The following is a 57,671-nucleotide window of genomic DNA, read 5'->3' as shown; positions in this document are numbered from 1 at the left end:
GAAGTTGCTTCGACAGATTTAAAGAAAATGGGACTTCGTATTGTCTCCTTTACGATTAAAGAAATTATGGATAAAAATGGTTATTTAGATGCTTTAGGTCAACCGCAAATCGCAACAGTGAAACGTGATGCAACAATTGCGAATGCGGAGCGCGAAAAAGAAGCACGTATTGAAAAAGCTCGTGCAGAAAAAGAAGCAAAAGAAGCTGAATATCAACGTGATGCACAAATTGCTGAGGCTGAAAAGCATAAAGAATTAAAAGTACAATCGTATAAGAGAGAGCAAGAGCAAGCTCGTGCTGATGCGGACCTTTCGTATGAATTACAGCAGGCGAAAGCACAACAAGGCGTTACAGAAGAACAAATGCGAGTTAAAATTATTGAGCGTGAAAAACAAATTGAATTAGAAGAAAAAGAAATTGCGCGTCGTGAAAAACAATATGATGCGGAAGTAAAGAAAAAAGCAGATGCAGATCGTTATGCAGTTGAACAATCAGCGGAAGCCGAAAAAGTAAAACAAATGAAAAAAGCAGATGCAGATCAATATAAGATTGAGGCAGAAGCAAAGGCACGTGCGGAAGAAGTACGTGTAGAAGGTTTAGCAAAAGCTGAAATTGAAAAGGCACAAGGGCAAGCAAAGGCAGAAGTTCAAAAAGCGCAAGGTACAGCGGAAGCGGATGTTATTAGGTTAAAAGGTTTAGCAGAAGCAGAAGCAAAACAAAAAATTGCGGAAGCATTTGAATTATATGGGCAAGCAGCAATTATGGATATGGTTCTTAAAATGCTTCCAAGCTATGCGAAAGAAGTTGCAAGCCCACTTAGCAATATTGATAAAATTACTGTTGTTGATACAGGCGGCGGTGGAAAAAACAGCGGCGCTGGAAAAGTGGCAGGATACGCAACGGATCTAATGGCAACGATGCAAGAAACATTAAAAGCTTCTTCTGGTATTGACTTAAAAGAACTATTAGAAAGCTTTGCTGGAAAAGGTACTGTGCAGCAAGCGGTAAGTGAGAAGCCTGTTGTGCAAGTAGTGGAAGAAAACGAGAAAACTGAAAAATAAAAGCGGAAGGCCCCTAGCATTAGGGGCCTTTTTAGGATCTAATGCAAAGAGAATATACTACATATATTTCTAGCGGAATTATATTCGATGATATCAGTGAAAACAATTGATGGATGAATTCCTTCAATTAGTTAAATTTAATTTGAATAAAGTAAATACAGATTAATGGAGAAATGATTATGTGTTAAACTACATTAAAATATATTTAATTATAATTCGTTACATAACTTGCTACAAGAACATTAGGAGGATTAGAAAGATGAGGAAATTGAAAGCAGAGATATACAAGTATGGAAAGATTACTACCTTTTACTAAACAAGCTTATTTCAAGTGAGATTACAAATAGGATGAACTGTTGTGTATAGAGTAACTCAAACATTTTTATGGTCATATAAAAAATATTTTGTAACCCATTTTTATTTTTAACATTCTTTAAAGTTGATAAGAAGCAAGAAATAACTTAGGAAGGCTAATTATATCAGCACTATTTTGTAAAAGTATAATTTTATTTAGTGTGTTGTTATCGCAGTTTTTATAAGGAACTAAGGAGATTTAATGTATGAAAAAGAGAATTGTAATCATAGAAGATGAAGATAATATCCGAGACATATGTAAACGGTACTTGGAAAGAGAAGGATATGAAGTATACACCGCTGTAAATGGAACGGAAGGTTGGGATGTATTTCAGCAATATCAACCAGATTTAATTATTTTAGATTTGATGATGCCGAAAAAAGATGGTTGGGAATTATGTGAGGAAATTCGCCAATACTCTAATATCCCTATTATTATGTTAACAGCTAGGGGAGAAGAAAGAGATCGAATTTTAGGATTAACAATGGGTGCGGATGATTATGTGACAAAGCCGTTTTCACCTCGTGAATTAGTATTAAGGGTACAAATTATATTAAGAAGAGGAAATTATGTAACACCACAAACACAAGAACCGGTATCGGAAATGATAGAGTTTTTAGATTTGAAGATTTGTCCAACAAAAAGGCGTGTATTTGTTTGTGAACATGAAATCGAGCTAACTGTGAAAGAATTTGAGGTACTTTATCTAATGGCAAAACATCCAAAACAAGTATTTTCCCGTTCTCAACTTCTTGAACAAATTTGGGGTTTTGAGTATGAAGGATGTACAAATGCAGTTACTGTGTTAATGAGTCGCTTACGTGAAAAATTAGAGAAGCATACAACAAAGAGCCGTTGGATTCATACAGTTTGGGGCATTGGTTATCGCTTTGAGCCAGAGGAAGGAAGTCAAGCATGAAATTACGTAATCAATTGTTATTGATGAATCTATTAAGTACAAGTATCATGTTAATTTTTATTTGGTACAGTGAAAGGCGAATGTTACTTAGACCGGAACAAACAAAATTATTAATAGGAATTGTGATTGTAGCAATGATTGTTTCAACGATTATTTACTGGTTAATGACACGTCCTATTATGAGATCTATTCAAAATTTGATTGCATTAACCCAACAGTTTAGTGATAGGCAATTTGGAACGATGTACATAATAGGAAAAGAACCAGAAGAATTTAAGGAATTAGCGACAGCTTTTCAACAAATGGCTAAAAAATTAGAAGAAAGCTTTACTAAGTTAGAAAAAGGGGAGAAAGCACGTACAGAGTTAATTGCGAATATTTCCCATGACTTACGAACTCCTATAGCTAGTATACAATTGATGATAGAAGCGTTACAGGATGGTTTAATTGAGGAACCTAACATGAAAATGCAGTACTTAACGACAATTCTAAACGAAATACAAAGATTAAGTGGATTAATTAATAATTTGTTCGATCTTTCTAAGTTAGAACTTGGACAAGAAGCATTTCAGCCAAATTTAACACATGTAGATAGTATTCTATTAAAAGTACTAGATTCACATTCAATTTTACTAGAGGAAAAAGATATTCAGTTGCAATTGCAAGTTGCGGATACATTGCCACGACTTTGGATTATGCCATGTAAAATAGCACGAGTTATAGGGAATTTGTTACAAAATGCGATTCGGCATTCTCCTACGTTTGGAACAATTGAGTTAATTGTAGAGGAAAATAAACAGAAACAACAAGTCAAATTCACTCTGCGTGATGAAGGAGAAGGGATTTCTTCCGATGACCAATTACGTATATTTGATCGTTTTTTCAGAACAGACCCATCAAGAAGTTCACAATCTGGAGGATCTGGACTTGGGCTCGCCATTGCAAAATCGCTAGTTGAAATGCACAATGGGGAAATTGGTGTTCAGGATCGTCCAGATGGAAGACAGGGATGTGAATTTTGGTTTACTCTCCCTGTTATATCAGAAAAGAAATAAGGCGGTTGAAAGACTTTTGTAACATTTATGAGAGAGAAATGAAAGCTTTGTTGGCTATGATGAAGTTAATCTTACTAGTAGATGTTCGAACTCATCTAGAAAACAAGGAGAAAAATGACGATGAAGAAATTAAAACCAGCACTTGGGGTATTAAGTGGTGTAACGATGGCGCTGACTTTAGCATCCCCTACTTTAGCTGAAACAACACCTGAACAAGGCGGAAAAGTGGAAACTTTTAAAGAAGATAAAAATATGAAGGAAGGGCAAAATATTATCTATGATGGTTCTGAAAAAAAAGGAATCATAATTATGGAAGAGCCTCAGGAAAATAATGACTGGGATAATGATGGCATTCCTAATGATGTAGAAGAAAAAGGATTTAAAATTGTATTTAATAAAAAGACAGGAAAAAATGAAGCCCAACTATGGGATCAACAGCAAGACTTTGGTGAAAAGAGATTTATAACAAATCCTAGGAGTGCAAACTCAGATGGAGACCCTTTTACAGACAGCTATGAAGTGGAGCATTATGGCAGTGATTCTGATGTAGATTTCAATCCTATGATTGCGAATGTACCAAATCTACAAATTGCTGTAAAACGCATCGATATTACTCCAGTTGCTAGTATTACAGATTCAAATGGTGAATCACGTACTAAGACTTGGGAAAAAAGTTTATCGGTACAACATTCTTTTAATATAGGTTTAGCTGGTGAAGCTGGTGCTGAGGGATCAGCAGCGGGTCCTGTACCTTCAGGAAAAGGATCGTTAAATGTGGGGTATGGTTATTCTAATACAAAAACGGAAACAGAAAGTATCTCTAATAGTTTTGATTGGTCAACAGCAACCACTGTTGATTCAGCTAAAGCAGCAAATGTGCGCTTTCATCTAGAATATAAAAATACGGGTACAGCATCTGCTGGAGATGTCTCACCTCACTTTAACATTCGATTAGGAAATAAAATTATCAATACTGTAAAGGCAACACAAGACCGTTATAAAGCAAACTTGTTAACTACAGAAAAAGGAGGGAACAATAAAACTGAAATTCTAATGGACAGTGTAGAAGGTCAAGCCGATGTGAAAATTTCCCTAACACTGGATGAATTAAAAGCAGTAGAACAAGGGGCACCTCTTTCTATTGAAGTATTGCCTACTAGTACGATGAATGTGTATACAATGAAAGATGGGAAATTTGAAAATTTAGGAGATTGGGCGCATTTTGCGTCTAATGTAAATGCTTCTACTACATTAGTAGAAACAAATTTGGGTTCTATACCAAAATTTAGAGTGTATACGCCAAAAAATGATAAAACAAAACCTGCTAGCGTTGATCATAATCTTTCACTGGACGAATTTTTTAAACATAGCGGGATAGATAGTTATGTTTGGTCAGTAAACGCTGTAGTGAATGGTCAGTTAAACAAAAATCTAGTTCGTTATGGTCCAAATCGGACTCTTTTAGAACGAGGTAAGAACCTTGGTTTCTTTGATAACCGCGCACTACGACCAACTCTATCATATAGCAGTTATGATTATAGCAAGAAAAAGATTTATGCATCGGTTATACCAGGTTTATTTAATATAAGTGAAGAAATCTTTGTTACGGTTAGAAATAAAGAAGGTGAGCAACAAAAGGTAAAGTTAGTTCGAAATAAGAATTCAAATGTGTATGAATCTAAAGAGAATGAACCTGTAGACTTAGCAGTAAACAAAAGAGCTCTTGGAGAAACAACAGTTAAGTTTGAACTCAATGATGTCCAAGATAATAAAACTGAAGTTTCTGTGCCCCTTGTTTCAAATAAAAGCTATCTAGAGGCTATCGATAAATTAGTAGTAGATAATTCCGGAGAACCTATTCTAGAAGGAAAACAGTACTATTTGAAGACGAATGTTAACATACGTGAAGGGGTACAGGAGAATTGGCACATTGGTTTAGACCAAACAATTAGTGGGCGATATGTACACTTTTCACCTCAGTCGAATTGGGATAGATTGAGACTCGGTCCTATACAAAAAGCAATACATGGGGCAGACATTCAAGCAACACCAGTAATGATAGAAAGAAAAGGACAGCCTAAACCAGGACAACCATTCAAAAAAGATGAAGAAGTGTTCCTTAAGTTTACTAGCAGTAGTTATAGTGGTTATCAGTATTTAAATATTGGAAATGGTTATGATTATAACTGGTTAGATACTGAAAACAATAGATCTTCTATTAAATTAGACAAGCTTCCTAATCAGAATAGCTTCTATCTAAAATCTGATTCTACTTATATCACATTTAGACAAAATAATTGGCTAAGTAGTGTTGCAGATAATGGTAGCGCCCCACTTGTAGCAGGTAGTGAGTTTATTTTAAAACCTGAGCATACAACTTCACCAGGTAATAACCATAAATGGGAATTAGAAAGTATTAAGTAAAGTAAGAGATTATAAGGCTGGAAGTCTGGTTTTAGAAGACTTAGCGACCTATGCATATTTGAAAGCTACGTGCGGTAACAATCAATAAAGGTTAAGTTTATCTTGTTATTTACGCGGGCAGTAATACTACTGCCTAAGAACAAAGAGTAGAAGTACTACTGTCCGTAAAATTCTAATAAGTGAAATCTTACAAAACTGTCATCTTTATGTAAGGTTATTAGATGGTTCATTTATTATTTCAATGTGATAATAAAGGTATAAGAAATACCAGTAAATTTGTAGATATTATAGGAGAGTGTCAGTGATGATTATAACAACAACTTCAACGATTCAAGGAAAAGAAATTATTGAGTATATCGATATTGTAAACGGTGAAGCGATTATGGGTGCAAATATCGTACGTGATCTATTTGCTTCTGTTCGTGACGTTGTCGGTGGCCGTTCGGGTGCATATGAAAGTAAATTAAAAGAAGCTCGTGATATTGCAATGGAAGAGATGAAAACTCTTGCGAAGCAAAAAGGTGCAAATGCAATTGTTGGTATTGATGTAGACTATGAGGTCGTTCGTGATGGAATGTTAATGGTTGCTGTAAGTGGCACAGCTGTACGTGTATAAAATAAAAAGTATAATTGCTAAAGCACCTTGTTAAGAGTAAGGTGCTTTTCCTTTTTTGTAAAATGAGAAAGGTGAAACACTTAAAGGGAAATAATATCTTATTTTCTTTAAGTTACTGTAGTGTTTTTTGTACCATTAATATTTTCAATTATGATATATTTTTTAGCAGAAGAAGATGTTCAATTCATCATAAAAAGGAGAATGTGTTGTTGGGAAAAAGTGGGGTAACTACAATTATATCGATTTCAATACCAGTTTTATTGATCTTACTCATAGTTAACTTTATAAATGAAATTATTTTAACTGTATTTCATGGGATTTCCCTTGTTTTACCTTTATTTCTTTGTCCTATTGGATTTATTTTAGCTATATTTTCTTATACAGTAGATAAAAATAATGGAGCAAAGATTGGGATAGTATTAAATGTGTTAGTATTCTTAATTCCTTTTATTTTGCTGATACGGGGAACGATGTGATTTCTATTTTGATTATATTTAAATAGAGTTACTTTCTCTAAATGGGAAAAAACGTAGAAAAAATCCTTGATAATTTTGGGGGATTCTGGTGCTAGAAATATATGTGGTATATTCTCTTTTATTTTGCACCAGCCCACCTTTTTAGACACTATTTAGAAGTGTATTTTATTTCTTCTAGTCTATCCAGTATCCTTCTTTTCTTATAAAGCATTTTCCCTACTTCTGCAATTTCTTCAATTGTTTTTCGGTTTAAGTAGGCTCCAAAAATCATGCCAGCAACAGGAATCATCTGAAATAACTTTTTCCAACCATAATTGTCACGATACACAGTAAACACTTCTCGCCATGATTTAATTTGTGACACACTGTCGTCATGATTGGCGCGGCCATCAAAATGTTTTAATTCATGAAGGATTGTTTGTTTTCCTACAATATCAGATGAAGAGAATTGTAAGCATTTTACGATAAATAACCTCTCTTGAATATCTTCGGGATTATACCCGTAGCAAATTGCAATTTCTTGCAAAATATTTAGTGACATACTTAAAACTGCCGGAATATCAATTGCTAGAGTGAAAATACCGCCAAATCCAGTTGTGGCTCCTTGGGCTGTTGCGACAGATTTTCTATTTTCGATAATTTTATCAACGATTGTATCCATCTCATGTAAAGAGAATTTTTGAACATCTGTTAAAGAAGCTGCATTTTCAAATTTCTTTATTGTTGTTTGTGGATGAATTAAATATTTACTTCCAGAATTGAGATATTGAATGAGTTCATCTAGTAAAATATTAATTTTTTTATGAATGAATTTTGGAGTTAGTTTATCAAGAATAGCAAACGGAATTTTCCCCCACTTTTCAAAGAACCAAAGGTCTTCCTGGTTTCTCTCCCATTTTTCAATCATTGCGATTTCTTTTAATAAAAGTTCCTGTGACTCCATTTTTTACCCTACTTTCTTATAACCGTATCTTTTTATTTTACTGGATATTTTTTGAATAATAAATAAAATTAGGAGTTTGGATTAGGGTGGAATATGGTAAATAATTAGAGAAATAATGTTATTAAACGCATAATTGTCATTTTATTTATGAATTTAATTTTGAATTTTTAAAAACATAATGAGTTTATTACATGAGTGATAGAATAGATGAGAAAAATAGAGAAGCGTGAAGTAGGGAGTAGATTTTGAATGAAAGCGATGATTGAAGAAATTTATAGTTCATATAAAGGAAGAGTAGAAGAGATTTTCGTTGATGAATCATCTTACGTATATGAATGGGAACAACTAATGACAATTCGAAAAAATGATGGAATACTGGAGAAAGTAGCAGTAGGAATTAGTGGTCATATACGATCTATAAATATAGAGATTGGTCAGGAAATTGATACGGATACATTGTTACTTAAGTTAGAAGATGATTTATTAATTACTGGCTGTGAATGAAAAAAGATGTGTAGAAATTGCTACACATCTTTTTCATTAGTAATAGTTCTTTATATATAATATAAACATCTGTATTATATACTTGTTCTCATTTTTGATAATATAGGCATAGGATATATTAGGAAAGAAGAGCGCTTTTAACTATATATTATTCTTGGAAAACAGTGAGGAGAGAATAAACATGGGGAAAGAACTGTTTGTGACGATGGAATGTGCGTATACACTTCAAGGAACATTAACACTCCCTACATATTATTCTGAATCGTATCCAGCTATTTTAATAATTGGTGGTAATGGAACCGGAGATCGTGATGGAAATACAGGTCGTTTGCAGTTAAACTTATATAGAGGGTTAGCGGATTATTTTACCTCTCTAGGATTTGCGGTGCTTCGTTATGATAAGCGTGGTACTCATAAAAGTAAGGGGGATTATTATAAATCCGGGGTAACAGACTTTATTGATGATGCTGTTTTATGGATTAGGTTTTTAAAGGATCACCCGCAAATAGATCCAAAACGTGTTATTATTGCAGGACATAGTGAGGGTGCTTTACTTGCACCAGCTGTCTACGCAAGAGAATCAGTTGCAGGATTAATATTACTTGCTGGTGCAGCAGAACCATCTAAATCTTTGTTTGAAAGACAAATAGAGAAAGTTGCTAACGAGTTAACAACTGCATCAGGGTCTATTGGATGGTTATCTAGAATGTTGAAGATTCCAGAGCGGATGAAGAAGAAAAATGAAGTGCTTATGAAAAAGGTGCAAGATTCAACAAAATCTGTAATATGGATAAAAGGTATAAAAGTGAATGCAAAATGGCTACGAGAACAGTTACAATATAATGTAGTTACATATTTAGAACAAGTATCATGTCCTGTTTTAGCAATTACGGGAGACAGTGATATACAAGTGCCACCTGAGCATGCTAAACTAATTGCTTCATATGTTAATGGGGAAGCAGAGTGGCATATCATTCCGCACATGAACCATATTTTAAGAAATTATGAACATAAGCACACAATGATTCGATTAATGAAGGAATATAAGGGGCTTATGGATAAATCTATTGAAGAAGAGTTGTTACATGTGATGAAGGGATGGTTAAAAAAACATTATCTTTCATAGGAGATGTAGTTGTGAGGAAACAAAAGTTTTTATTATTTATGTTGTTAGGGCTTTTCACCATGATAGTAGCTTGTGAGAAGCAAGAAGAGGCTGAATCTAAACCGGTTCAAGTAAAAAATGAAAAAAAACAAGAGAAGACGCATACAGAGGAAGAAGAGAACAAAGAGAAAAAGGGTATGAATTTAATGGATAGGCAATTGTTACTTTCTGCAACAATTGGTGATACAGAAACAGCTATGAAATTAATAAAAGATGGGGCTAATATAAATATATCAGGAGATAAAGGAGAAACACCTGTAATGGCAGCGACGTATCATAATCATGTTGAGACAGTGAAAGCATTGATTGATGCAGGTGCAAATATTGAATTGCCAGATAAAAATAAAGAAAATCCATTCCTTTATGCGAGCAAAGAGGGTTATGTTGATATTGTGAAACTAACAATTGATGCAGGAACGAATATTAGACAAACAAATCGTCATGGTGGAACAGCGCTCATTTCAGCGGCTGAAAGAGGGCATGTGGAAGTTGTAAAAGAGCTAGTAGATCGTACAGATATCGATGTGAATTATAAGAATGACTTTGGTTGGACGGCATTACTCAAAGCGATTGCTGTTGGGAATGGCAGTGAAAACCATAAACAAATTGTACAGTTACTTATTGATCGTGGTGCAGATGTAAATATGCCAGATCGAGAAGGAATTACTCCTTTGCAGCATGCGGAGAATCGAGGATTTAAAGAAATAGCAAATACGCTAAGAGTAGCAGGAGCAAATGAAATTATCAAACAATCTACTGAATAATGTAAGATATGGAAACAGAGATAAGATAGAATCTTATCTCTGTTTTGTTTAAAAACGATATTTTTTTGCCATCGGTTCCATACATGTATTTAATATCCAACTTAAGATTTTCCAGACCTTTTGTTGTTTATGTGGCAAATGTGCATTATATATATAGCTGTATTCAATCTGCTGTTTTGCACCGCGATTTCGTTTGAATTCCCCAGCTCCAGCACTGCAATGACAAATTAAATTTTTTTCGATAGAATCCATTGTAATAAGGAGCGAAAGAATACGATATAAGCCTTGCTGTTGGTCGGAGTTTGTATCATAGCCAAGTATAGGAGTTGTCATAACTCCATCTCTAATAAAATAAGCAATGACACCATCAATTGTATCTCCTTTTTTAATGACTTTTATTTCAAATAAATGATGCTGAAGTGCATTCCATAAATAAGCTGGTGTAAACATTGGATTATGGACGGAATACTTTTCAATATATAGTTGATTGTACAACTTGGAAATTTGTACAATGTCCTCTTTTGTTAATCCCTCATTCGTAATTATTTCATAATTGCTTTTTTTTAATAAATTTTTATCGTTTAATAAGTCTTTTCGTTCTTTTCGGTTCATTTTCTTATAGTGTTTCGGATCAAATAAGTATATGGAACGAGACATAATTTTATTGTAACCTACTGTAGATAATGCTTGTGTAATTGTAGGGTATAATTCGTTATTTAAAGAACGGAATAGAATTGTATGCTCTGGAAATTTCTCAACAAGCAAATTTGTAATCTGTTCGATTTGTTGTTTATTGACAGAATGATAAAGGTTTGTAGATAGCATCCAATTATTTACTACAATTACCTTATTAATATTCGTTCGCCGTAACCAGCTTCCGATAAAATGAATCGGATAGGTTAGTAACTTCTCTAACCACGGTTTTTTTAATTCCCATAACTCTTCTAGTGCATAGGATATGTAATGGGTATAAGGAGAACATACATAAGAGTTTTCAAATTCCTCGTTATTAACAGTAACTGGCAAGATAAGATCATCAATTTCTAATAGAAATAGCTGAGTGTTAACATTTTCAATAAATGCTGTAAGGTCATTTTGTAAGAGGGGCAGGAAGCTGTCTCTTACATATGCTCCATCTTTTTTTGTGGTCCATTCAATGCTGTGTAAGGAATGAACATCATGTAACTTAATCATACATGCCCACCATGCTTTATAAGGCTCTCTATTCTTTTTAATTTTTTATCACATAGTTCAATATCATAATGCGAAAAGAAAAAGTGTGGTACAATACAATTTTTTGTGCTCCATAGTGTGTTTAATTCTCGTATCACATTTGATTTACATGATTTGAAATGTTCAGGTGGTATTTTAAGTTGAATTTCAATTTCCTCTGTGCTGTGCTGAATCACTTTAAATTCTTGAATTTCATTGGATGTAAACATAATTGCTCTTCGAATGAAGTCAGGAAAAATAGATACTTCACTCTTATCCAATTCATTTATCCCAATAAATATATCATCACATCGACCATCAATTCGTTCTAAGGCTAAGAAGGGAGAACCACAGGTGCACGCTGTTTTTTTCTCAATTAATATGTCATTGAGACGATAGCGGATTATAGGCTGTGTTTTCCTCGTGAAATCAGTAATAATGGGAACGAATATCCCTTTTTCCTGATCTAAGTATTCTTTTTCAATATGAACGAGATCTTCATTGATATGTAATGTACCATGTTTACATGTTGTAGCAAGAAATCCTTCTGTGCATTGATAAATTTGGTGTACTGTCTGTTGAAAAATTGTACGGATAAACTCTCTATCAATATCTTCAAGTACTTCTGCAACAGAAATAATTTTCTTTGGACAAATCGTAATAAGCCCTTCTTCTTGCCAATGTGCGATTTTTCGCAACATTGAAGGGGGAGCAACTAAAATAGATGGATTTACTTCATTTAGTCGAGTGATATGTTGTTGAAAGGAATCTAGTAGATCGAAAAAATGAAATGAAATGCGTTTGTTCTTTGTCGTTTCATATAAATTGCTGTTCGCTCGTAAGAAAAAGGCAATTGTATGTTTATGTAGAATGCTAGAAGGAAGCACTTTGCCGATAATAGAACCAGCCCACATCATTTGTTCCTCTTCAGAAACGAGAAAGATTCCGCGATTTCCGCTAGTGCCAGATGATAGTCCAACAGTTATATTACGGATTGTTGGAGAGAAATTTCGGGTCTTTTCCGCTTCAAATGCTATATGAAAGGCCTCTTCCTTTGAAATATCAACTGTATTTAATGTGTCAAAGTGCGCCATCATTACTTTTTTGTCAATGATGGGAAGTACAGTTAAATTCCCCTTGTGGATTTCTTTTAAAAAAGGGGTATATAACTGGCGATAGAACGGAGACGTTTCTATCGTAAACAAAAGTTGTTTTGTTATTTTTTGCTGATGAAACTGTTCCAATTGCTGGCGATTTGAAAAACGTAAGTAATATTTTGTTTTCAAATATTGCTTTAGAATCTGTAATTTATTCATAGTGTACTCCTGTTTTAATTTTGTCCCATGTGTACTCACAGTGAGTTGGAAGAATTTCAATTTCTGGTGATATTCGCGATAAATGATGTAACTTTTCGATGTTTCGACGATAAGATTTCGTATCTCCAGTTAAAAAATTGGCAACCTTACTTGGAAATACAAGATTCTTATAAGTTTTACTTAGCCACACTGCATCTGCACAAAGAAAAACAATTTTATTACTATGTAAATGGACGAAGACACCAAATTGTCCAATTGCATGTCCTGTTAAATCAACAGCGAGTAATGAGCCATCACCAAATACATCATAGCCCTCTTCAAACTTTCCATATGTAGGGGGTAGGGTAAGTAATGTGGTTTGGTCAATGAATGTCATTCGTTGTTCTAAATCAATTGGTAGCGTATCTCTTAAGCAACCTTTTAATAGAGAACCAAATTTACTTCTTTTTTTTATATCCTCATAAGCTTTCGCGAAAGTTAGTATTTTTGCTTTCGGAAAGTCTGGTAGCCCTGCTGTATGATCACCATGAAAATGAGAAAGAATGATATATTTAATTTCTTCTGGCCGTATGCCATCAAGAATCAGTTGCTGTTTAATAGATTGCTCCTCTGTAAAATGAACAGGGGTAAGTTTAGCATATACAGAGTAAGGAAATTTTTTGGTTGCTTCTTTAAAGTGCTCGGCATATCCAGTATCAAACAAAATATATCCTAAGCTTGGATGTTGGAGTAATCCTACTGTAGCTGGAAAACGTATTTGTTTCCAACTCCCCTTGGAATATGCAATTTTTTCGGGATGTGTGCAATATCCTGTATCATATAGCTTTAAAAAATTGATTTTCATTGTATTTTCCACCATTCTACAAAGTTTGTGATTCCTTCTTCTATGCTGATGTTTGGAGCATAGCCTAGTTCTTTTTTAGCTTTATCAATACTTAAAGTCTGGCTTTTTGAAAGCACACTGACTGTATATTTTGTGAGAATAGGTTCTTTCCCGAATAAAATAGTTTTTGAAATGCCCTCTAGTATAGCAGCAATTGTAAAAGCAGCTTTGTAGGAAATTTTTTTATATTGTACCTCCTTTCCAAGGCGCTTCATTACATTCTCAATTACTTCATATAAATTTACACGTTCGCCATTTGTTATATTGTATTTTTGTCCTAATGTATGCTTAGGCGAATGCATACAAAGAAGTAAGGCATCTACGACATTATCGATATATGTAATATCGACAAGTACATCCTCTGTACCAATTCTCGGTAGAGCGCCTTTTTCACATACTTTAATAAGGCGTGGAAGAATGGCGTTATCTCCTGGGCCAAATAAAGCACGTGGACGTATCGTGATGACCGGTAACCCATGTTCAAACGCTTGATCAACAGCTTGCTCGGCCATGTATTTTGTTTTCGCATAATGGTTTACAAGTGTATTAGGAAGTTTCGCATTCTCTGCTACATCTTGTCGTTCATCATAATAGAAATAAATACTCGGTGTTGATACATGAATGAGGCGCTTTACATCAGACTTTAGACTTCCTTCGATAATATGCTTTGTTCCTAATACATTTGCATTGTAAAAATCTTTATATTTGCCCCAAGGAGAAGAAAGGGCACCGCTATGAAAGATATAGTCTTTATTCTTACAAACTTGTAGAACACTATGCCTGTCTTCCAGGGGACAGTGTACAAACTCAATTCCATTTTGCTCTAATAATTTGCCAATTGTTTTATTTCTTCCGATTGCTGTTACTTCATAGCCCATACTGGCTAATCGAAAAGCGAGTTTTTGTCCTAGAAAACCAGTTCCTCCAGTTACCAGCATTTTCATAACTTTTCACCGTCCCATGATATGTCATATGTTGTTTGCTCCAAAATAGTTCGACCATGTTTATTGCTTTCAAGCCATAGTTTATACATGCTATAGAACTGATAAAAAAATGGTTTCCTATCAGAGCGACTATAAATGATATCTGGATAGGAACATAGGACTTTCCACCATCGTTTACGTGTTTGTTTGTTTTTTAAGTAAGGAGGTCCATATAAAAACATTGCTAATCGAATTGCACATTGGGAATCTGGCTTTGGAATTAGCATATTGTTCACTTTTTTATCAAAAAAGGCGGATAATATTTCTTCATCGAATAAATGTAATCCACTTGTGGTACGAGGATTACACTCAATCGGAATAGCATCTCCATCCTCTGTAATTATAAAATCAAAGGCAATTTGCCCAGAGAAATTTAGCTCTTTTACAATATGTTCAACAAATTGGTCAATTTTTGGATGATTAATATGCTTGAAAGCAATAGTAGCGCCTAAACCAGCCGTGAACTCCGTTTTGTAGACAGAGTGAACTAATACTTTTCCAGCATGTACAACACTATAGGAGCAATGTTGAACTCCTTTTATAAACTCTTGAATGATATGATTTTGCTTGCCCATCGTGATGCCTGCTGCAACATCTTCTTTTGTAATAAACAGTACTTTATCGGAAAAACGAGAAAAAATAGGTTTTAGTACAAAATAAGTGACAGGCAATGTTTGCTGAAGCATTAGCTGAACGGCTTGTTCATTATTTGTTTTATATGTTGCAGGAACTTGCCAACCTAATTTCGTGACTAACTGAATAAACTCCCATTTATTATGGAGTAAGGAAAGTTTGTGAAACTCGTCTACTAATACATGACAAAATTGGCTTAACTCCTGTTTATGTCTAGATATATAAAATACTTCTTCACAAGTAGGAATAAGTAAATCTACATTATGATTTTGAATAATTGATTGTAGTACATAGATACTTTCATATGTGTTCCATTTTGGAGAAGGAATTTCATAAAAATAATCAGTACTCGTTGAAACTTTACTTAATGGATAAGGGATACTATCTGTCATAATGACGGTATGTCCACTTTTCTTGAACAGTCTGCCTAAATGTAATGCTGCTGGTGCGCGTGCCCCTGTGATTAGTACTGTTTTCTTAGTACTCAAGAAGAATGCCTCCGATAGAAAGTCCCGCAGAAGTACCCAATAACAATATTTTATTCCCGCGTTGCACTTTCTTTTGTTTAATGGCTTCGAAAAGAGCGACTGGAATAGATGCAGAAATCATATTCCCATAGTCTTCAAAAATAGTCATAAAGCGATCCTCATCGACACCCAATTTTTTACGAATCAGCTTCATAGCTGGCCCGCTTGCTTGGTGAGGGATAATTAAATCAATATCATCTAGGGAATAACCAGTATGCATAAGCAGTTTCTCGATAAAACCTAACATATATTTAGCGGACAATTTGAAAATTGCTCTGCCATTCATATCAAACAAGAAGTCTTCTTTTCGTTCTTCGCTATATTCTCTAGGGTGAATCATTGTTCCGCCACCGCGAATTTCTGATAGGTGCGCACCAGAGCTGTACGTTTCCATATGGGAAGCTATAATAGAAGAAGTTTGATCGCTTTTTGTTACAACAATAGCGGCTGCGCCATCCCCGAATAAAATGCTGCTTTCGTTTTGTCCCCAATTTAATCCTACAGAAGAAATTTCAGAAGAAATGATGACAGCATTTTTGTATCTCCCACATTCAATTGCATAAGAAATTGTATCAAGCGCTGTTACGAAACTTAAACATGTGGAGTTGATATCAAAACATGGAATACCAGAATGCTGTAGTCCAAGTTGTTCCTGAATTAGTGAAGCAGTAGAAGGAATTGCCTGCTGAATTGTTCCGCTTCCGCAGATGATACAATCGATATCTTCCCATGTTAGATTAGCATCTGCTACAGCTTTTTTGGCAGCTTCGGCTCCCATATAAGAAGATGTTTCATCGTCAACAAAGTATCGTGTTTTCACCCCGGCCTTTTTTAATGTCCAGCCTTCTGGGACACCTAACATACGATCTATTTCAAAAGAATTTACTTTTCTTTTTGGAAAATATGTACCAATTCCTTTTATTTTAATATATCTTTTCATTCTATATCGCCTCTTAATCTTTTTATAAATTTATAAAATTCTATCATATATATATTATTATAGATAAAATATGGAAAAAAGTTTTTTTTTGAAATTTAGTATTTTTATGTTAATTTGTGGCGTTGTAAGAAAAGGCAGTACGAAATGTATCCTGTTGTAAGTGATGTGATGAATATTGTAAAAAACTATTAACATGTGATTAACATCTTATTAACAAATCATCAAAACTGACTTAATAAATAAGTAATATAGTAAAGATAACAACGTAACTAGGGTAGAAAACATTTGAGAACACCCGCTTACATATAACAATCCATTTATATTTCTTACATTTACTCTAGTTTATAGCGTTTTAAATGAGAAGAAGATTGTTCTATGTAGGTTGTTTTTGTTTATTCATCTATAAGTATATTTAAATCATATAAAAATCGAGAAAAATCAATGTTTATGGAACCTTTTCCTTATGAATCTACTTGTAGAGAAGTTGTTTTTTAGATGTATTTAAGCCAAAAAAAGGGGTGGGGATTGCAGTTAAAGCGGATTTCACTAAGCTGCTGTGAAGTATGGTTATAAGAACAAAAAAGGAGTGCAAACTGATGATTGAATTAAGAGATGTATCAAAAGTTTATAAAGATTCAAAGGAAATAGCAGTTGAAAATGTTTCGGTGCAGATTCAAAAAGGTGAATTTTTTGTTCTAGTTGGCCCTTCTGGATGTGGAAAAAGTACATTACTGCGAATGATTGCAGGTTTAGAAGAAATTACTTCTGGGGCGTTACTTATTAATGAAAATGTTGCGAATGATTTAGAACCGAAAAATAGAAATTTATCAATGGTATTTCAAAATTATGCTTTATATCCACATTTGACGGTAGAAGAAAATATTTTATTCGGATTGAAAATACGGAAAATTCCGAAAAAAGAACAACAAAAACGACTAGTAGAGGCAGTAGAAATGGTAGGGCTTACGGAGTATACAAAATCAAAACCAGGGCAATTATCAGGTGGACAAAGGCAACGTGTGGCGCTTGCGCGAGCAATTGTAAGTCAAGCACCAATTTGTTTAATGGATGAACCACTTTCTAACTTGGATGCAAAGTTGCGTGCACAAATGCGTATTGAAATTAGAGAGATTCAGCAGCGATTAGGTATTACGATGATTTATGTGACCCATGATCAAATTGAAGCGATGACGATGGGAGATCGTATTATGGTGTTAAACAAAGGGAGTATACAACAGGTAGGCACACCGCTTGATATATATAACTATCCTGCAAATGAATTTGTCGCTGGCTTTATCGGTTCACCATCCATGAATATTGGTGATGGAATCGTAGATAAAGGAATGGGGAGCTTACATGTCGATGGGTTACAAATTCCACTGTCTTTTGGGCAATTCCAACAGTTTCCAGAACAGAAAGTACGCTTAGGGATTCGTCCCGAGCACATTGTACTAGCTGAAGATGGTCAAGAAGTTACACTACAATCTGTAGAAGTATTAGGAAATGAAACAATCTTAAATTTTGTAGTAAATGAAAAAACATGGAGTGCAAAAGTAATTGGACAACTTATTTTGAAAAAAGGTAATAAAGTCAAATTACAGTTTCTGGTAGAAAAACTATGTTTCTTTCATACCGATACAAACGAAAGGATTCGATTGGTTGCCGATGAAGAGTTGAAGGCGGTGGCAAAGTGATGATTGAGATAGAAAACTTACCTGTTCAAACAGAAGTTTCAAGAAAGAGGACGTTATGGAGCCGCACGAAAGATTTACGTACAGGATTGTTATTTTTAGCACCTTCCATAGTCTTATTTGCAATCTTTTTGTTTTATCCATTGTTTCGCACTATCTATTATAGTTTTTATTTAACAGATGTTCATGGTGAGGCAAACCTGTTCGTAGGACTTGAAAACTATCAATATTTATTGTCTGATCCAACTTTTTATAAAAGCCTAAAGTCTACTTTACTCTTTGTATTGTATACAGTCCCAACTAGTATTGTGTTGGCTTTGTTCCTTGCATTAATTGCAAACGAAAAAATAAAAGGAATAGGGTTGTTTCGAGTTTTATTCTCTTCAACAATGGGAATTTCAGTAGCAGCTAGCGCAGTAATTTGGTTATTTTTATTCCATCCAAGTGTCGGTTTATTCAATAATATACTCGGCTCGATGAATCTTCCTGCAATTGCATGGCTAACAAGTCCGGACTGGGCATTATTTTCTGTATCAGTTACAACTGTGTGGGTAAATACAGGTTTTACATTTTTAGTTATATTGGGTGGTTTGCAAAATATTGATACGACTTTGTATGAGAGTGCATCTATTGACGGTGCTAGTTATTTACATAAACTTCGACGCGTTACATTACCAATGCTATCGCCTACATTGTTTTTTATTATAACTGTTACTTTAATTAGTGCATTTCAAAGCTTTGGACAGATCGATATTTTAACGCACGGTGGACCGAATGATGCAACAAACTTAATTGTGTACTCTATCTATAAGGAAGCTTTTGCAAATCATCAATTTGGCACAGCGAGTGCACAGGCAATGATATTGTTTATTTTTATTTTCATTGCTACATTACTTCAATTTAAGTTTGCGGAGAGAAAGGTGCATTATAAATGATTGCTAAAAGATGGAAACAATATATTCTGTTATATACTTTGCTTACTATTAGCGCAGTGATGGTCTTTTTTCCAGTTCTATACGCATTTTTGTTAGGGTTTATGACGCCGGAAGATATTCAAATGAGAAGGATGCTTCCGACACAATTTACATTCGATAATTTTATACATATCTTTCAGAAAGTGCCGCTGTTTTCTTATTTATACAATAGCTTTATAGTTTCAACAGGGGTAATGGTCGGACAGCTTGTTGTATCAAGCTTAGCCGCTTATGCATTTGTATTTTTAAACTTTAAAGGACGAAATCTTATTTTCTTTCTGTTTATTTCAACGATGCTTATTCCGTGGGAAGCAACGATGGTACCCAACTTTTTAACGGTACAACAATTTGGATGGATCAATACGTTTACTGGAATGACAATACCGTTCTTTGCAACTGCTTTTGGTATTTTTTTATTACGCCAGCATTTTATGACACTTCCAAATGAGTTGAAAGAAGCTGCTTTTATCGAGGGGATTGGCCATGTGAAGTTTTTATTCCGAGTAGTCATTCCGTATTGTAAAACAAGCTTTATTACGCTTGGTATATATAGCTTTTTAACAACATGGAATATGTACTTATGGCCGCTTCTAGTTACGAATGATGAGAAAATTCGAACCGTGCAAATTGGAGTGAAACAACTTCAATCTCAGGAAGTTGCGACAGATTGGGGGAGTGTGATGGCTGGAGTTACAGCCATTGTTATTCCAACTTTAATTTTATTGTTTTTAGGTCAGAAGCAGTTACAACAAGGTTTAACAAAAGGGGCAATTAAGTAATCATACATGTGAAAGGGTGGGAGTAAGATGAGATTTTGGAAAAAAGGTGCTGCTATTATAATGGCAGCGACAATGGCATTATCGACTGCAGCGTGTTCAAGTAGTAAAACAGAGGGGAAATCTGAAGCGAAGGAAAAGATAGCTCCCGTAGAGAAAAGTGGAGACAAAACAGTCATTCGCTTTTGGCATGCAATGGGTGGAAAAACGCAAGGTGTACTAGATGGAATTGTTGCAGACTATAATAAGTCACAAAATAAATATGAGGTGAAGGCTGAATTTCAAGGTTCCTATGAAGAATCTTTAACGAAGTTTAAAAATATAACAGCGTCAAAGGAATCACCAGCTCTCGTTCAATCTAGCGAAATTACAACGAAATATATGATTGATAGTAAGAAAATTACACCGATTGATAGTTGGATTAAAAAAGATAAATATGATACATCGAAGTTAGAAAAATCGATTACGAATTATTATTCAATTGATGGGAAAATGTATTCCATGCCATTTAATTCATCTACACCGGTATTAATTTATAATAAAGATGCCTTTACGAAAGCGGGACTCGATCCAGAAAAAGCACCGAAAACATACACTGAATTAAAAGAAGCAGCAAAAAAATTAACTGTTAAGGAAGGCGAAAGCGTAAAACAGTACGGTTTTTCAATGTTAAATTACGGATGGTTCTTTGAAGAGCTCTTGGCAACACAAGGTGGGCTATATGTTGATAAGGAAAATGGACGTAAAGATGCGGCAACAAAAGCTGTATTTAATGGAAAAGAAGGACAGAAAGTATTTGATTTATTAGATGAACTGAATAAAGCTGGTACATTAGGAAAGTATGGGGCAAGTTGGGATGATGTTCGTGCCGCATTCCAATCCGGGCAAGTTGCGATGTATTTAGATTCTTCAGCAGGTGTTCGTAATGTAATTGATGCATCTAAATTTAATGTGGGAGTGGCAGATATCCCATATCCAGAAGATGTGAAACAAAATGGAGTTGTGATTGGTGGTGCATCACTATGGATGACAAATATGGTTGCAGAAGAAACACAAAAAGGTGCTTGGGACTTTATGAAATACTTAACAAAAGCAGATGTGCAGGCAAAGTGGCATACAGAAACAGGCTATTTCTCTATTAATCCAGCCGCATATAATGAACCTTTAGTAAAACAACAATATGAAAAATATCCACAGTTAAAAGTAACAGTAGAACAGTTACAAGCAACAAAACCATCTGTTGCAACACAAGGTGCACTTATTAGTGTATTCCCTGAATCTCGCGATGCGGTTGTAAAAGCGCTAGAAGCAATGTATGACGGGAAAAATAGTAAAGAAGCGTTGGATGAAGCAGCAAAAACAACGGATCGTGCAATTAGTATTTCGAATCGTACAAGTCAAAAATAAAAGAAAGCCATATCTGTAAAAAAGGATACGGCTTTCCTATTAGGGAGATAAGGGACCAAAAGAATGATGAAACCTTATCTCTCTTTAGGTCATTATATATGGCATAGTAGTTTTCCTCGTTTCTTTATCTGTTTAACTCTATCGCAACTTGTTTTCCGTTTATGAAAACCTCTACCACCGCTACTACAACTTCAATCACTTTTTTCATCTCTCATCTCTCCTTGTTTGTATCGTATTTCTTACTTTAATTATAGTGAAGCATGAGCTTTATAACTATCGAATTGAGTGACAAGAGACTTACAATCTTGTAAGAGAAATTTGGTAGGTTTGTAAGGAGAGCGCTATTTGAGGACTAATAATCAGTGGATGATAAAGCCCCCATTGATTTATTTTTTGAATGAGGCTTCGGAATATAAGTCAGAAGATTCAGATATGATAAGTTATAATATGGAGTAAGTTACTCTAGAAAGAAGGGGAATATATGCAGAGGTTTCTTGTAATAAGTGATATTCATGGAGAAATAGAGAAATTTGAAAAATTGTTAGTAGAAGCACAATATAATGCAAAACAAGATCAGTTAATTTTACTAGGAGATTACGTTGATCGAGGACCGAATGCAAAGGCTGTAATTGAAAAAGTGATGGAATTGAAAGAAGAAGGAGCTTTTGTTTTAAAAGGAAATCACGAAGATATGATGATTAAAGCATTAACAACCGATGAAGAGCAATTATGGGATCATTGGGTGAAGAGAAATGGTGGGAATAAAACGTTATATAGCTATAACTTTTCAGAGAATGATATTGCTACAGATGAAGAAGAGTTTAAGAAACCTAATTTGAAATCTGAGATACTAGAGAAACATTTGCAATTTATCCAAAAACTAGAACATTATATCGAAACAGAACAGTATATATTTGTTCATGCTGGTGTAGAACCAACAAAACCAGTTTCTGAATCCGAGCCATACACGTTAATGTGGATACGGAATGAGTTTCATAGTGGATATAATGGTGAAAAGACCGTTGTATTTGGACATACAGAAACCAAGACACTTCATGGTGATGATAATTGTGATGTATATTTTGGGAATAACCGAATTATCGGAATTGATGGCGGGGCAGTATATGGAGGCCAGCTAAATTGTTTAGAGTTACCAAGCCAAATTGTATATGCAGTAAAAGAATAATATAAAAAGAGATAAGGGATCAAAGTAAAGACCAAACCTTATCTCTTTTTACGTGCTTATATAATTTATAAAACCATCACGGAGATTCATTATCGATTTAACTCTATTATAACTTGTTTCCCATTTACAAAAACCTCTACTACTGCCACTACAACTTCAATCATTTTTTTCATCTCTTATCTCTCCTTTGTTTGTTTTCTTATTTCTTACTTTAAGTATAATAGGCAGTAAGTTTCGTAACTATCGAATTAGGTGACGAGAGGATTACATTGTTGTAAGATACAAATCTTCTGTTTTTAAAACTCCTTTTTTAAGGGAAAGTTAAGGAAGGGATTTCATAATAACCTTCATATACAGAAAAACGGATGATAAAGTGAGAGAAAGAATGCTTTATATTATGACAAGCTTGCAGAGACAATGATATATAATTATTTTAATTACATATGATTTAGCGGTAACGGAGTGAGCGAGTTTTTTATGCTGTTCATAAAAGTCTGATTGGTGATGGCAGTTTCATTCTGTAAGTGAATAGAAAGAGATCTTATGTTAGATGAAAGGTGAGAAAGTGATATGCGCTTGTTAGTTGTAGAAGATAATGCACCTTTATTAGAATCAATTACACAAATTTTACGTGATGAGTTTGAAGTTGATACAGCAATGAATGGGGAAGATGGCTTATTTTTGGCATTGCAAAATATTTATGATGTAATACTTCTTGATGTGATGTTACCAGCGATCGATGGTTTTGAGGTAATTCAAAGAATACGAAATGAAAAAATTGAAACACCTGTCTTATTTTTGACTGCTAAAGATTCTTTAGAAGACCGTGTGAAAGGGTTAGATTTTGGTGGAGATGATTATTTAATAAAGCCATTTCAAGCTCCAGAATTGAAAGCAAGAATTCGAGCTTTATTACGAAGAAGTGGTAATTTAACAACAAAGCAAACCATTACCTACCGTGGAATCGAGTTGTTTGGAAAGGACAAAGATATTCACGTAGATGGAGAAGTAATGAAATTAACATTAAAGCAATATGAACTTTTAGAGTACCTGATTCAAAATAGTGGAAAGATTTTAATGCGTGAACAAATCTTTGATCGCGTTTGGGGATTTGATTCAGATACCACGGTAGCGATTGTTGAAGTGTATGTTCATCATTTACGAAAAAAATTGGAGCCATTTGGTTATCAAAAAGATATTCAAACCGTTCGCGGGATTGGATATATGTTAAAAGAACAATGAAGAGGAGAAGTATGTTTCAAAAAACACGCATTCGCCTTACAATTTTAAATTCATTAGTGTTTATTATATTAATTGGGATATTGGGAAGCGTTATTTATTCGTATACACACGACCGAATTTATAAAGGAATAGATGACTCTATAAGGAATTTTATTGTTAAGCAGACAAAAAATAATCGGGCACTGCAAAAACAGTTTGGCTTAAATAAAGATTTACGTATTGGAGATTCGAGGATTCTTGTATTGAAATGGGACGAAAAGAATCAGTTGATAGATATGGAGCCGAAATTTCGAGGGCCTAATTTTTGGGAAGATAATCAATCTAAGTTATTTCCAAAAAAACTTGGAGATTTTCATGATATAGAAGTAGAAAGAAAAAGTTTTCGAACATGGGCGTTTCAAATGAATTTGTTATCTGGAGAAAAAGTGACATTTCAAATATTACGTGAAACAACTGCTGAAAAAGAAATGCTCCACACACTATTACTAATTATCATCATTGGATGTAGCATTGGAAGTGTATGTGCAATTGGGATGGGATTTTTCTTAGCTGGAAGAGCTCTTATACCAATTCGTAATTCTTGGGAAAAGCAGCAACAATTTGTTTCCGATGCCTCTCATGAATTAAGAACACCGCTAGCGGTCATTCAATCAAAAACAGATGTACTATTTCAGTCTCCTTCCGCCACGATAGAGGAAAAGGCAATTGATATTTCTACAATTTCAAAGGAGTGTAGAAGGTTATCAAAGCTAGTTGCTAATTTATTATTGTTAGCTCGTTCAGATTCGAATCAAATTGAAATGGATAAAAAGGAATTTGCACTAGATGCATTATTAATAGAAGTAGTAGATCCTTATACAGAGATTGCTGCGTATCAAGAGAAAAAGATGACATTGGAAATCGAATCTAAAGTATCTTTTACTGGTGATAGAGAAAGAATTCATCAAATGGTTGTAATTTTATTAGACAATGCGATGAAATATACTGATGTTGGTGGGACGATTCAAGTAGCATGTATGCAAACAAGTAGTTCAATTATGATTCAGGTAAAAGACAATGGAATTGGAATAAAAGAAGAAGATATTCCAAAGTTATTTGATCGTTTTTATCAAGGAGATAAAGCGAGAACGAAATCAGAAGGAGCTGGCTTAGGTCTTTCAATTGCTAGTTGGATTGTAGAAAAACATTATGGAAAAATAAAAGTAGAGAGCAAAATGAATGAAGGTACTTGTTTTGAAGTGATTTTACCTAAAAATCAACGAATATAAAGAAATTAGAGACGATCTTGTTTTACAAGGTCGTCTTTTTTTTAAGGGAAAGTTAAGAAATGTTTTTCATAATAGAGTTTACAGAGAATAAGAAGGAAAAAAGAGAAAAAGTAATGACTTTGCATTCTTTTTGCGGATAGATAGTTATATTCATGGGTGATTTTAATACGAGCCGAACTGAACGTATCTTTTTCGATAATATGGAAAAAATGGAAGGCGGATTGTATGAGAAACATAAAGGAGGAGAAGCAATTTGAAAAAGAAAAAGGTAGCATCATTATTTGTTATTGGAATAATGAGTTTAAGCGTAATGGGAGGGGCGTCTGCTTCTACAACGTCAAAAGGCAAAACTAACTTTTCGCAGTGTAGTAATGAACAACTGAATAACGGAGAAATGCATGTGGCCTATACAGAGGAGAAGGCGCAAAAACTAGGAATTGAAACGGATGGAAAAGAGCAACTTATGTTAGAAAAGGAGATTCATGAAACAGAAGTTGATCGAGAAGCGGCACAATTAGGAATCTCTACTGAGGGAAAAGATGTAGGGGTTCTTTCAGAAGAAATCTATGAAACAAAAATAAAACAGGAAGCAAAAAAATTAGGAATACCGATCGAAAATACATCCATTGTCGATTTAATCAATCAAATTAATACAATCAAAATAAGTGATGAAGCAGATAAATTCGGTATTTCAAAAGAAGGAAAAAAAATAGATGAAGTTGCTGAAGAGGTTTATGGAACAAAGGTAAAAGAAGAAGCGGAAAATCTCGGGATTTCTCAAAAAGGGAAAGGTATAGAGGAGTTAGCGCAAGAAGTATATGAGGGGAAAATTCAAGCCGAAGCAAAAATACTTCATATTGATTTATATGGTAAAGATATTTACCAAGTGCTAAAAGAAATCAATGAGCAGAAAGTAATACAAATTGCAGACGAGCTTGGTATAGATCGTACAAATACAAATATCGAGCAGTTAAAAGAGAAAATAAAAGAAGAACAGCCTGAAAAGGGAAAGGAACTTGTCTTTTTACCTATGGTTCAAACAGATGCGGATGCATTTTATTCGTATTTAACGAATTAAAAAGGGCGTGAAGATAGAAGGATGATACGAAAGTGGAAGATGTATATATGTGTAATTGTATTAGGAATATTTATCTGTAGTGTATATATGAAAAGAAGTGACATAATGCCTGTTACTAAACATGTAGAGAGTGTAAAGAGAATCGTCTCAAACCAATTTAATCAAAAGAAAAGGGAACTAGTGAATATGGATGAAGAAAAAGTAGTACTACAAAATGTACCCTTTATTCAGCAGTTACCAGAGCTAGACAGAGGTTGCGAAGTAACAAGCTTAGCTATGATGTTACAGTACGCAGGTATTTCTGTAGATAAGCTAACACTAGCAGATGAAATACAGAAAGTTTCCTTTTCAAATGATGGTGTACGCGGTAATCCACATGAGGGGTTTGTAGGGAATATTTATACTTTTTCTGAATCAGGATATGGCGTGTATCATGAACCATTGTTTCAGTTAGCAAACAAATATTTACCGAATCGCGCTGTTGATTTGACAGGTGAGAACATAGATGAAATTTATAAAACTGTAAAAGAAGGCGCACCAGTTGTGATGATTACAAATGCAACGTATGCACCTTTAGATGAAAATGAATTTGATATATGGAAAACGGATGCAGGTAATGTTTCTATTACATATAATGAACATTGCGTTCTTCTTGTTGGCTACGATGAAGAATCGGTGTATATACATGACCCGCTTAGTGACACGAAAAGTGTAAGTGTTCCGCGTGAAGACTTTGAACAGGCATGGGTACAAATGGGGAGTCAGGCAATTAGCTATATGGAACAACATGAATAGATTCAAGAAAAAATAAGAGGAGTTCAGCATATTTATTATACTGAACTCCTCTTTATTATTTATCTTTCATTTCTTTTTGTTTGGTATTTCATTTTATACGTTCAGTATAAGGGAAAGATGGAGATGCAACGATCGAAGGAGAAGACATGAGAATTCCGTTGTTGTAAGAATAAAAAGTGGATAGAAACTATTGTGAGAGAATGAATTAAGGTAGATGTCCCTATTTAATGAAAATGAAATGGTTGTATTTATAAAAAAGAATAAGTAAGATAGATTTCACGTGTAATAAAGAAGGAATAAGGGAGACAATAAAGGGATGAGGAAAAGAAAAAAGTTGTTAAGTTTATGGAAGACGATTACATTACTAGTGTGTATTGTTATTTTACTTTCTTTACTTGTGACAGATATATTAATTAGTCATAATGTCGAGCGTACGACGGAAGAAAGTCAGGCTGAAAAAGCAAAAACAATCGCGCGTATTGTAGCGAATTCGCCACTTGTCATTGATGCTTTAGTAGGAAGAAAAGATATATCTGAAGTTCAAACGTATACAAATCGTTTATTAAAAAATACAGATGTTCAATTTATTGTAGTCATGGATATGAATGGAATAAGAAAATCTCATCCAAATCCTCAGAAAATCGGTCATCATTTTGTTGGAGGAGATGAGGGGATAGCTTTGAAAGGGAAAGAACATGTATCGATGGCAGAAGGAACGTTAGGAATTTCTATGCGAGTTTTTGTACCGATCTTTTCTGAAGCAAAAGAACAACTTGGGGTTGTCGCTGTCGGAATTTCAGCTGATAATGTGCATGAGAGGGTAAAAGAGAGTAGGCACATTATTTATATTGGTATCAGTGTTGGAATCTTAGTTGGAATTATAGGTGCTATTTTATTAGCTAGACATATTAAGAAAATTTTATTTGATCTTGAACCTAGCGAAATCGCAAAAATTTTAGAAGAACGAAATACGATGTTACAATCTGTTAAAGAAGGAATTATTGCTGTCGATAAAGAGGCGAGAGTTACTTTAATTAATAACGAAGCGAAACGGTTATTTAAGAAGAGTGGTCTCGAAGAAGATTTTATTGGTAAAGATATTGAGAAGTATATGCCTAACTCATGTATAAAAGAAGTGTTACAAACGGGGAAAGCACAATTGTATGAGGAACAAAATCTTTATGGAATTACCATTGTTACAAACAGAGTTCCTTTATATGTTAAAGGAGAAATTGTTGGTGCCATTGCAACATTTCGTGATAAAACAGAGATTAGGCAATTAGCAGAACAATTAACAGATATTCGACTTTATGCAGAAGCGCTCAGGGCACAATCTCATGAGTTTATGAATAAGATGCACGTTGTATTAGGGCTTACACATATGAAGCATTATGGACAATTAGAGACCTATATTAGTAACATGGTCTCGGAGCATCAATATGAAATTGGTGGTGTGATGCAAAAAATAAAAAATCCTGTATTTGCAGGGTTTATGCTTGGTAAACTTAGTTACGCAAGGGAAAAGAATGTCCAACTTATTGTAAGTGAAAATTCTTACTTACCAGAGCCATATGCCGAAAGCATTATTCATGAACTCATTACAATTGTAGGAAATTTAATCGACAATGCATTAGATGCGGTGATGAATTGTGAATATAAGCGAGTAGATATTTCTATTCAATATCAGGATAAATTGATTATTACAGTGAAAGATACAGGATTTGGAATCCCGAAAGAAGAAATTGAAAAAGTATTTGCCAAAGGGTATTCCACAAAAGGAACAAATCGAGGATATGGCTTATATCTTGTAAATGATAGTTTAAAGCGGATAAATGGAAGCATACATGTCAATTCATTGTTAGGAAAAGGAACGACAATAACCATTGAAATACCATACAAAAGTAGGGATGAGATAGGAACATGATCAAAGTTTTGATTGTAGAAGATGATCCAATGGTAGCGATGTTAAATAAGCATTATTTAGAGCAAGTAGGGGGATTTGAACTTGTTCATATAGCTAATTCTGTGAAAGAAGCAGTAGAGATATTAAAAAGGTCGGCTATAGATTTCGTATTGCTCGATATTTTTATGCCTGGTGATACAGGGTTTGACTTGTTAATGCATATTAGGAATCAAGAAAAAGAAATTGATGTAATTATGATTTCAGCTGTGCATGATATGGGAAGTATAAAAAAAGCGCTTCAATATGGAGTTGTTGATTATTTAATTAAACCATTTACATTTGAAAGGTTTAAGGAAGCATTAACCGCATATCGAGAAAAATTTATATTTATGAAAGAACAGCAAAAAATTAGCCAATCTGAATTAGATACGTTGATTTTACAAAAAGAAAAAGTAGAAATTCATGCAGATAAAGAACTGCCAAAAGGGCTAACAAAGCAAACATTACAGTTGATATGGAAGCAAATAGAAGCGCTTCATGGACAAGCATTTACAACAGATGAAATGGCTCAATTAGTTGGGATTTCAAGGGTGTCTATTCGAAAGTATGTAATGTTTTTAACTGAAATTGGAGTTTTAGAAAATGAAATGGTTTATCAACATGTAGGGAGACCGGTAAGTAAATTACGATGCATCGATGAAAACAAAATACGTTTGTATGTATAAGCGACTTATGTAAGTCGCTTATACTTTTTTTAATTACAAAACTAGTTACAAAACTTACAAATACTATTTTTACTGTTGAAAGCGTTTTAATATTATAAACAAGAATATAAGGAGGTGCCTATATGGGGATTCAAAAAAATGTGGAAGCGATATCATCCGTGGAAACAACAGAAGTGGAACAAAAAACTTTTGTTTCGAAAGTTATGAATATTAAAATTGGCGTTATACCTTTACCGTTATATATCGTATTAGCAGCTATTATTTATGGAGCATCTGTATATAACAAATTACCTGCTGATATGATTGGTGGATTTGCAGTCATTATGATTATGGGAATTTTCTTAGGTGATATTGGGATGAGGATCCCGATTTTAAAAAATATTGGTGGACCAGCAATTCTTTCATTATTTATTCCATCTTTACTAGTGTTTTTCAATTGGATGAATCCAGCTTCAATGGAAGCAGCGACGATGCTAATGAAAAAATCGAACTTTTTATATTTATATATTTCTTGTTTAGTAGTCGGAAGTGTTTTAGGAATGAATCGAAAAGTTTTAGTACAAGGGTTTATTCGTATGTTTATTCCGTTAGTTGTAGGAACACTAGCTTCTATTGCAGTGGGATTATTAGTTGGATCATTATTTGGATTTGAAATGAAGCGAACATTCTTCTTTATCATTGTACCAATTGTGAGCGGTGGTATCGGAGAAGGGATTTTACCACTTTCCTTAGCTTACAGCGAGATTTTAAATCAATCATCAGCAACATTTGTATCTCAGCTTATTCCAGCAGCGGTTATCGGGAATATGTTTGCGATTGTAGGCGCTGGATATATGAAGCGATTAGGTGAGAAAAAACCAGAACTTAGCGGTAATGGTGTGTTGGTAAAAACAGGTGATCAAGACGAATTATTAAAAGAACAAAATACAGAAAAACCAATTGACTTCTCATTAATGGGAGCAGGTTTATTAATCGCATGTACGTTCTTTATTTTCGGTGGATTTGCTTCTAAATTTATTGGTATTCCAGGAGCAATCATTATGATCTTTTCAGCAGCACTTGTGAAATACTTCAAATTAATGCCAGCAAAAATGGAACAAGGTGCATATCACTTATATAAATTTATTTCGAAAACCTTAACTTGGCCATTAATGGTCGGTTTAGGATTGTTATACATTCCGTTAAAAGATGTGGCAGCTGTTCTTTCAGTTGGATATGTTGCGGTGTGTGCATCAGTGGTAATCACAATGATCACGACTGGTTTCCTTATTGGAAAAGTCATGAAAATGTTCCCGGTTGAATCTGCGATTGTAACAGGATGCCATAGCGGATTAGGCGGAACTGGAGACGTTGCGATTTTATCAGCTTCAAATCGTATGGAATTAATGCCATTTGCGCAAATTTCAACGCGTTTAGGTGGCGCTGCTATGGTTGTAACAGCGACAATTTTATTAAAAATGTTTTCATAATTTATCATCATACAAGCTAGCTATGTAAAAACGTAGCTAGCTTGTCAAATTAGGAGGAGTTTATTTATATGTTAGAAAGTCAAATTAATGAACGTTCATTATTACTTCATAAAGAATTGGTAGGAAAAATTGAAATTACAAGTAAAGTAGAAGTAAATTCAGCAGATGATTTAAGTTTGACATATACACCAGGAGTGGCTGAGTCTTGTAAAGCGATCGCTGCAGATGAAGAAACAGCTTATGACTATACAGCGCGCGGTAATATGGTGGCAGTTGTTTCGGATGGAACAGCAGTACTCGGATTAGGTGATATTGGACCGAAGGCAGCTATGCCTGTTATGGAAGGGAAAAGTATTTTATTTAAAAAATTTGCGAATGTAGATGCATTTCCGCTTTGTCTTGGAACGACTGATGTAGATGAAATCGTAACCATTGTTAAAAATTTAGAACCTACATTTGCAGGTATTAATTTAGAAGATATTGCAGCGCCGCGCTGTTTTGAAATTGAAAAGCGCTTAAAAGAAGAAACAAATATTCCAGTGTTCCATGATGATCAACACGGAACAGCAATTGTTGTTTTAGCTGCAGTTATTAATGCTTTAAAAGTTGTAAACAAACAGATGGATGAAGTGAAGATTGTCATTAATGGTGCCGGTTCTGCAGGGATTGCAATTGGTAAATTGTTATTAAATGCAGGCGCGCAGCATATGACGTTAGTAAGTTTAGAAGGTATCGTTTGTGAAGGGGAATCATGGATGAACCCTGCACAAATCGAGATTGCGAAAGAAACAAATCGTGAATTTGTACGTGGAACATTAAAAGAAGCGATTGACGGAGCAGATATTTTTATCGGTGTATCTGCCCCTAACGTATTAACAAAAGAACTTGTGAAGACAATGAATGAGAAACCAATTGTGTTTGCAATGGCGAATCCAGTACCAGAAATATTCCCAGAAGATGCACTAGAGGCTGGAGCAGCGGTTGTTGGAACAGGACGTTCTGATTTTCCAAACCAAGTAAACAATGTCTTAGCATTCCCTGGTATATTCCGTGGTGCATTAGATGTACGTGCAACAGATGTCACAGAAGAAATGAAGTTAGCTGCAGCATATGGAATCGCTAACATCATTACTGATGAAGAACGAAATGAGAACTATGTAATTCCAAATCCCTTAGATAAAAGAGTTGTTCCAAGTGTTGCTGCTGCAGTAGCAAAAGCGGCAATCGAGTCAGGAGTCGCACAGATTACAAAAATGCCAAGTTATAAATAATAAAACGCAGTGCCCTTTTAAGGAGGCACTGCGTTTTTAGTGAGATAAGAGATCAGAGCAATAAAGAAATCGTACCTCCGCTTATGGTTTTATATTATTAGTAATAAATATTTCGCTTTGCATTATTTATTCAACTCCATTGCAACTTGCTTTCCATTTACGAAAACCTCTACCAAAGCCACTACAACTTCCATTACTTTTTTCATCTCTCATCTCTCCTTGTTTGTTGTTTCATTTCTTACTTTTAGTATAAGGGAGAGAAGGGGATGCAACTATCGAAGTAGATGACATAACAATTACATTGTTGTAAGAAAGACATTAAGTTTTCTCACTTTTTTCTACTTGAATAACAATTTGCTCATAATATTTCTCATCAATATAGACATTTAAGACCCATAATCCAGGAGAAGGTAGTGACATAAGGAAAGGGAGTTCTTTTATATTTGAATGAATGGGAGTAGGAGCAGTCCAAGTTTGTTCGAAAGTTTCATCTTGAAAGAGTATGGGAGTCGGTTTTGTAGATCCTTGTTTTAAGGCGATAATAGATAGTTTTCCAGATGGCATTTGTGGATCGAGGAAGAACCACATCTGTTTATTTTTCTCACCAGCAATGAATGTACTATCTGCAATTGCAACTTTTCCTTCAATGCCTTTTAATGGTGTCTTTCCAGCTACAAAGGAAGGACTTTCTTCCCAGTTAACATCTTTTAAGACGCTTAAGTGAAAAAATGAAGGTACATTATTTTGAGGTTGAGAGGTTTTTGTTATTTCTTTTATAGGTGCTTTGGAATCTTGCTCGATTGAGGTACATCCAGTGATGAGAAAGGAGAAAAGTAGCACAGTGCCAATTTTTTTCATTTTGCCACACTCCTATTTTTCATTGTTAGTGTAATTGTATTTGCTAGAAGAGCGGACAATTCCTTTTCATTCATAAAAAGAGGTCAGAAGTTTAGTATGACCTCTTTCGATATTTTGCACTATATTTGTTCAGGTGTGAATGTAGGTTCTGCTTCTTTTTCTGGCATTGTTAAGAAAATAACGGCGATGACGATACATACACCGCCTAGTAATTGGTATGCGCCGAAAGATTCTTTTAGCCAAGTGATGGAAACGATAGCTGCTACAAGCGGTTCAATACTAGATAAAATACTGCTCTCTGTTGCGGATAAATATTTTAAACTGCCAATGTAGAGAAGAAAAGAAAGCGTTCCACTTATAATAATTAAAATCAGCATAGAGAATGTTGGAAGTGTAAATGTTTGTGAAAGTTGTTTCCATTCAAAAGAGTGATTATAAATAAATAGTGAAATGCCCCCGATTAACATCCCCCAGCCAATAATAAGAGTTGTGCCCCATTGTTTAATAAGAGAAGCAGGGTGAAGTGTATAAAAAGCAAAACCAATAGCTGTTAATAGACCAAATAAAATAGCTTCCTTGGATAAAACAATATTTTCAATTGATCCATTTGTAATAATAAAGTATGTGCCTGTTAGGGCAGCGACAATGGCTAACACTTGCATAATTGAAGGAAGTTTTTTATACCGTATTGCAACATAAACGGTAATGAGAACTGGCCCTAAAAACTGGAATAAAGTAGCGGTAACTGCGTTGCTAATATGCACTGTTTCAATAAAAGCATACTGGGCGCCAAGCATTCCAAGAATAGAGAAAATGATAAGTTGTAAAAGATGGCGTGGGTGTTGCCAAATACGAAATATATTTTGTTTTTTTATAAGTAGAAAACATAAAATAAAGATCCCAGCAAGCAATAGGCGAATTACTAAAAAATCAATAGATGATACTTTCGTATGTTGAAAGAGCCACTGAATCATTGGACCTGATAATCCCCATAGAGTAGCTCCTGTAATAATCATAATGAGGCCGAGACGTCTGTTATTGTTCATCATGATGCTCCTTTCTAGGATTGATTTTTTAAAATTCACATGATAAAAGGAATTATATATAACTTCTGGTACTGTAAGAAGTATCAATAATGCATTTTATAAAGGGGTCAGATTTTATGTTAGAGTTAACACCAAATTTGAATATGGAGAAAAAAATCCCGCTGTATGTACAGTTATACGAGTATATAAAAACAGAAATAAGAAGTGGAAAAATCCCTCCCTTGACGAAGCTTCCAGCAAAAAGAAAGTTAGCAATGCATTTAGAAGTAAGTAAAAATACAGTGGAATCGGCATATGAACAACTTCTTGCAGAAGGATATATTGAATCGGTTTCACGTAAGGGGTATTTTGTATGTGAAATTGAACAAATGATACATACAATGAAAAAAAGAGAAGTCGTTAAGGAAGTATTGCATGAGGAACAGAAATATAAATATGATTTTACACAAACGGGTGTAGATGCAAATACATTTCCATTCTCTGTATATCGGAAAATTTCAAATGAGGTATGGCAACTAGAAAATAAGGACCTTCTATTTCTTGGGCATCCTCAAGGTGAATCCAGTTTACGTGAAGAGATTGCGAAATATTTATATGAATCAAGGGGTGTGAGATGTTCAGCGAGTCAAATTGTAATAGGAGCCGGAACACAATTTTTAATAAGAATGTTGTTTCAGTTACTAAAGGGAAGTCATTTTGCAGTTGAAAATCCAGGGTATCACCGAAAGTTGGTTGTCTTTGAGAAGGGGGAAGAAAATGTTCAAATGCTCCCGCTTGATGAGGATGGGATTTGTATTTCAGATTTAGAAGGTAGCAATGCGAATGTTGTGTTCGTTACTCCATCCCATCAATTTCCGTGTGGAATGATTATGCCAATTAAAAGAAGGATGCAACTATTACAATGGGCACAAGGGAGGAGTGGGCGTTATATTATTGAAGATGATTACGATAGTGAGTTCCGTTACTCTGGAAAGCCGATCCCAGCGTTGCAAGGGCTTGATACAGAAGGGAATGTAATTTACATGGGAACACTTTCAAAAGCTTTGCTTCCATCATTACGGATGAGCTATATGGTGCTACCAAAACAGCTAATTGAGTTGTATCAAACACAATATTTATTTTATGCACAAAGTGTTTCAAGAATTGATCAAGAAATTATTAGAAGGTTTTTAAATGAAGGACATTGGGAAAAGCATATTTATAAGATGCGAGTCGTTTATCGGAAAAAGAGAGATGCTCTTGTCTCAGCAATAGAAAAGTACTTTTCTAATAAGGCGGAAGTAATTGGGGAAGACTCTGGCTTACATATTTTATTAAAGGTTCACAACGAAATGTTAGAAGAAGAATTAATAAAGAGGGCAGCTGAAAACGGTATAAAAGTATATCCTGTTTCTACGTATTATAAAGAAGGGAGTACTCCTAAAAATACGGTTTTACTTGGGTTCGCTATTTTATCAGAGGCAGGGATTGAAGAGGCAATTCAATTATTATATAATGCGTGGTTTGCACTGTAAAACGCTAATAAAAAAATCCTCATATATTTGAGGATTTTTTTATTACTTTTCTGTATCTAAGAATAAAACCATATGCTCTTCATCCCAATATTGACCGTTATATTTTAAAGAACGCTCTTGTACACCAAAAGTTTTAAATCCTAATGATTCGTAAAGTTTTTTTGCACCGTCATTTCCGACCACAACATCAAGCATAATTTGTTCTACTTCTAATGTTTTTGCAAGTTCAATACACTCTTTAATGAGGGATTTTCCTGCGCCAAGTCCACGTGCTTTTGGCGATACATATACCGAACCAATCTTTGCTTTATGTTCTTGTTTTACGTATGGTTTCGTTTCCAAGGTTGCAACACCGATCAATGCACCGTCTTTAAATGCACCTAATGTATAGTTTTCATCTTGGGCTAATTTTTGTGCCTTATACTCAATCGGGCATTCTTTATTAATAATATCTTCATAAGAAGAGCTGAAAGCCTCAGGGTTTTGTTTTAATCCTTCTACACGAAGTTCTAAATAAATTTCTGCTTCATCCTTTGTTAATACATGGATATCCAATTATATCACCCTCCAAATCTTTGACAAATGTAGTTATATTTTATATTGAAATAAGAATAATTTCAAAAAGATAGCTTTTTCTAGTGATGTTTTACTGTTTTTTTTTCTTAAAAAGTTAATAAATAATGGCTATTAACATAATATCACCAGCAGTTTGAAAGGAAAGATACTACTGGTGATTTACCGTACATACTATTCAATTGGTAATTCAATAATAAATTCTGTTCCAATTCCTAACTGACTTTTTACTTGTATGGAGCCGCTATGTAACTCAACAATTTCTTTTGCAACAGCTAAACCAATTCCTTTACCGCCCGTAGCTCGAGTTCTTGATTTATCAACTCGATAAAAACGATCAAAAATATGCGGGATATCTTCTTGTGGAATCCCTTCACCTTCATCTTGCACACTTATAGAAAAAGTATTCTCATTTTGATAGGCGTGTACAGTAATAACTGATTGTTCATAAGAATGCTGATAGGCGTTGTGTAATAAATTTAGCATTACTTGTTCCATTCGACGTTCATCCATATAGACATTAGGATCATCTTTACAGTGAAATTTAATTATTATTTGCTTTTTAGCAAGTGTTGGTTTGGTTTTTTCAATCATGCGTTCTAGAAAAGGCTGTAAAGGAATCTCTTGTTTTTTAATAATAAATTGATGCTGTTCAAGTTGCGCTAAATCAAATAAGTCTTGAACAAGTTCGGTTACACTATCTGTTTCGTCTTCAATAATTTGTAAATATTCTTCACGCTCTTCTTTAGAGAGAGAATCTCGTTTAGCCACTTTTGCATAACCCTTCATATAGGTAAGTGGTGTGAGTAGTTCGTGAGCTACACTTGCAAGAAACTCATTTCGTTCTTTTTTCATGTAGGTCAATTCACTAGATAATTCTTCAATGGTTTTGGCCAAACTACCAAGTTCATCATTGCGTTTAATTCCTAATTTAATTGGTTTATTTAACTTTGACATTTTTTCTGTTGCACGTTTCATTTTAATAAGAGGATCAGTAATGACACGAGAAAAGATAAAGACAGAAATTGTTGTTAAAACAAGAGTTAATATACCGATAATAATAAATTGATGTGCTAAACGAAGAATCATTTTTTCTAAAAATGCTGTATCTAAAAACATATGTACATACCCAGTAATTTGTTTATGAATGATAATTGGCGTTGCTGTTGAAATATATTTCGATGTTTTCCAATTTTTTTCAATCATAGTTCCATCTATTGAAGTACAACGTATTTTGTTAGCAAGTTGCTTTTTCATTTCTGGGGTTATCGGATCAGAAGAAGAAAGTATTTGCCCATTGGTGTCTGTTATGACTAACTTTGTGTCTGAATTAGAATGTGATTCCATTGCTGCAGCATGTTCAAAAGCTCGTGGACCATAACGTCTTGAAATAAAGTTACTATAGCGCTTTCCTTTTTCTAAAAGAGCGGCTTTTTCTTCTTCAATACGCATGTTCGACAAACTTGTATAAAAAGATACAAAAGCGATGGCTTCAAGACATAGAGCTAATATTAAAAAGCATGTACCAATTTTAAGGGAAAGCTTGTTCATTTTTTCACCATACCTTTATGTCACATTAATGGTCAGTGGGAAGAATCTAACCACTGACCAAAGTTGTATCACGAGTTGCTTAAATAATTCTAAGTGTGGGGCGAGTCATTTCCTACCTAGAAAAGTTTCACTTTATTATTTTTATTCACTTTTCCACTTATATCCCACCTTATAGATGGTCTCTAAGTATTTTTCAACAGGAAAGTCCTTTTTTCGTAATTTATCACGGATATTGCGGATATGTGAGTCGACAGTACGATATTCAATATCCGTTTGATATCCCCATATTTTTTCAATTAAATCATCACGGCTATATGCTCGATTGGTATTTTGTAAAAACAGTCCTAGTAATGAAAACTCGATAGGTGTAAGTGAAATTTTTTCGTCGTAAACAGTAACAGTATGCTTTGTTTTATCCCATTCAATGCCATTGAAGCTGATAAAACCGTCCTTTTTTGTTCGGCGTAGCACAGCTTCAATTCGGGCAACTAGTACTTGTTCGTCAAAAGGTTTTGTAATATAGTCATCCGCTCCCAGTGTGAGTCCCTTTATCATATCGTAGTTTTGATTACGAGCTGTTAACATTATAATTGGAACATTGCAGATTTGACGGATTTGATAACAGGTATCCCATCCATCCATCTTGGGCATCATGACATCTAACAAAATGATATCGAAGTTTTTTTGTTGAACTAATTCAAGAGCTTCAATACCAGATGTGGCTTTCATACAAAAATAACCACGTGGACTTAAGAATAAATCTAATAATCGCAACATACGCTCTTCATCATCTACTAATAAAATTTTTATCATAGTTCTTGTGCACCTCAAAACATTCAGTCTACCTTGTATAGTTTACATGAAAACGATAAAAAACTCTGTTTATGTGATTGAATTGTAGTGCATTTTTTGTACTATGGCAATTGACATAAAAAATGCACTACTTTTGCACAACTCTTTTTTATAATAAAAGGCGTAGCGACACAAAATACCCTATGTTGCGACATAACGTCATGTCATTTTATTTATAAAATGACAATTCCATTCTATTGTGTATGTGAGATAGTGAGAAATTTCGTATTCACCTCGCATCGGATAAGGAAAATTTCCTATCTCACACTTTTTTTATTGCTATAAAGGGGATTATACACATGAGTAAAAAAGAAGAACGTTTTCAAAAAGATAAACAAGAGCGCAATGCTGTTGTGATGTGCATTGCTGTATCTATGCTAATCATTGTGACGTGTGCTAATAAATTTTTTGGAATTCTATAATAGATGTATGAGCTCGTTGCTGCATTTAGAGAAGTAACGAGCTTTTTTATTTGTAGGAAAAAATCCCCTGTATGCTATATACAGGGGATTTTTGTATAGGAAGGAATCAACAAATGATAGAAGTTTTATACAATAAACCAAGGAAGAATTGCTAATCCTGAAGTAACAATTATTGTGCCGCAAATTAAAAAAATAAGATGTTTGTGCTGTTTCATATCTATTCCTCCTCTAATTCTTGATTTAATTCTATCGCTACGAATTTTTCGCTTACTATTACTTCTATCATTTTTTCATCTTTTAGCTCTTTCGGTTGTGGTTCTGTACTTTTAGTATAGCGAAGAGAAGGGAATAGAACCATTGAATAAGATGACATGAATATTACATTGTTGTAAGAAAAAAGTACCTTTATCTGAAAAGGTACTTTTGGAGAAATCTATATAAATACATTTTGATTTTTAGACATATAAGTTCCAGTTTAAAACAACAAAAGATAATTCGCTCTCGTTGTTTTAAACTGGAACTGACCACTTCTATGCATGGAAGAATACTCTTTCCGAGCTAGAAAGAAAGGTTTTTTTGTTGTTTTTTCACTTTGCATTTGATTCGTTAGTTAAAAATAAAACCATATGTTCTTCATCCCAATATTGTCCATTGTGTTTTAAGGAACGTTCTTGTACGCCATATGTTTGAAAGTCAAGTGACTCGTATAATTTTTTTGCAGCTGCATTTCCGGCAACAACATCGAGCATGAGTTGTTCTACATGTAATTTATGAGCGTTTTCAATAATGGCTTTTATTAACGCACGGCCAGCGCCAAGACCACGCGCTTTCGGAGAGACGTAAACAGAGCCGATTTTTGCCTTATGTTCTTGTTTTATAAATGGCTTAGTTTCTAAAGTGGCAATTCCGATTAATTCGTTATCTTTAAAGGCACCAATTGTATATTTATCCGGATTGGCTAAACGTTTCGCCATTGCAGCAACAGGATCCTCATGTTTTAGAACGTCTTCATAAGAAGAACTAAAAGCTTCTGGATTTTGCGTTAATCCTTCCATACAAACTTTTAAATAAATTTTTGCATCCTCTTTTGTTAATAGACGAATTTCCATGTATATAACCTCCTAAGTGTAACCAGCTCTACAGGATAAGCACGCTACAAGAGCACGGTTGTTGATGCTTTTTCAATTGATAACAGTTCCGCTTTATAGTAAAAAATGTTATATGCTGCACTCATTCCATCTTAATTTGTTAAAGAATAAGGAGATATATGCGGAGAAGAGCAGGGACCTTCATCTGTTTTTCCAATCATTCAATTTATCCCGCTGTTTGTGGGCAATAACACCCCATGGATTTAAGTTGTACTTTATGTAATGAAATTATATATTAACTTTATTAACTATTCAACAATTAAATATATTACATTTTTATAACTAAAAAATGATTCCTTTGCTAGGAATCATTTTTTTCTGTTATATATCCTTCAATTCGTTCTGGGTGAGTATAGATATTACAAGAATCATTGCGAATAAAACCGACCACTGTTATGCCTAAATCATGAGCAAGTTGCAAAGCTAATTTTGTTGGAGCTGATTTAGAAAGAACGATTTCGCAACCGATTTTAGAAACCTTTAGTAAAATTTCAGATGAGATTCGGCCACTAAATGCAATAATTTTTCCTTCGATTGGGATATCATTACGTAAACAATGACCATATATTTTATCTAATGCATTATGTCTACCGATATCCATTCTTGATATGAGAATGGTATTTCGATCGCAAAGGGCGGTATTATGAACTCCGCCTGTTTGATGAAACGTAGTGGAAGATTGCTGTAAGGTATTCATTAAATGAAAGCACTCTTCTGGAGTCATTGTTACATGGATATCATGTAAAGTTTTTGCTTTTGCTGCATCATTTACAAATACAAAACCTTGCCTACTTTTTCCGCAACAAGAAGTGACATATCGTTTGTTATATAGTGTTTGATAGAGCGGATTGATCTGTGATGTTTTTACATGGACAACACCTTTGTCTTTCTGTATCCACAGCTCATCAATGCCTTCGTAAGAAGCAATAATTCCTTCAGAAATTAAAAAACCTATTACCATATCTTCAATATAGTTTGGAGTACATACAACTGTTACGTATTCTTCCCCGTTCAATTTAATTGTTACAGGATATTCTGTGACAATTTCATCTTCTTGTTCGAGGAATGTTCCAGTTTGATAACGTACCATTTTACATGTTTCTTGAACAGGCCCCATAGTATTTTCCCCTTCATATGTATTTTTCTTACTATTTATCATAAAACATAAAAAAAATAAAAGCATCTGTTATCTATTTCTATGCATGGGTGGATGCTCTCTCTCAGCTAAAAAGAAAGATTTTATGTTTGTTTTCAGTTTCTCTATATTATTTGGTTATTATTGTATGTGTGAGATATAATAGAATAGTAGAATAGTGGCATTTTTATACCTTATAGCATCAAGAATCGACTTCTAAGATAGAGTTTCAACAGGGCGTTTCAAAAAAATGTATAGCGATATATTTTTGAAAACGGATTCAAAAATATATTGTACAGTTAGTTGTAAGGAGAGGGGAACTATGGCAGAACAAACAGTTCGTGTAACCGTAGATGGAAAAGAATTTCTTTCATCTGGTGAAAAAACGATACTGCAACTATTTAACGAGAGTAATTTAGAGCATCCACAAATTTGTCATGTACCAGAGGTGGATCCAATTCAAACTTGTGATACGTGTATTGTGGAAGTAGATGGGAAATTGCTGCGTGCTTGTTCAACGCAATTGGAAGATGGCATGCAGATTGAAAGAAAATCAGTGCGTGCAAAATCGGCGCAAACGGAAGCGATGGATAGAATATTAGAGAACCATTTATTGTATTGTACAGTATGTGATAATAATAACGGTAACTGTAAAGTTCATAATACGGTACATATGATGGAGATAGAAGAGCAGAAATATCCATATGAACCGAAAGTTAGTGCAAAAGAAGTGGACATGACTCATCCATTTTACCGTTATGATCCAAACCAATGTATTGCTTGTGGACAATGTGTAGAAGTATGTCAAAATTTACAAGTTAACGAAACGTTATCAATTGATTGGAGCTTAGATCGTCCTCGTGTAATTTGGGATAACGGCGTAAGTATTAACGATTCATCTTGCGTTAGTTGCGGACAATGTGTCACAGTTTGTCCTTGTAATGCATTAATGGAAAAATCTATGCTTGGAGAAGCTGGGTTTATGACTGGATTGAAACCGGATGTGTTAGATCCAATGATTGATTTTGTAAAGGATGTAGAACCTGGATACAGTAGTATTTTAGCAGTTTCAGAGGTTGAATCTGCAATGCGTAAAACGAAGGTTAACAAGACAAAAACAGTTTGTACATTCTGCGGTGTGGGTTGCTCGTTTGAAGTATGGACGAAAGATCGTCAAATTTTAAAAGTTCAACCTGTATCAGACGCACCAGTAAACGGGATTTCTACATGTGTAAAAGGAAAATTTGGTTGGGACTTTGTAAATAGTGAAGACCGTATTACGAAACCATTGATTCGTCAAGGAGATATGTTCGTTGAAGTATCGTGGGAAGAAGCTTTAGAGGTTGTTGCATCCAATATGCAACATATTAAATCTGAATATGGTAACGATGCATTTGGCTTTATTTCTTCTTCAAAAGTAACAAATGAAGAAAACTATTTGCTGCAAAAGTTAGCTCGTCAAATATATGGAACAAATAATGTAGATAACTGTTCCCGTTATTGCCAATCTCCAGCAAGCGATGGTTTAACAAAAACTGTTGGTATAGGTGGAGACGCAGGGACAGTGAAAGATATTGCGGAAGCTGGTCTTGTTATCATTGTGGGGGCGAATCCAACGGAAGGGCATCCTGTACTTGCTACTCGTGTGAAACGTGCCCACAAATTACATGAGCAAAAACTGATTGTATCTGACCTACGTAAGCATGAAATGGCAGAGCGTGCGGACCTATTTGTTCATCCGCGCCAAGGAACTGATTATGTATGGCTTGCGGGAATAACAAAATATATTATTGATCAAGGTTGGCACGATAAGAAATTCTTAGATGAAAATGTGAAGAACTTTGATGAATATAGAAAAATGTTAGAGAAATATACACTTGATTATACAGAAAACATTACAAGTATTTCGAAAGATACATTAAAAGAGATGGCTCGTATGGTATATGAAGCAGATGGTACTTGTGTACTTTGGGGGATGGGGGTAACGCAAAATACAGGAGGAAGTACAACATCAGCAGCGATTTCAAACTTACTTCTTGTAACAGGTAACTACCGTCGCCCAGGTGCTGGTGCATATCCACTCCGTGGTCATAATAACGTACAAGGTGCTTGTGATATGGCAACATTACCAAATTGGCTTCCAGGCTACCAAGCAGTGTCAGATGATACACTTCGTGCGAAATTTGAAAAAGCATATGGTACTAAAATTCCAAAAGAGCCAGGGTTGAATAACATTGCAATGCTTGCGGCTGCAGAGGAAGGAAAACTACGTGGTATGTATGTAATGGGAGAAGAAATGGCATTAGTCGATTCCAATGCAAATCATGTGCAACACATTTTAAGTAATCTCGACTTCCTTGTAGTTCAAGACATATTCTTATCAAAAACAGCTCGTTTTGCTGATGTTATTTTACCAGCGGCACCAAGTTTAGAAAAAGAAGGAACATTTACGAATACAGAGCGTCGTATTCAGCGTTTATATGAAGTTATGAAACCGCTCGGTGATTCGAAACCAGATTGGTGGATCCTGCAAAAAGTAGCCCGTGCCCTCGGTGGTGATTGGAATTATGAAAGCCCAAGTGAAATTATGGATGAAATCGCATCACTCGCGCCGTATTATTCACAAGCAACATATGATCGTTTAGAAGGATGGAATAGTTTATGTTGGGGTAGCCATGATGGTAGTGACACACCATTATTATATGTTGATGGCTTTAATTTCCCTGACAAAAAAGCGCGTCTATCACTAGATGAATGGATACCACCAGTTGTGGCACCGGAAGAATACGATTTATTATTAAATAATGGTCGTATGTTAGAACATTTCCATGAAGGAAACATGACAAATAAATCAGTAGGGATTTTATCTAAAATTTCTGAGGTGTTTGTTGAGGTTTCACCAGAGCTTGCTGCAGAGCGGAATGTGAAAGATGGTGGCCTTGTAGAACTAGCATCACCGTTTGGGAAAATCAAAGTACAGGCACTTATCACAGACCGTGTAACTGGAAACGAGTTATATTTACCGATGCATGCGACAGTAAATGAAGAAGCGATTAATATTTTAACAGGAACAGCGACGGACCTATATACTTGTACACCAGCTTATAAACAAACGATGGTGAAAATGCGCGTATTACGTGAAAAAGGTAATCGTCCACTTCCTGATTCAAACCCAAGAGGTAAAAAACGTCATCCGCAAAATGGTGTTGAAATTCAGCAGAAATGGCAACGAAAACAATACGTATCACTTGTGGATCACAACTAGGGGGCGAAGGACGTGGCAAAAGAGATTACATTGATTCAGAAAAAGGTCATTACAGAAGAAGAAAAGAAACAACAGTTATCAGATGAACTGTTAACACAATTAGCGGAGAACCGTGAGGCGGTAGAAGAAACAATGCAGTTGTTATCACAGCTGCAGCAAGCAGGTATATTAGATGCAGCAATCAGTCTGCTGGCCGCGAAAGAAGACGTTTCTAAAATTGCAGTTGAGCAATTAAATCGTGAACCAGTAAAAAATGCATTAAATAATATGATGGGAGCAGGAGAAGCATTATCTTCTGTCGATCCAGAAATAACAAAACAGATTACATCTAGTTTAGTTACAGGGTTACAGTTTGCAACAGAAGAGTTACAAAAAGGTAAGAAAACAAAAGTTATGGACTTCTTTAAAGTGCTAAAAGATCCCGATATTAATAGAGCCATTACTTTTGGGTTTAGTTTTTTAAAAGCGTTTGGACAAGGATTAGAGAAAAAATAAAAGAGGGAAAGAGTGATGGAAAGGTAGCCATCACTCTTTTTTGTGGATGTATAACAGTGTTCATGTTAAGCGGAATATATTATTATAAGAAGATGGATTTTAAATGGAAATATGGAATCCATCTCAAATATAATTTTAGAATGTGGAGGAATTTATGCTACATCGTAAAAGACTATCTATACCAGGGGTCATGAAACATTCCTTTCAAACGGTACAATTTGCTTTTTGGAATGTATTGACGTTTCAACTTGTTTATAAATTATTAGCAGCTATTGTATTTATACCTCTATTCGGTATGATTATTAATAAGTTGTTGTATTGGGGCGGCTATGCAAATGCGACAAATGATGAATTGCTTGCTTTTTTGAAAACTCCATATGGTATCGCAGCTATATTAATTGTATCGTTATTGGCACTTTTTCTCATTTTTACGGAGTTTGCAGTGCTTATTATTATTTCGTATTTTGCACATAAAAGGCAAAAGGTGAAACTGCGTCCAATTTTGTATAAAACGGTAACGTATTTACCATCTCTTTTCACATATTGTTTGCCAGGGTTTATCTTGTATGCCGTTGTATTGTTACCTCTGTTAAATTTGGGATTTAAATCTGCACTAATTCCAGAAATTCAAATTCCAAATTTTATTACAGGTGAATTGTTTAAAACGACAATGGGACAAGTAGGTTACTACACTTTCTTTGCTGTAGTTACATACTTGAATCTTCGGTGGATCTTCGTTTTACCTATCATTGTTTTAGAAGAAAAGCCATTTCGCACAGCCGCACGTAAAAGTGCAAATTTAGTAAAAGAAAGTTTCTTTAAAGTGTTGTTCTTTTTAGTTGTCTTTTTGGTTTCAATCGGAATCGTATTTGTTTTATTTACGGGTATATACTTGCTATTTTTATGGGGTGTATATGAATTTACAAACCCAAAAGGAACATTTGCCTTATTAGCAGAATCAACGCTATCGGTATTTTTAACGAGTACATTGTATTTACTTGGTTTTATTGTCACACCGTTTTATATTATGGCATTGACAAGGTTATATTTACAAAAGGTTTCAATTGAAGATGTTTTATTAGAAGAGGGCTTAGATTATTCCAAAACAAAAGCAGATAAATGCTTTTTTAAAAAGCATCGTTTGAAGTTTATCGGTGTATATATTGTTGGGGTTTTCACAGTTGGAATGGTAGTTGCATTCATTGCAACGTTTATTTCGAATTCTTATAAAGATCCAGTGATTATGGCTCATCGTGGATATGGTTCAAAAGGAGTAGAGAATACGAAAGAGGCAGTGCAAGGTGCGATTGATGCAAAGGCAGATTATGCTGAAATTGATGTATTGCAGACAAAAGATGGTGAATTGGCAGTGATACATGATTTGAAATTAAAGCGTCTTGCCAATGCGAATGTACAAGTGTCAGACTTAACGATGGATGAACTACGGAAACTTACTCTTAGTCAAGATGGGTTCACGGGGAAAATTAGTACACTTGATGAGATGATTAAGCTTGCGAAAAACAAAATAAAACTTAATATAGAAGTGAAGCTGCATGGGAATGAGAATGAAAAAGATTTTGTAAAGAAGGTATTAAAAACAATTAAGGATAATGACTTTGAAAAACAATGTGTCATTCAAACATTGCACTATCCGCTCATTAAAGAATTTAAACGTGCAAATCCAGACATAAAAGTAGGATATGTATTATATGCAAGTAGAGCGAATTTAAAATACGTTCAAGCAGACTTTTACGTAGCAGAAGAATATATGCTAAACAAGAGTCTAGTAAAATCAGCCCGCAAATTAAATAAACCGATCTATGTATGGACTGTGAACGATATGGAAAATTTAAGCGAATATTATAAGCTCAATGTAGATGGAATTATTACAGATTACCCTGAAGATGCCCAAGAAACGATTAAGATGATGAAAGAGCAAGAAGAGAATGAAACGGATATGATTGATAAGATTATAGAAACAACAGAAGATTTATTTTCAAAGTTATTTATGAGTTATCCAGCTGCTGGTTAAATACCAGTAGCTTTTTTTGTAAAAGGATACATCTTTAAAATATTACAGGGACTATAAAGTGTAAATGTATGCGGGAGTGTTGATTTTACATTGTTATATTATTATAAATAAACGTGAGAACAGCATTTTTCTTTGAGGTATATAGTGAAAAACAGCAATACGAAAAGCGAAGATTAATAAAACAAAATAGTTAACACATTTTGTAGGAGGGGTTGTTTAATTAAAATATGGGGGATTTTCAAGCTATATAATCTCCCCTTTAGGTGAATTTGTTTGCTAGTTACATTATACTTTAAGTAAATGAGTAAAAATGAACCGAGGAAAGATAATCTTTTAATTTTTCTATAAATGTTGTTATTTTAAAGGTATCACTCTAGTCTTTATAAGGGGCTTGAACTATGTATATTTTGTGGAATACGAAGAGGTGTTAATTAAATGAAATCCTATACACAATTTGAACGAAGAAAGCACATACTGGATGAGCTAGAAAAATACAATCGAGTGACGGTAAATGATTTGGCAAAGGTGTTAAATGTTACGACAGAAACAATACGAAGAGATTTAGATATGATGCATAAGGAAGGTAAGCTTACCAAAATACATGGTGGTGCAATTAAGAAAAAGGATCATACTATAGAATTTTATTTTGATAAACGTCGATCGGAGAATATTGAAGAAAAACGCAAAATTGCAATGGAGGCAAGTAATTTAGTAGAAGATAATGATATTATTGCAATTGAAATTGGCACAACTACGATGCAAATTTTGGATTTTATACATGATAAAAAGAACTTGACGATCCTAACGAACTCGATACCGGCTGTTAATAAAGTTATTGAACTTAAAGAACAGTATGCTTCATTTGATTGTAAGTTAATAGTCTTTGGTGGAATGCTGAATTCTAATTCATTAGCATTGTCTGGAGACATGATGCTAGATTACCTTGATCATTTCACTGTTAATAAATTATTTGCTTCGTGTGATGGAATTTCTTTAGAAAAAGAACTGACATGTTCGTATATTGAAGACGCACAAGTTTTTCAGCAGTTGAAGAAAAATGCAAAGCAAGTTGTGATGATGGTAGATGAGTCAAAGTTTAATTTAACAAAGTTTTATAAAAGCGGAAATTTTGACGATATAGATGCACTATATACAAATGCTAAACTCGATGAAGTATGGCAAAACGTTCTAATAAGTAAAGGGATTGAAGTAATAACAGTATAAAAAGAAAATCTTAAAGTAGACTATTTCTTAGTGACATGAGAAATAGTCTTTTTTTTGTTAATATGTTGTTTTATTTTGTTAATATGTTGTTTTTACAATTTGTTAACATAATAACAACATTGCGTTAATAATGTGCTCGTACAATATGAATTAGGAGGTGACAAGAATGCAAATAAAATTATCAAAAGCTGTGTTCTTTTTATTACCGGTTGGAATACCTCTAATATTGTTTTGGATTATTCCGAATGTAATTAGTCTAGGTATTAGTTTTACAGACTGGGATTTCATGACAAATGATTTTAATTTTGTTGGTTTAGATAACTATTTTAATTTGTTTACACAGGATTCTTTTATACAGGCATTGTTAAATACTCTTTATTTCGGAATTGGGACAGTCGTTCCAACGATTGCATTAGGTTTGGGTTTCGCATTGTTCTTCCGAAAAAAATTCAAAGGTTCTGCAATTTATCAATTATTGATTTTTTCACCTTGGGTAACGCCAACGGTAGCTGTATCCATTGTATGGTCACTTCTATATGAACCTCAATTTGGAGCTATTAATAAGGTGCTAGTCTTTTTCGGGATACCGGGTTTGGATTGGTTGAAGAGTAGTGATACAGCGATGCTGGCGGTCATTATTGTAACAGTATGGAAATTAGTTGGATGGACGATGCTTTTCTATATCGGTGCACTAGAGAAAGTACCAGATAGCTTGTATGAGGCTGCTAGTATTGATGGAGCAAATTCATGGCAGAAATTTCGTTATGTAACACTACCGATGGTTTCACCGACAACATTCTTCTTAGTTGTTGTCAATATAATTACTTCGGTGCAGGCTTATGATCAAATTAAAATTTTAACACAAGGTGGACCGAGTGGTTCAACGCGAACGTTACTTTATTTATTCTTCCAACAAGCGTTTGAACAGTTCGATATGGGGTCTGCAACGGCAATTGCATTTATTATATTAATCATTACAATTCTACTATCTGTTATGAACAAGATAATAGGTGATAAGTGGGTGAACTATTAAGGTGAATAATATGAAAAAAGCTCCATTAATCATAAAGCATCTCTTTTTAGCTTTATCAAGTATCCTGTTTGTCTTTCCATTCATATGGATGGTACTTGGTTCGTTTAAAACATCCAGTGAAGTCCTGCAAGGAGGTTTTTGGCCTAAGGAGTTCCACTGGGAAAATTATCGTCAAGTATTAGAAATTCTTCCATTTAACACGTATATATTTAATAGTTTTTATACCTCCTTCCTTATCACGATATATGTACTTGTTTCGTCTGCACTCTTTGCTTATATGTTGGCATTTTATAAGTTCAAAGGGAAGAACTTGACATTTAGTGTTGTCATGGCAACGTACATGATTCCTGGAGCTGTATCGTATGTTCCGGTATATGTGATGTTAGGAAAAACGAGCTTACTTAATTCACATTTTGGATACATGATTACTATGGCTGTTAGTGTATTCGGTATTTTCTATTTAAAACAATCATTCCACAAGATTGGTTATGAAACAGTAGAAGCAGCCAAAATTGATGGAGCAAGTGATTGGCGTATTCTTTGGAAGATTATTTTTCCGATGACGCGATCATCATTTGTAACATTAGGATTAGTTACATTTATTGGGAATTATAATAATTATATTTGGCCATCTCTTATATTGAATGATGGTAACAAAAAATTAATCACTAACGGAATTGCTGATTATTTCATTAATACTTCTTTAGGTCGAGATTGGTCGCACATTATGGTTGCAAGTACAATCGCGACAGTGCCACTCTTAATCGTATTTTTAGTTTTACAAAAATGGTTCCTCTCAGGCGTTACTGATTCAGGAATAAAAGGTTAACTAATTATAAAGGAGACATTTGAGATGAGGAAATTATTCACGCTTCTAGCAATTGTATCATTGTTTGTTACCGCACTTGCAGGTTGTTCAGATGGAAAAGGGAGTACTGTTAAAGCAAGTAAAGAAGGAGAAAAGATTGTTGTCCCATTTATTAATGGAGTAGGCGGTTCCCTTGCAGACAAAGTAGACAAGATTGTGGAGGAATACAATAAAAGCCAAAATAAATATGTAGTGAAAACGACGAAAGCTGGTAACTACGATGAGTCTTATCAAAAGCTTCAAAGTGGATTTGCAGCAAATAATCAAGAAGCAATCGCGTTGTTAGGTTCAGACGTCATTCAAGAATATGTTAGGAAAAAGCTGATTGTACCTTTAGATGAATATACTAAAAACGATACTAGTTTCAAAAAAGAAGATTACGGAAAAGGGTTTATGGATCAGGCAACAATTGACGAGAAATTATATGGAATTCCTTTTTACGGTACAACGCAAGTTTTTTATTACAACAAAAAAGCGTTAGCGGAAAATGGATTTACACCTGAAGATTTAAAAACGTGGGAAGGTGTAGAAAAAGTAGCGGAAAAAGCAGCAAAACGTGACGCAAGTGGTAATGTCACATACGCAGGTTGGATGCCAATGTGGGGTACGTCAAACTTAATTGACGTGGTTCGCAGTGCTGGCGGAAATGTATTGAGTGAAGATGGAACAAAAGTATTAATTAATGATGAAACTTGGATTACAGTTTGGGGAAAATTCCGTACGTGGATTCATGAAGATAAAATTATGAATATTCATTCAGGTGGAACTGGATGGGAATATTGGGATAAGACAATCATTGATTTAGTTGAGGGTCGAACGTTAGGATTTACAGGCTCATCTGGTGACCAAGGATTTGTTTTTAAATCGTTAGGTAAAGGAATGACTGAGGAAGAACGCCTTAACACATTTGGAGCATTACCACAACCAGCTTGGGGTAATAATAAACCAGCACCAAAATTAGAAACGTATTTACTCACATTAACGAGAAATATTGATCCTGAAGTAGCAAAAGGTGCATATGACTTTATGAAATTTGCGACAAGCACTGAGAAAACGGCTGAATGGTCAATGGCAACAGGCTATATCCCTGTTCGTAACAATGTAACAGATTATGGTCCTTATGCTGAATTTGTTAAAAAGCAACCACAAGCATTAGTTCCGTTAGAGCAAGCGAATAAATATGGAGTTGCACCATTTACGGATCCAACAGGTGGTAAAATCAATGACGCGTTAAATGTAGCAAAGGATAAAGTAGAAATTGAAGGGGTCTCTGCTAAAAAAGCGCTAGATGAAGCAGCTAAAATTGCACAAGAAGAATTAGATAAAGTGTTGAAAAAGAAGAAATAATGTTATTAGAAATATGAGGTGCTTTTGAACGCCAAAAGTACCTCTATGACTCTATCATTAAAATATGAAAAAAGGTGTGGGAATCATGATTGAAATGAAAGGTACCTTGACGCTTTCTCCATTTGTGAAAAATAAACATTCTTTTCTAATGGATTCAATTGATATTTTCAATTTTACATTAACGATCGATCAAGGAGTCAGTCGGAAAATCCCTCTCTTACTAATTTTGAGAGACTCTAAAGGGTGTGTGCGTGTACAGTATCAAACGCCAATTGTTGACGAAAAACTAGTTGTTGCAACAAATTCAAAGTTTTGTTCAACTGGTTGCGTTGGCGGAGAAATACCGGCTGGTAATTGGGAATTAGAAGTCGTATATATTCCGCATTGTGCAAATAAAGCAGTAAAGTTTGCCGGAAGAAACGTTGACTATACAGTAAATATAACAGTGAATGACGAGGTAGACCGAGAATATAACAGAGAATATTTTTGCGAAGATAATGTCTTTATTTCCGAAACCGATTTTGAAAAAGTAGTGAATGAAGAGCATCGCTGGTACAAAGGAGATTTTCATGTTCATACAGACTTAACAGATGGCGAGATAGATGACGAACTGGGAATGAGCGTATGTGAAAAACAAGAGTTGGATTTTTTATATGCGACGGAACACAATATTATCATGCCCTCTTATCAAAAAGGAAGCACATTAATTATACCATCTATGGAACTTACAACTCCTTATGGTCATTACAACCTGTTCGGTATGAGGGAATATGTCAATTTTACAGAGTGTCTTGATGAATCGTTTCACGCTTCAAGCATGAATGAAATATTTTCAAGTATGAAAGAAAAAGGCTACTTAGTAAGCGTGAATCATCCATTTATGAAGCCTTGGGCGAACCAAATTGATATTAATCTAGAAAATGTTCATACAATGGAAATTATGTGTGATCCGACTTATAAAAAAAGCAAATCATCTACTTTAGAAGCTTTAAAGTTCTTCGATCAAATGTGGTTAAGTGGTCTTAAAATCTGGGGGATAGGAGGAAGTGATTCTCATTTACACCCATCTAAAACGTTCCCAGGATCTAAAGACCCATCGATTTACGGTGACCCAGGAACGTATGTATTATGTAATGGTTTATCAATTGAAAATTTAAGGGATGCTATTTCAAAAGGCAGAATTTATTTTTCACGATTTAGAAAATTAGAGATAGCTATTCAAAATGAAGGTAAAACCATTTATGTCGGCGGTGAAGCTCAAGGGAATATTCGTTACAACATTCATACAGATAAACCGTGCGAGTGGAGAATGATTGTGAATGGCCAAATCATCAAAAAAGAATTTGGTAATCAAGTGTCCTTTGATTTTTCTTTACATGAAGGAGCATATGCTAGAGTTGAAGGTTGGGAAGATGATGAATTAGTAGCGTTTATAAATCCTATTCATAATAACGTTAAGCTTCAGGGGATTAAAACATGGTATGAAGCCTTAGGAGGATCAGAAGATGAATAAAGGAATTATTTTTGATAAAGATGGAACACTAATACAGCTAGACTCTGTCTGGTACACAATTGTTCATCGTGTGCTAGATGATATATTTCAAATGTATCCAAATGAAAAAAGTAAACGAGATGACTATCTAAAGATTATTGGTATGAGTGATAATGATTTTGAGAGTACAAGTTTACTAGCTTGTCGCACAAATTATTTTATTGCGGCTGCATGGTTTTCGTTATTAGAAAATCAAAATGTGAGTAAAGAGAACTTTATTCATGATGTATGTGCATTATTTAAAAAGCACTCTACAGCAGATGATCTCGTATTTACAGAAGTGGAAGGTGCAAAGGAAACATTAAAATATTTAAAAGATCATGAATATGTAATTGGAGTTGTTACAGCGGATGACTCTGATGCAGCTATTCATTCACTTAAAATGACAGGATTATATGATTATGTGGATTTTTTAGGTGCAGATGATGGTGTCAATAAAACAAAACCTGAAAGTGATTTTTATCATATATTCAAAGAAAAATTTTCACTAGCTGAAGAAGATGTGTTCATGGTAGGTGATACACTAACAGATGTTAGATTTGCAAGGAATAGCAACATTAAAGTAGTGGGCGTCTTGTCAGGTGCGAGTAGGAAGGAAGATTTAGAAGGAGAAGCGGATTATATTTTAGATAGCATGAAGGATCTTTCTAAAATTTTATAAAACAACGGTGTGATCAATATTGTCGATAACAGTATCTTTCAAAATAGCTAAAATTATAGGAGGCAATTATGGCCCAGCTATCATTCCAAAATATTTATAAAAAATATGATCATGATATGACAATCGTAAAAGATTTTAATTTAGAAGTGAATGATGGAGAATTTATCGTTTTGGTTGGACCTTCAGGATGTGGAAAGTCCACGACATTGCGTATGATTGCAGGACTTGAGGAGATTTCGGAGGGAGACTTTTATATTGATGGAAAGCGTGTGAATGATATTACACCGAAAGAGCGAGATATAGCAATGGTTTTTCAAAACTATGCCCTTTATCCACATATGAGCGTTTATGATAATATGGCGTTCGGTTTAAAACTGCGAAAATATAGTAAAACGGAGATTGATCAACGTGTGAAACATGCAGCGCAAATTCTTGGACTTGAGAAATATTTAGACCGAAAACCAAAAGCACTTTCAGGTGGACAGCGTCAGCGTGTTGCATTAGGTCGAGCGATTGTTCGGAATGCAAAAGTGTTCTTAATGGACGAGCCATTGTCCAACCTAGATGCAAAGCTACGCGTTCAAATGCGTGCCGAGATTACAAAATTACATCAACAGCTGCAAACAACAACTGTGTATGTTACGCATGACCAAATAGAAGCGATGACGATGGCAACACGCTTAGTTGTGCTAAAGGACGGTATTATCCAACAAGTTGGTACACCGAAAGAAGTCTATGACAAACCGGGGAATGTATTTGTCGGAGGATTTATTGGTTCTCCTGGAATGAACTTTTTCAAAGGAAAGATAACAGAAAACGCTGTTGTGATTGATAAATGGAAAATTGAAATTCCAAAAGAAAAGATGAGAGTTTTGCAAAATAAAGGGTATACGAATAAAGAGATTATCATAGGGATACGTCCAGAAGACTTTTATTATGGAAAAGCTCTTTTAGACTTACCTCATCATACAAAGATAACAGTAACGATTGATGTGTCAGAATTAATGGGATCAGAAACATATCTGTATGCCAACATCAATGGCCAATCCTTTGTTGCACGTATTGACTCCTCAGTTGATGTGCATAGTCAATCGAAGGTGGATCTAGCTTTGAATATGGACAAAGTTCATTATTTTGATGCTGAAACTGAAAAACGAATTGTTTTATAGATTATTCAATTATTAAGTCTCAACACTTTGACGGAATAAATTTCATTGGGCTTATCCAAAACAAGGATAAGCCTTTGTTGTTGATCAACAACATGTTTGTTTTATATACATACAAGTTGAAAACCTGACATACAAAATTTTTCTTTCTAGATGGACGAGAGAATATCCAGCCATGCATAGTAGCTAGCGACTTATATGTTGAACAGTCAAAATGAATTTATCCCGCTATTCGCGAGCAGTAATACTTCCACCTCAAGAGTCAGCGAAAAGCGAAGAGGATAGGTGGGAAGAAATTGCCTGTAAAAACCCGATTGGTGAGGGTTTTCTATTAGTGGAGGATGAAGAAAACCTCCACTGATGGAAGTTTCACTTTCCATAAAAAGAATATACTTCTAAAATGTTACAGGGAACTCGAAGTGCATATGTATGCGATTTGTGTTGGATTTTTACATTGTTATATTATTGTCAAATAATAAAAGGTTAACGCTGAATTACAAAGGTTATAATAAAAAGAGAGTAATAGATAGACGGAATAGGAGAAAACCCCTTAAAAATAAAGTTCTTTATATTTACACTATTCGAAATATAAAAACTTTTAAAATCTGATATGTTAGCGTTTTCATAACTTTGAAGTTATGCTAGAATAAGGACATAAGTTATTAATTATTAAAAAAAGAAAAAAGAATTCCTTTTTTCTGTTAATTATAAGGGGGCATTTCATTATGCGTATTGGGGTACCAACAGAAATTAAAAACAACGAAAACCGTGTGGCAATGACACCAGCTGGTGTTGTGCATTTAGTTCGAAACAACCACGAAGTATTCATTCAAAAGGGTGCAGGTTTAGGATCTGGTTTCACAGATGCTGAGTACATTGAAGCAGGTGCAAAGATCGTTGACACAGCTGAAGAAGCTTGGAACATGGATATGGTAATGAAAGTTAAGGAACCAATTGAAAGCGAATACAAACACTTCAGCGAAGGTTTAATCTTATTCACATATTTACACCTAGCTCCAGAACCAGAATTAACAAAAGCTTTAATTGAAAAGAAAGTTGTAGCTATCGCTTACGAAACAGTACAATTAGACAACCGTTCTTTACCATTACTTGCACCTATGAGTGAAGTAGCTGGTCGTATGTCTGCACAAATTGGTGCACAATTCCTTGAGAAAAATAAAGGCGGTAAAGGTATCTTACTAGCAGGCGTTCCAGGGGTAAAACGTGGTAAAGTAACAATTATCGGTGGTGGACAAGCTGGTACAAATGCTGCTAAAATTGCAGTTGGACTAGGTGCGGATGTAACAATCATCGACTTAAGTGCAGAACGTCTTCGTCAATTAGATGACATTTTCGGTAACCAAGTGAAAACTTTAATGTCTAACCCATACAATATTGCAGAAGCTGTAAAAGAATCTGATCTTGTAATCGGTGCGGTATTAATTCCAGGTGCAAAAGCGCCAAAACTTGTAACAGAAGAAATGATTAAATCAATGGAACCAGGTTCTGTTGTAGTAGATATCGCAATTGACCAAGGTGGTATTTTCGAAACAACTGACCGCATTACAACTCATGATAACCCAACTTATGAAAAACATGGCGTTGTTCATTATGCAGTTGCAAACATGCCGGGTGCGGTTCCACGTACATCAACTCTTGCATTAACAAACGTAACAGTACCATACGCAGTACAAATTGCAAACAAAGGTTACAAAGAAGCTTGCTTAAGTAATTCTGCACTATTAAAAGGTATTAACACTTTAAATGGCTACGTAACATTCGAAGCAGTTGCAGAAGCTCACGGTGTAGAATACAAAGGTGCGAAAGAATTATTAGAAGTAGAAACTGTATCTTGCTAATTGAAGCATAATACAAAAAAACAATCGAACAATATTTAATACAACATGATAAGAGCTAAGAGAGAAACCTCTTAGCTCTTCTTAGTAAAAGGGGGCATACATCGTGGCCAACCTATTTAAAAAGAAATCCGTTACGCAATTGTTAGGGGAAAGTAAAAGTAAGACTTTGTCTAAAACTTTAGGGGCATTCGACCTAACAATGCTAGGGATTGGTGCGATAATCGGTACAGGAGTTCTTGTATTAACTGGATTAGTAGCAGCGAGAGATGCTGGTCCAGCAGTTATTTTTTCATTTATGATTGCAGCAATTGTTTGTGGGTTTGCAGCATTATGTTATGCAGAAGTTGCATCTACGCTTCCGGTATCAGGTAGTGTGTATACCTATTCATATGCAACAATCGGTGAGTTTGTAGCTCATTTAATGGGATGGACATTATTGTCAGTATATGTTTTAACAACAGCGGCCGTAGCTGGTGGATGGACAGGTTACTTCAATAACTTAGTAAGT

The 57,671-nt window shown here is 34.6% G+C and carries 51 protein-coding genes (2 of these 51 cut by a window edge); 36 read left to right on the top strand and 15 right to left on the bottom strand.

Translation table 11 applies throughout. The features are described 5' to 3' along the window. The 6 genes from BLV40_RS19630 to BLV40_RS19600 all read left to right on the top strand — a co-directional run. Positions 1–1,062, top strand: the 3' portion of a protein-coding gene (locus tag BLV40_RS19630) for a flotillin family protein (protein WP_026593980.1). Its footprint begins 498 nt before the window's first position; 1,062 of the gene's 1,560 nt are visible here — the last part of the coding sequence; the start codon falls outside the window, past its left edge; its stop codon occupies positions 1,060–1,062. 560 nt (positions 1,063–1,622) lie between these two features. Continuing rightward, positions 1,623–2,336 carry a response regulator transcription factor gene (locus BLV40_RS19625; RefSeq protein WP_026593979.1) on the top strand — a complete coding sequence of 238 codons (714 nt, stop codon included), beginning with the start codon at positions 1,623–1,625 and terminating at the stop codon, positions 2,334–2,336. After that, positions 2,333–3,391, top strand: coding sequence for a sensor histidine kinase (locus tag BLV40_RS19620; protein WP_026593978.1), 1,059 nt, complete (start codon positions 2,333–2,335; stop codon positions 3,389–3,391). The genes BLV40_RS19625 and BLV40_RS19620 overlap by 4 nt, the downstream gene beginning before the upstream one ends. A 120-nt stretch (positions 3,392–3,511) precedes the next feature. After that, complete coding sequence (locus tag BLV40_RS19610) at positions 3,512–5,815, top strand: binary toxin-like calcium binding domain-containing protein (protein WP_090693043.1); 2,304 nt, start codon at positions 3,512–3,514, stop codon at positions 5,813–5,815. 304 nt (positions 5,816–6,119) lie between these two features. Beyond that, positions 6,120–6,431: a heavy metal-binding domain-containing protein gene (locus BLV40_RS19605; RefSeq protein ID WP_000587631.1), complete on the top strand. Its 312-nt coding sequence runs from the start codon at positions 6,120–6,122 to the stop codon at positions 6,429–6,431. A 206-nt stretch (positions 6,432–6,637) separates the two neighbouring features. Beyond that, positions 6,638–6,907, top strand: a complete 270-nt coding sequence (locus tag BLV40_RS19600) for a hypothetical protein (RefSeq protein ID WP_026593976.1) — start codon at positions 6,638–6,640, stop codon at positions 6,905–6,907. Positions 6,908–7,055: 148 nt separating this feature from the next. On the opposite strand, the gene BLV40_RS19595 is transcribed toward BLV40_RS19600, so the two are convergent. Continuing rightward, entirely contained in the window at positions 7,056–7,850 is a 795-nt protein-coding gene (locus BLV40_RS19595) for an EcsC family protein (protein WP_026593975.1), read from the bottom strand. 249 nt (positions 7,851–8,099) lie between these two features. Between BLV40_RS19595 and BLV40_RS19590 the strand changes: the two genes are divergently transcribed. The 3 genes from BLV40_RS19590 (at position 8,100) to BLV40_RS19580 (ending at position 10,283) form a co-directional block, all read left to right on the top strand. Next, the gene (locus tag BLV40_RS19590; protein WP_090693041.1) at positions 8,100–8,354 is read left to right on the top strand and encodes a hypothetical protein; all 255 of its coding nucleotides are present in this window, start codon (positions 8,100–8,102) and stop codon (positions 8,352–8,354) included. Positions 8,355–8,535: 181 nt separating this feature from the next. Beyond that, positions 8,536–9,480: an alpha/beta hydrolase family protein gene (locus BLV40_RS19585; protein WP_090693038.1), complete on the top strand. Its 945-nt coding sequence runs from the start codon at positions 8,536–8,538 to the stop codon at positions 9,478–9,480. Then, on the top strand, positions 9,453–10,283 hold the full coding sequence (locus BLV40_RS19580) for an ankyrin repeat domain-containing protein (RefSeq protein WP_081811115.1): 831 nt from the start codon (positions 9,453–9,455) through the stop codon (positions 10,281–10,283). The genes BLV40_RS19585 and BLV40_RS19580 overlap by 28 nt, the downstream gene beginning before the upstream one ends. 48 nt (positions 10,284–10,331) lie before the next feature. Here the strand turns inward: BLV40_RS19580 and BLV40_RS19575 are convergent, their stop codons facing one another. From BLV40_RS19575 to BLV40_RS19550, 6 genes are read right to left on the bottom strand one after another with little or no spacing between them, the layout of a single operon-like run. Next, positions 10,332–11,477, bottom strand: a complete 1,146-nt coding sequence (locus BLV40_RS19575; protein WP_090693035.1) for a hypothetical protein — start codon at positions 11,475–11,477, stop codon at positions 10,332–10,334. Continuing rightward, a complete protein-coding gene (locus BLV40_RS19570) occupies positions 11,474–12,811 on the bottom strand; it encodes a F390 synthetase-related protein (protein WP_090693032.1) in 1,338 nt (445 codons plus the stop codon). The genes BLV40_RS19575 and BLV40_RS19570 overlap by 4 nt, the downstream gene beginning before the upstream one ends. Continuing rightward, a complete protein-coding gene (locus tag BLV40_RS19565; RefSeq protein ID WP_090693028.1) occupies positions 12,804–13,655 on the bottom strand; it encodes an MBL fold metallo-hydrolase in 852 nt (283 codons plus the stop codon). Before BLV40_RS19565 ends, BLV40_RS19570 begins: the two co-directional genes overlap by 8 nt. Beyond that, on the bottom strand, positions 13,652–14,638 hold the full coding sequence (locus BLV40_RS19560; protein WP_026593969.1) for an NAD-dependent epimerase/dehydratase family protein: 987 nt from the start codon (positions 14,636–14,638) through the stop codon (positions 13,652–13,654). Before BLV40_RS19560 ends, BLV40_RS19565 begins: the two co-directional genes overlap by 4 nt. After that, complete coding sequence (locus BLV40_RS19555) at positions 14,635–15,798, bottom strand: ATP-grasp domain-containing protein (RefSeq protein ID WP_090693026.1); 1,164 nt, start codon at positions 15,796–15,798, stop codon at positions 14,635–14,637. The genes BLV40_RS19560 and BLV40_RS19555 overlap by 4 nt, the downstream gene beginning before the upstream one ends. Beyond that, on the bottom strand, positions 15,788–16,777 hold the full coding sequence (locus tag BLV40_RS19550) for a beta-ketoacyl-ACP synthase III (RefSeq protein WP_090693023.1): 990 nt from the start codon (positions 16,775–16,777) through the stop codon (positions 15,788–15,790). The genes BLV40_RS19555 and BLV40_RS19550 overlap by 11 nt, the downstream gene beginning before the upstream one ends. 596 nt (positions 16,778–17,373) lie before the next feature. Between BLV40_RS19550 and BLV40_RS19545 the strand changes: the two genes are divergently transcribed. The 13 genes from BLV40_RS19545 to BLV40_RS19485 all read left to right on the top strand — a co-directional run bounded on the left by BLV40_RS19545 (position 17,374) and on the right by BLV40_RS19485 (position 32,562). Next, on the top strand, positions 17,374–18,471 hold the full coding sequence (locus BLV40_RS19545) for an ABC transporter ATP-binding protein (RefSeq protein ID WP_139265572.1): 1,098 nt from the start codon (positions 17,374–17,376) through the stop codon (positions 18,469–18,471). Further along, positions 18,471–19,403 carry a carbohydrate ABC transporter permease gene (locus BLV40_RS19540; RefSeq protein ID WP_090693016.1) on the top strand — a complete coding sequence of 311 codons (933 nt, stop codon included), beginning with the start codon at positions 18,471–18,473 and terminating at the stop codon, positions 19,401–19,403. The genes BLV40_RS19545 and BLV40_RS19540 overlap by 1 nt, the downstream gene beginning before the upstream one ends. Continuing rightward, a complete protein-coding gene (locus tag BLV40_RS19535) occupies positions 19,400–20,221 on the top strand; it encodes a carbohydrate ABC transporter permease (RefSeq protein WP_090693012.1) in 822 nt (273 codons plus the stop codon). The genes BLV40_RS19540 and BLV40_RS19535 overlap by 4 nt, the downstream gene beginning before the upstream one ends. A gap of 27 nt (positions 20,222–20,248) precedes the next feature. Continuing rightward, positions 20,249–21,625, top strand: a complete 1,377-nt coding sequence (locus BLV40_RS19530; protein ID WP_090693008.1) for an ABC transporter substrate-binding protein — start codon at positions 20,249–20,251, stop codon at positions 21,623–21,625. Positions 21,626–22,106: 481 nt separating this feature from the next. Then, positions 22,107–22,811 carry a metallophosphoesterase family protein gene (locus tag BLV40_RS19525; RefSeq protein WP_026593962.1) on the top strand — a complete coding sequence of 235 codons (705 nt, stop codon included), beginning with the start codon at positions 22,107–22,109 and terminating at the stop codon, positions 22,809–22,811. Positions 22,812–23,381: 570 nt separating this feature from the next. Beyond that, entirely contained in the window at positions 23,382–24,053 is a 672-nt protein-coding gene (locus tag BLV40_RS19520; RefSeq protein WP_026593961.1) for a response regulator transcription factor, read from the top strand. Then, positions 24,050–25,321: a sensor histidine kinase gene (locus tag BLV40_RS19515; RefSeq protein WP_035415681.1), complete on the top strand. Its 1,272-nt coding sequence runs from the start codon at positions 24,050–24,052 to the stop codon at positions 25,319–25,321. Before BLV40_RS19520 ends, BLV40_RS19515 begins: the two co-directional genes overlap by 4 nt. 295 nt (positions 25,322–25,616) lie before the next feature. Further along, positions 25,617–26,399 carry a transporter gene (locus BLV40_RS19510; protein ID WP_139265575.1) on the top strand — a complete coding sequence of 261 codons (783 nt, stop codon included), beginning with the start codon at positions 25,617–25,619 and terminating at the stop codon, positions 26,397–26,399. A gap of 21 nt (positions 26,400–26,420) precedes the next feature. Next, positions 26,421–27,194 (top strand): C39 family peptidase, encoded by a 774-nt coding sequence (locus BLV40_RS19505; protein ID WP_090693001.1) that lies wholly within the window; start codon positions 26,421–26,423, stop codon positions 27,192–27,194. A 316-nt stretch (positions 27,195–27,510) separates the two neighbouring features. Next, the gene (locus tag BLV40_RS19500) at positions 27,511–29,118 is read left to right on the top strand and encodes a sensor histidine kinase (protein WP_026593957.1); all 1,608 of its coding nucleotides are present in this window, start codon (positions 27,511–27,513) and stop codon (positions 29,116–29,118) included. After that, complete coding sequence (locus BLV40_RS19495) at positions 29,115–29,822, top strand: response regulator (protein WP_090692997.1); 708 nt, start codon at positions 29,115–29,117, stop codon at positions 29,820–29,822. Before BLV40_RS19500 ends, BLV40_RS19495 begins: the two co-directional genes overlap by 4 nt. Before the next feature lie 122 nt (positions 29,823–29,944). After that, positions 29,945–31,291 (top strand): 2-hydroxycarboxylate transporter family protein, encoded by a 1,347-nt coding sequence (locus tag BLV40_RS19490; RefSeq protein ID WP_026593955.1) that lies wholly within the window; start codon positions 29,945–29,947, stop codon positions 31,289–31,291. Positions 31,292–31,359: 68 nt separating this feature from the next. Continuing rightward, a complete protein-coding gene (locus BLV40_RS19485) occupies positions 31,360–32,562 on the top strand; it encodes an NAD(P)-dependent malic enzyme (RefSeq protein WP_026593954.1) in 1,203 nt (400 codons plus the stop codon). Positions 32,563–32,880: 318 nt separating this feature from the next. Here BLV40_RS19485 and BLV40_RS19480 read toward each other — a convergent pair whose 3' ends face one another. Further along, positions 32,881–33,420 carry a DUF4871 domain-containing protein gene (locus BLV40_RS19480; protein WP_090692993.1) on the bottom strand — a complete coding sequence of 180 codons (540 nt, stop codon included), beginning with the start codon at positions 33,418–33,420 and terminating at the stop codon, positions 32,881–32,883. Positions 33,421–33,539: 119 nt separating this feature from the next. Next, the gene (locus tag BLV40_RS19475) at positions 33,540–34,466 is read right to left on the bottom strand and encodes a DMT family transporter (protein WP_090692989.1); all 927 of its coding nucleotides are present in this window, start codon (positions 34,464–34,466) and stop codon (positions 33,540–33,542) included. A 116-nt stretch (positions 34,467–34,582) separates the two neighbouring features. Between BLV40_RS19475 and BLV40_RS19470 the strand changes: the two genes are divergently transcribed. Then, complete coding sequence (locus BLV40_RS19470; protein WP_090692986.1) at positions 34,583–35,980, top strand: MocR-like pyridoxine biosynthesis transcription factor PdxR; 1,398 nt, start codon at positions 34,583–34,585, stop codon at positions 35,978–35,980. Positions 35,981–36,022: 42 nt separating this feature from the next. Here the strand turns inward: BLV40_RS19470 and BLV40_RS19465 are convergent, their stop codons facing one another. The 3 genes from BLV40_RS19465 to BLV40_RS19455 all read right to left on the bottom strand — a co-directional run bounded on the left by BLV40_RS19465 (position 36,023) and on the right by BLV40_RS19455 (position 38,917). Continuing rightward, on the bottom strand, positions 36,023–36,535 hold the full coding sequence (locus tag BLV40_RS19465; protein WP_026593950.1) for a GNAT family N-acetyltransferase: 513 nt from the start codon (positions 36,533–36,535) through the stop codon (positions 36,023–36,025). A gap of 192 nt (positions 36,536–36,727) precedes the next feature. Further along, complete coding sequence (locus tag BLV40_RS19460; RefSeq protein ID WP_090692982.1) at positions 36,728–38,104, bottom strand: sensor histidine kinase; 1,377 nt, start codon at positions 38,102–38,104, stop codon at positions 36,728–36,730. Between the two features lie 141 nt (positions 38,105–38,245). Continuing rightward, positions 38,246–38,917 carry a response regulator transcription factor gene (locus BLV40_RS19455; RefSeq protein ID WP_026593948.1) on the bottom strand — a complete coding sequence of 224 codons (672 nt, stop codon included), beginning with the start codon at positions 38,915–38,917 and terminating at the stop codon, positions 38,246–38,248. Positions 38,918–39,255: 338 nt separating this feature from the next. Here BLV40_RS19455 and BLV40_RS29660 point away from each other — a divergent pair, with 338 nt between their 5' ends. Further along, positions 39,256–39,378 (top strand): hypothetical protein, encoded by a 123-nt coding sequence (locus BLV40_RS29660; protein WP_090692978.1) that lies wholly within the window; start codon positions 39,256–39,258, stop codon positions 39,376–39,378. Between the two features lie 217 nt (positions 39,379–39,595). On the opposite strand, the gene BLV40_RS28940 is transcribed toward BLV40_RS29660, so the two are convergent. The 3 genes from BLV40_RS28940 to fdhD all read right to left on the bottom strand — a co-directional run bounded on the left by BLV40_RS28940 (position 39,596) and on the right by fdhD (position 41,643). Further along, positions 39,596–39,751: a hypothetical protein gene (locus BLV40_RS28940; protein WP_211482127.1), complete on the bottom strand. Its 156-nt coding sequence runs from the start codon at positions 39,749–39,751 to the stop codon at positions 39,596–39,598. A gap of 214 nt (positions 39,752–39,965) precedes the next feature. Next, positions 39,966–40,487 (bottom strand): GNAT family N-acetyltransferase, encoded by a 522-nt coding sequence (locus BLV40_RS19445; RefSeq protein WP_026593947.1) that lies wholly within the window; start codon positions 40,485–40,487, stop codon positions 39,966–39,968. Between the two features lie 340 nt (positions 40,488–40,827). Beyond that, the gene (fdhD, locus tag BLV40_RS19440; RefSeq protein WP_026593946.1) at positions 40,828–41,643 is read right to left on the bottom strand and encodes a formate dehydrogenase accessory sulfurtransferase FdhD; all 816 of its coding nucleotides are present in this window, start codon (positions 41,641–41,643) and stop codon (positions 40,828–40,830) included. A gap of 340 nt (positions 41,644–41,983) precedes the next feature. Between fdhD and fdhF the strand changes: the two genes are divergently transcribed. From fdhF to BLV40_RS19380, 12 genes are all read left to right on the top strand, one after another. Further along, positions 41,984–44,926, top strand: a complete 2,943-nt coding sequence (fdhF, locus tag BLV40_RS19435; protein ID WP_090692974.1) for a formate dehydrogenase subunit alpha — start codon at positions 41,984–41,986, stop codon at positions 44,924–44,926. 12 nt (positions 44,927–44,938) lie between these two features. Continuing rightward, positions 44,939–45,421: a helical membrane plugin domain-containing protein gene (locus BLV40_RS19430; RefSeq protein ID WP_026593944.1), complete on the top strand. Its 483-nt coding sequence runs from the start codon at positions 44,939–44,941 to the stop codon at positions 45,419–45,421. 154 nt (positions 45,422–45,575) lie between these two features. Further along, positions 45,576–47,453 carry a glycerophosphoryl diester phosphodiesterase membrane domain-containing protein gene (locus BLV40_RS19425; protein ID WP_090692969.1) on the top strand — a complete coding sequence of 626 codons (1,878 nt, stop codon included), beginning with the start codon at positions 45,576–45,578 and terminating at the stop codon, positions 47,451–47,453. Positions 47,454–47,888: 435 nt separating this feature from the next. Next, positions 47,889–48,677 carry a DeoR/GlpR family DNA-binding transcription regulator gene (locus BLV40_RS19420; protein ID WP_090692965.1) on the top strand — a complete coding sequence of 263 codons (789 nt, stop codon included), beginning with the start codon at positions 47,889–47,891 and terminating at the stop codon, positions 48,675–48,677. A gap of 166 nt (positions 48,678–48,843) precedes the next feature. After that, a complete protein-coding gene (locus BLV40_RS19415) occupies positions 48,844–49,710 on the top strand; it encodes a carbohydrate ABC transporter permease (RefSeq protein ID WP_090692961.1) in 867 nt (288 codons plus the stop codon). A 10-nt stretch (positions 49,711–49,720) separates the two neighbouring features. Then, the gene (locus BLV40_RS19410) at positions 49,721–50,539 is read left to right on the top strand and encodes a carbohydrate ABC transporter permease (RefSeq protein ID WP_090692957.1); all 819 of its coding nucleotides are present in this window, start codon (positions 49,721–49,723) and stop codon (positions 50,537–50,539) included. Between the two features lie 24 nt (positions 50,540–50,563). Then, complete coding sequence (locus tag BLV40_RS19405) at positions 50,564–51,925, top strand: extracellular solute-binding protein (protein WP_090692951.1); 1,362 nt, start codon at positions 50,564–50,566, stop codon at positions 51,923–51,925. A gap of 85 nt (positions 51,926–52,010) precedes the next feature. Continuing rightward, the gene (locus BLV40_RS19400) at positions 52,011–53,438 is read left to right on the top strand and encodes a CehA/McbA family metallohydrolase (protein WP_090692947.1); all 1,428 of its coding nucleotides are present in this window, start codon (positions 52,011–52,013) and stop codon (positions 53,436–53,438) included. Then, positions 53,431–54,138: an HAD family hydrolase gene (locus BLV40_RS19395; RefSeq protein WP_090692944.1), complete on the top strand. Its 708-nt coding sequence runs from the start codon at positions 53,431–53,433 to the stop codon at positions 54,136–54,138. The genes BLV40_RS19400 and BLV40_RS19395 overlap by 8 nt, the downstream gene beginning before the upstream one ends. Positions 54,139–54,206: 68 nt before the next feature. Further along, positions 54,207–55,307, top strand: coding sequence for an ABC transporter ATP-binding protein (gene ugpC, locus BLV40_RS19390; protein WP_090692940.1), 1,101 nt, complete (start codon positions 54,207–54,209; stop codon positions 55,305–55,307). Between the two features lie 722 nt (positions 55,308–56,029). Further along, positions 56,030–57,163 (top strand): alanine dehydrogenase, encoded by a 1,134-nt coding sequence (gene ald, locus BLV40_RS19385; RefSeq protein WP_026593942.1) that lies wholly within the window; start codon positions 56,030–56,032, stop codon positions 57,161–57,163. Between the two features lie 103 nt (positions 57,164–57,266). Continuing rightward, positions 57,267–57,671: the 5' portion of an amino acid permease gene (locus BLV40_RS19380; protein WP_026593941.1), read on the top strand. It continues 1,011 nt past the right edge of the window; the window shows 405 of its 1,416 coding nt (coding positions 1–405); the start codon lies at positions 57,267–57,269; the stop codon falls past the right edge of the window.

Source organism: Bacillus sp. 166amftsu, from assembly GCF_900107445.1.
Taxonomy (GTDB): Bacteria; Bacillota; Bacilli; order Bacillales; family Bacillaceae_G; genus Bacillus_A; species Bacillus_A arachidis.
Note: the sequence above shows the minus strand (reverse complement) of the source record. Positions and strands in the feature narration are given on the sequence as shown.

Coding starts and splice junctions, on each gene's coding strand:
- BLV40_RS19625 (WP_026593979.1), top strand. CDS start 1,623: ATGAAAAAGAGAATTGTAATCATAGAAGATGAAGATAATATCCGAGAC.
- BLV40_RS19620 (WP_026593978.1), top strand. CDS start 2,333: ATGAAATTACGTAATCAATTGTTATTGATGAATCTATTAAGTACAAGT.
- BLV40_RS19610 (WP_090693043.1), top strand. CDS start 3,512: ATGAAGAAATTAAAACCAGCACTTGGGGTATTAAGTGGTGTAACGATG.
- BLV40_RS19605 (WP_000587631.1), top strand. CDS start 6,120: ATGATTATAACAACAACTTCAACGATTCAAGGAAAAGAAATTATTGAG.
- BLV40_RS19595 (WP_026593975.1), bottom strand. CDS start 7,850: ATGGAGTCACAGGAACTTTTATTAAAAGAAATCGCAATGATTGAAAAA.
- BLV40_RS19590 (WP_090693041.1), top strand. CDS start 8,100: ATGAAAGCGATGATTGAAGAAATTTATAGTTCATATAAAGGAAGAGTA.
- BLV40_RS19585 (WP_090693038.1), top strand. CDS start 8,536: ATGGGGAAAGAACTGTTTGTGACGATGGAATGTGCGTATACACTTCAA.
- BLV40_RS19580 (WP_081811115.1), top strand. CDS start 9,453: ATGGTTAAAAAAACATTATCTTTCATAGGAGATGTAGTTGTGAGGAAA.
- BLV40_RS19575 (WP_090693035.1), bottom strand. CDS start 11,477: ATGATTAAGTTACATGATGTTCATTCCTTACACAGCATTGAATGGACC.
- BLV40_RS19570 (WP_090693032.1), bottom strand. CDS start 12,811: ATGAATAAATTACAGATTCTAAAGCAATATTTGAAAACAAAATATTAC.
- BLV40_RS19565 (WP_090693028.1), bottom strand. CDS start 13,655: ATGAAAATCAATTTTTTAAAGCTATATGATACAGGATATTGCACACAT.
- BLV40_RS19560 (WP_026593969.1), bottom strand. CDS start 14,638: ATGAAAATGCTGGTAACTGGAGGAACTGGTTTTCTAGGACAAAAACTC.
- BLV40_RS19550 (WP_090693023.1), bottom strand. CDS start 16,777: ATGAAAAGATATATTAAAATAAAAGGAATTGGTACATATTTTCCAAAA.
- BLV40_RS19545 (WP_139265572.1), top strand. CDS start 17,374: ATGATTGAATTAAGAGATGTATCAAAAGTTTATAAAGATTCAAAGGAA.
- BLV40_RS19540 (WP_090693016.1), top strand. CDS start 18,471: ATGATTGAGATAGAAAACTTACCTGTTCAAACAGAAGTTTCAAGAAAG.
- BLV40_RS19535 (WP_090693012.1), top strand. CDS start 19,400: ATGATTGCTAAAAGATGGAAACAATATATTCTGTTATATACTTTGCTT.
- BLV40_RS19530 (WP_090693008.1), top strand. CDS start 20,249: ATGAGATTTTGGAAAAAAGGTGCTGCTATTATAATGGCAGCGACAATG.
- BLV40_RS19525 (WP_026593962.1), top strand. CDS start 22,107: ATGCAGAGGTTTCTTGTAATAAGTGATATTCATGGAGAAATAGAGAAA.
- BLV40_RS19520 (WP_026593961.1), top strand. CDS start 23,382: ATGCGCTTGTTAGTTGTAGAAGATAATGCACCTTTATTAGAATCAATT.
- BLV40_RS19515 (WP_035415681.1), top strand. CDS start 24,050: ATGAAGAGGAGAAGTATGTTTCAAAAAACACGCATTCGCCTTACAATT.
- BLV40_RS19510 (WP_139265575.1), top strand. CDS start 25,617: ATGAGTTTAAGCGTAATGGGAGGGGCGTCTGCTTCTACAACGTCAAAA.
- BLV40_RS19505 (WP_090693001.1), top strand. CDS start 26,421: ATGATACGAAAGTGGAAGATGTATATATGTGTAATTGTATTAGGAATA.
- BLV40_RS19500 (WP_026593957.1), top strand. CDS start 27,511: ATGAGGAAAAGAAAAAAGTTGTTAAGTTTATGGAAGACGATTACATTA.
- BLV40_RS19495 (WP_090692997.1), top strand. CDS start 29,115: ATGATCAAAGTTTTGATTGTAGAAGATGATCCAATGGTAGCGATGTTA.
- BLV40_RS19490 (WP_026593955.1), top strand. CDS start 29,945: ATGGGGATTCAAAAAAATGTGGAAGCGATATCATCCGTGGAAACAACA.
- BLV40_RS19485 (WP_026593954.1), top strand. CDS start 31,360: ATGTTAGAAAGTCAAATTAATGAACGTTCATTATTACTTCATAAAGAA.
- BLV40_RS19480 (WP_090692993.1), bottom strand. CDS start 33,420: ATGAAAAAAATTGGCACTGTGCTACTTTTCTCCTTTCTCATCACTGGA.
- BLV40_RS19475 (WP_090692989.1), bottom strand. CDS start 34,466: ATGAACAATAACAGACGTCTCGGCCTCATTATGATTATTACAGGAGCT.
- BLV40_RS19470 (WP_090692986.1), top strand. CDS start 34,583: ATGTTAGAGTTAACACCAAATTTGAATATGGAGAAAAAAATCCCGCTG.
- BLV40_RS19460 (WP_090692982.1), bottom strand. CDS start 38,104: ATGAACAAGCTTTCCCTTAAAATTGGTACATGCTTTTTAATATTAGCT.
- BLV40_RS19455 (WP_026593948.1), bottom strand. CDS start 38,917: ATGATAAAAATTTTATTAGTAGATGATGAAGAGCGTATGTTGCGATTA.
- BLV40_RS29660 (WP_090692978.1), top strand. CDS start 39,256: ATGAGTAAAAAAGAAGAACGTTTTCAAAAAGATAAACAAGAGCGCAAT.
- BLV40_RS28940 (WP_211482127.1), bottom strand. CDS start 39,751: ATGTCATCTTATTCAATGGTTCTATTCCCTTCTCTTCGCTATACTAAA.
- BLV40_RS19445 (WP_026593947.1), bottom strand. CDS start 40,487: ATGGAAATTCGTCTATTAACAAAAGAGGATGCAAAAATTTATTTAAAA.
- fdhD (WP_026593946.1), bottom strand. CDS start 41,643: ATGGGGCCTGTTCAAGAAACATGTAAAATGGTACGTTATCAAACTGGA.
- fdhF (WP_090692974.1), top strand. CDS start 41,984: ATGGCAGAACAAACAGTTCGTGTAACCGTAGATGGAAAAGAATTTCTT.
- BLV40_RS19425 (WP_090692969.1), top strand. CDS start 45,576: ATGCTACATCGTAAAAGACTATCTATACCAGGGGTCATGAAACATTCC.
- BLV40_RS19420 (WP_090692965.1), top strand. CDS start 47,889: ATGAAATCCTATACACAATTTGAACGAAGAAAGCACATACTGGATGAG.
- BLV40_RS19415 (WP_090692961.1), top strand. CDS start 48,844: ATGCAAATAAAATTATCAAAAGCTGTGTTCTTTTTATTACCGGTTGGA.
- BLV40_RS19410 (WP_090692957.1), top strand. CDS start 49,721: ATGAAAAAAGCTCCATTAATCATAAAGCATCTCTTTTTAGCTTTATCA.
- BLV40_RS19405 (WP_090692951.1), top strand. CDS start 50,564: ATGAGGAAATTATTCACGCTTCTAGCAATTGTATCATTGTTTGTTACC.
- BLV40_RS19400 (WP_090692947.1), top strand. CDS start 52,011: ATGATTGAAATGAAAGGTACCTTGACGCTTTCTCCATTTGTGAAAAAT.
- BLV40_RS19395 (WP_090692944.1), top strand. CDS start 53,431: ATGAATAAAGGAATTATTTTTGATAAAGATGGAACACTAATACAGCTA.
- ugpC (WP_090692940.1), top strand. CDS start 54,207: ATGGCCCAGCTATCATTCCAAAATATTTATAAAAAATATGATCATGAT.
- ald (WP_026593942.1), top strand. CDS start 56,030: ATGCGTATTGGGGTACCAACAGAAATTAAAAACAACGAAAACCGTGTG.